The organism is uncultured Faecalicoccus sp. (assembly GCF_944327125.1).
In the GTDB taxonomy this organism is placed as follows: Bacteria; Bacillota_I; Bacilli_A; order Erysipelotrichales; family Erysipelotrichaceae; genus Faecalicoccus.
Window position 1 is genome coordinate 1 of sequence record NZ_CALVGO010000002.1, and the last position, 55416, is coordinate 55416.

At 39.5% G+C, this 55416-nt stretch carries 58 protein-coding genes and 1 other annotated feature; of the genes, 46 read left to right on the plus strand and 12 right to left on the minus strand.

What is annotated here, in order from left to right; translation table 11 throughout:
* Window positions 1–206 (minus strand): ROK family protein (locus Q0K03_RS00460; protein WP_297236585.1); only part of this gene is annotated, 206 nt, incomplete at its 3' end.
* Window positions 207–391: 185 nt separating this feature from the next.
* On the opposite strand from Q0K03_RS00460, the gene Q0K03_RS00465 reads away from it, so the two are divergent.
* Complete coding sequence (locus Q0K03_RS00465) at window positions 392–1180, plus strand: sulfite exporter TauE/SafE family protein (RefSeq protein WP_297236587.1); 789 nt, start codon at window positions 392–394, stop codon at window positions 1178–1180.
* A gap of 109 nt (window positions 1181–1289) precedes the next feature.
* Here the strand turns inward: Q0K03_RS00465 and Q0K03_RS00470 are convergent, their stop codons facing one another.
* Window positions 1290–2474, minus strand: coding sequence for an acetyl-CoA C-acetyltransferase (locus tag Q0K03_RS00470; RefSeq protein WP_297236589.1), 1185 nt, complete (start codon window positions 2472–2474; stop codon window positions 1290–1292).
* Window positions 2475–2627: 153 nt separating this feature from the next.
* Window positions 2628–4079: an arylsulfatase gene (locus Q0K03_RS00475; RefSeq protein WP_297236591.1), complete on the minus strand. Its 1452-nt coding sequence runs from the start codon at window positions 4077–4079 to the stop codon at window positions 2628–2630.
* Between the two features lie 183 nt (window positions 4080–4262).
* Between Q0K03_RS00475 and Q0K03_RS00480 the strand changes: the two genes are divergently transcribed.
* From Q0K03_RS00480 to Q0K03_RS00515, 8 genes are all read left to right on the plus strand, one after another.
* Window positions 4263–5615 carry a carbohydrate ABC transporter substrate-binding protein gene (locus tag Q0K03_RS00480; RefSeq protein WP_297236593.1) on the plus strand — a complete coding sequence of 451 codons (1353 nt, stop codon included), beginning with the start codon at window positions 4263–4265 and terminating at the stop codon, window positions 5613–5615.
* Between the two features lie 76 nt (window positions 5616–5691).
* A complete protein-coding gene (locus Q0K03_RS00485; protein ID WP_297236595.1) occupies window positions 5692–6573 on the plus strand; it encodes a sugar ABC transporter permease in 882 nt (293 codons plus the stop codon).
* Between the two features lie 11 nt (window positions 6574–6584).
* The gene (locus tag Q0K03_RS00490) at window positions 6585–7460 is read left to right on the plus strand and encodes a carbohydrate ABC transporter permease (protein WP_297236598.1); all 876 of its coding nucleotides are present in this window, start codon (window positions 6585–6587) and stop codon (window positions 7458–7460) included.
* Window positions 7461–7473: 13 nt separating this feature from the next.
* Window positions 7474–7647 carry a hypothetical protein gene (locus Q0K03_RS00495; RefSeq protein WP_297236600.1) on the plus strand — a complete coding sequence of 58 codons (174 nt, stop codon included), beginning with the start codon at window positions 7474–7476 and terminating at the stop codon, window positions 7645–7647.
* 12 nt (window positions 7648–7659) lie between these two features.
* Window positions 7660–8751: a sn-glycerol-3-phosphate ABC transporter ATP-binding protein UgpC gene (gene ugpC, locus Q0K03_RS00500; RefSeq protein ID WP_297236602.1), complete on the plus strand. Its 1092-nt coding sequence runs from the start codon at window positions 7660–7662 to the stop codon at window positions 8749–8751.
* Window positions 8752–8761: 10 nt separating this feature from the next.
* The gene (locus Q0K03_RS00505) at window positions 8762–10243 is read left to right on the plus strand and encodes a UDP-glucose--hexose-1-phosphate uridylyltransferase (RefSeq protein WP_297236604.1); all 1482 of its coding nucleotides are present in this window, start codon (window positions 8762–8764) and stop codon (window positions 10241–10243) included.
* On the plus strand, window positions 10240–12387 hold the full coding sequence (gene gnpA / locus Q0K03_RS00510; protein WP_297236606.1) for a 1,3-beta-galactosyl-N-acetylhexosamine phosphorylase: 2148 nt from the start codon (window positions 10240–10242) through the stop codon (window positions 12385–12387). The genes Q0K03_RS00505 and gnpA overlap by 4 nt, the downstream gene beginning before the upstream one ends.
* A gap of 72 nt (window positions 12388–12459) precedes the next feature.
* Complete coding sequence (locus Q0K03_RS00515; protein WP_297236608.1) at window positions 12460–13539, plus strand: radical SAM protein; 1080 nt, start codon at window positions 12460–12462, stop codon at window positions 13537–13539.
* 38 nt (window positions 13540–13577) lie between these two features.
* On the opposite strand, the gene Q0K03_RS00520 is transcribed toward Q0K03_RS00515, so the two are convergent.
* Window positions 13578–14783, minus strand: coding sequence for an acetyl-CoA C-acetyltransferase (locus Q0K03_RS00520; RefSeq protein ID WP_297236610.1), 1206 nt, complete (start codon window positions 14781–14783; stop codon window positions 13578–13580).
* 272 nt (window positions 14784–15055) lie between these two features.
* Here Q0K03_RS00520 and Q0K03_RS00525 point away from each other — a divergent pair, with 272 nt between their 5' ends.
* The 7 genes from Q0K03_RS00525 (at window position 15056) to Q0K03_RS00555 (ending at window position 22387) form a co-directional block, all read left to right on the plus strand.
* A complete protein-coding gene (locus Q0K03_RS00525; protein WP_297236612.1) occupies window positions 15056–16195 on the plus strand; it encodes an acyl-CoA dehydrogenase in 1140 nt (379 codons plus the stop codon).
* A 16-nt stretch (window positions 16196–16211) separates the two neighbouring features.
* Complete coding sequence (locus Q0K03_RS00530) at window positions 16212–17003, plus strand: electron transfer flavoprotein subunit beta/FixA family protein (protein ID WP_297236614.1); 792 nt, start codon at window positions 16212–16214, stop codon at window positions 17001–17003.
* A gap of 13 nt (window positions 17004–17016) precedes the next feature.
* Window positions 17017–18045, plus strand: a complete 1029-nt coding sequence (locus Q0K03_RS00535; RefSeq protein WP_297236616.1) for an electron transfer flavoprotein subunit alpha/FixB family protein — start codon at window positions 17017–17019, stop codon at window positions 18043–18045.
* Window positions 18046–18057: 12 nt separating this feature from the next.
* Window positions 18058–18894 (plus strand): 3-hydroxyacyl-CoA dehydrogenase NAD-binding domain-containing protein, encoded by an 837-nt coding sequence (locus tag Q0K03_RS00540; protein WP_297236618.1) that lies wholly within the window; start codon window positions 18058–18060, stop codon window positions 18892–18894.
* Window positions 18895–18959: 65 nt separating this feature from the next.
* The gene (locus Q0K03_RS00545) at window positions 18960–19739 is read left to right on the plus strand and encodes an enoyl-CoA hydratase-related protein (RefSeq protein ID WP_297236620.1); all 780 of its coding nucleotides are present in this window, start codon (window positions 18960–18962) and stop codon (window positions 19737–19739) included.
* 10 nt (window positions 19740–19749) lie between these two features.
* Window positions 19750–21303, plus strand: a complete 1554-nt coding sequence (locus Q0K03_RS00550; RefSeq protein ID WP_297236622.1) for an acyl CoA:acetate/3-ketoacid CoA transferase — start codon at window positions 19750–19752, stop codon at window positions 21301–21303.
* A 46-nt stretch (window positions 21304–21349) separates the two neighbouring features.
* On the plus strand, window positions 21350–22387 hold the full coding sequence (locus Q0K03_RS00555) for a beta-eliminating lyase-related protein (protein WP_297236624.1): 1038 nt from the start codon (window positions 21350–21352) through the stop codon (window positions 22385–22387).
* 17 nt (window positions 22388–22404) lie between these two features.
* Here the strand turns inward: Q0K03_RS00555 and Q0K03_RS00560 are convergent, their stop codons facing one another.
* The 6 genes from Q0K03_RS00560 to Q0K03_RS00585 form a co-directional block, all read right to left on the minus strand.
* Window positions 22405–23253, minus strand: coding sequence for a YitT family protein (locus Q0K03_RS00560; RefSeq protein WP_297236626.1), 849 nt, complete (start codon window positions 23251–23253; stop codon window positions 22405–22407).
* A gap of 105 nt (window positions 23254–23358) precedes the next feature.
* Window positions 23359–24453, minus strand: coding sequence for a metallophosphoesterase (locus tag Q0K03_RS00565; RefSeq protein WP_297236628.1), 1095 nt, complete (start codon window positions 24451–24453; stop codon window positions 23359–23361).
* Entirely contained in the window at window positions 24446–25162 is a 717-nt protein-coding gene (locus tag Q0K03_RS00570; RefSeq protein WP_297236630.1) for an alpha/beta hydrolase-fold protein, read from the minus strand. The genes Q0K03_RS00565 and Q0K03_RS00570 overlap by 8 nt, the downstream gene beginning before the upstream one ends.
* A 44-nt stretch (window positions 25163–25206) precedes the next feature.
* A complete protein-coding gene (locus Q0K03_RS00575; protein WP_297236631.1) occupies window positions 25207–26415 on the minus strand; it encodes an ATP-grasp domain-containing protein in 1209 nt (402 codons plus the stop codon).
* A 2-nt stretch (window positions 26416–26417) separates the two neighbouring features.
* Window positions 26418–26957 carry an NUDIX hydrolase gene (locus Q0K03_RS00580; protein WP_297236632.1) on the minus strand — a complete coding sequence of 180 codons (540 nt, stop codon included), beginning with the start codon at window positions 26955–26957 and terminating at the stop codon, window positions 26418–26420.
* Window positions 26958–26991: 34 nt separating this feature from the next.
* Window positions 26992–27687: an N-acetylmuramoyl-L-alanine amidase gene (locus tag Q0K03_RS00585; RefSeq protein ID WP_297236633.1), complete on the minus strand. Its 696-nt coding sequence runs from the start codon at window positions 27685–27687 to the stop codon at window positions 26992–26994.
* A gap of 117 nt (window positions 27688–27804) precedes the next feature.
* Between Q0K03_RS00585 and Q0K03_RS00590 the strand changes: the two genes are divergently transcribed.
* The 11 genes from Q0K03_RS00590 (at window position 27805) to aspS (ending at window position 38590) form a co-directional block, all read left to right on the plus strand.
* Window positions 27805–28533, plus strand: a complete 729-nt coding sequence (locus Q0K03_RS00590; protein WP_297236635.1) for a segregation/condensation protein A — start codon at window positions 27805–27807, stop codon at window positions 28531–28533.
* Between the two features lie 9 nt (window positions 28534–28542).
* Window positions 28543–29085 (plus strand): SMC-Scp complex subunit ScpB, encoded by a 543-nt coding sequence (gene scpB / locus Q0K03_RS00595; RefSeq protein ID WP_297236637.1) that lies wholly within the window; start codon window positions 28543–28545, stop codon window positions 29083–29085.
* The gene (locus Q0K03_RS00600) at window positions 29085–29813 is read left to right on the plus strand and encodes a pseudouridine synthase (RefSeq protein ID WP_297236639.1); all 729 of its coding nucleotides are present in this window, start codon (window positions 29085–29087) and stop codon (window positions 29811–29813) included. The genes scpB and Q0K03_RS00600 overlap by 1 nt, the downstream gene beginning before the upstream one ends.
* Entirely contained in the window at window positions 29810–30538 is a 729-nt protein-coding gene (locus Q0K03_RS00605) for a 16S rRNA (uracil(1498)-N(3))-methyltransferase (RefSeq protein ID WP_297236641.1), read from the plus strand. Before Q0K03_RS00600 ends, Q0K03_RS00605 begins: the two co-directional genes overlap by 4 nt.
* The gene (gene mtaB / locus Q0K03_RS00610) at window positions 30538–31836 is read left to right on the plus strand and encodes a tRNA (N(6)-L-threonylcarbamoyladenosine(37)-C(2))-methylthiotransferase MtaB (protein WP_297236643.1); all 1299 of its coding nucleotides are present in this window, start codon (window positions 30538–30540) and stop codon (window positions 31834–31836) included. Before Q0K03_RS00605 ends, mtaB begins: the two co-directional genes overlap by 1 nt.
* On the plus strand, window positions 31827–33278 hold the full coding sequence (locus Q0K03_RS00615; protein ID WP_297236645.1) for a UDP-N-acetylmuramoyl-L-alanyl-D-glutamate--2,6-diaminopimelate ligase: 1452 nt from the start codon (window positions 31827–31829) through the stop codon (window positions 33276–33278). Before mtaB ends, Q0K03_RS00615 begins: the two co-directional genes overlap by 10 nt.
* Before the next feature lie 103 nt (window positions 33279–33381).
* Window positions 33382–33561 carry a 30S ribosomal protein S21 gene (gene rpsU, locus Q0K03_RS00620; RefSeq protein ID WP_016318853.1) on the plus strand — a complete coding sequence of 60 codons (180 nt, stop codon included), beginning with the start codon at window positions 33382–33384 and terminating at the stop codon, window positions 33559–33561.
* Window positions 33562–33600: 39 nt separating this feature from the next.
* The gene (locus Q0K03_RS00625) at window positions 33601–34554 is read left to right on the plus strand and encodes a PhoH family protein (protein ID WP_297236647.1); all 954 of its coding nucleotides are present in this window, start codon (window positions 33601–33603) and stop codon (window positions 34552–34554) included.
* Between the two features lie 38 nt (window positions 34555–34592).
* Window positions 34593–35318: a YebC/PmpR family DNA-binding transcriptional regulator gene (locus tag Q0K03_RS00630; RefSeq protein WP_297236649.1), complete on the plus strand. Its 726-nt coding sequence runs from the start codon at window positions 34593–34595 to the stop codon at window positions 35316–35318.
* Window positions 35314–35504, plus strand: a binding site (T-box leader). Its footprint overlaps the gene before it by 5 nt.
* A gap of 35 nt (window positions 35505–35539) precedes the next feature.
* Window positions 35540–36829 carry a histidine--tRNA ligase gene (hisS, locus tag Q0K03_RS00635; protein WP_297236652.1) on the plus strand — a complete coding sequence of 430 codons (1290 nt, stop codon included), beginning with the start codon at window positions 35540–35542 and terminating at the stop codon, window positions 36827–36829.
* Between the two features lie 9 nt (window positions 36830–36838).
* Window positions 36839–38590, plus strand: coding sequence for an aspartate--tRNA ligase (gene aspS / locus Q0K03_RS00640; RefSeq protein WP_297236654.1), 1752 nt, complete (start codon window positions 36839–36841; stop codon window positions 38588–38590).
* Between the two features lie 96 nt (window positions 38591–38686).
* Here the strand turns inward: aspS and Q0K03_RS00645 are convergent, their stop codons facing one another.
* Window positions 38687–38815 carry a hypothetical protein gene (locus tag Q0K03_RS00645; RefSeq protein WP_297236656.1) on the minus strand — a complete coding sequence of 43 codons (129 nt, stop codon included), beginning with the start codon at window positions 38813–38815 and terminating at the stop codon, window positions 38687–38689.
* Window positions 38816–39035: 220 nt separating this feature from the next.
* Between Q0K03_RS00645 and Q0K03_RS00650 the strand changes: the two genes are divergently transcribed.
* The gene (locus tag Q0K03_RS00650; RefSeq protein WP_297236658.1) at window positions 39036–39197 is read left to right on the plus strand and encodes a hypothetical protein; all 162 of its coding nucleotides are present in this window, start codon (window positions 39036–39038) and stop codon (window positions 39195–39197) included.
* Window positions 39172–39753, plus strand: coding sequence for a hydrolase (locus Q0K03_RS00655; protein WP_297236660.1), 582 nt, complete (start codon window positions 39172–39174; stop codon window positions 39751–39753). The genes Q0K03_RS00650 and Q0K03_RS00655 overlap by 26 nt, the downstream gene beginning before the upstream one ends.
* A 9-nt stretch (window positions 39754–39762) precedes the next feature.
* On the opposite strand, the gene Q0K03_RS00660 is transcribed toward Q0K03_RS00655, so the two are convergent.
* Entirely contained in the window at window positions 39763–40503 is a 741-nt protein-coding gene (locus Q0K03_RS00660; RefSeq protein ID WP_297236662.1) for an ATP-binding protein, read from the minus strand.
* 77 nt (window positions 40504–40580) lie between these two features.
* On the opposite strand from Q0K03_RS00660, the gene truB reads away from it, so the two are divergent.
* From truB to Q0K03_RS00745, 17 genes are all read left to right on the plus strand, one after another.
* Window positions 40581–41411 (plus strand): tRNA pseudouridine(55) synthase TruB, encoded by an 831-nt coding sequence (gene truB, locus Q0K03_RS00665; RefSeq protein WP_297236664.1) that lies wholly within the window; start codon window positions 40581–40583, stop codon window positions 41409–41411.
* Complete coding sequence (ribF, locus tag Q0K03_RS00670; protein ID WP_297236667.1) at window positions 41411–42361, plus strand: riboflavin biosynthesis protein RibF; 951 nt, start codon at window positions 41411–41413, stop codon at window positions 42359–42361. Before truB ends, ribF begins: the two co-directional genes overlap by 1 nt.
* A complete protein-coding gene (locus Q0K03_RS00675) occupies window positions 42358–42840 on the plus strand; it encodes a GNAT family N-acetyltransferase (protein WP_297236669.1) in 483 nt (160 codons plus the stop codon). Before ribF ends, Q0K03_RS00675 begins: the two co-directional genes overlap by 4 nt.
* Window positions 42841–42955: 115 nt before the next feature.
* On the plus strand, window positions 42956–43288 hold the full coding sequence (locus tag Q0K03_RS00680; protein WP_297236671.1) for an Asp23/Gls24 family envelope stress response protein: 333 nt from the start codon (window positions 42956–42958) through the stop codon (window positions 43286–43288).
* Window positions 43289–43330: 42 nt separating this feature from the next.
* Window positions 43331–44233: a 5'-nucleotidase gene (locus tag Q0K03_RS00685; protein WP_297236674.1), complete on the plus strand. Its 903-nt coding sequence runs from the start codon at window positions 43331–43333 to the stop codon at window positions 44231–44233.
* A complete protein-coding gene (nusB, locus tag Q0K03_RS00690; RefSeq protein WP_297236675.1) occupies window positions 44230–44607 on the plus strand; it encodes a transcription antitermination factor NusB in 378 nt (125 codons plus the stop codon). Before Q0K03_RS00685 ends, nusB begins: the two co-directional genes overlap by 4 nt.
* Window positions 44604–45956: an exodeoxyribonuclease VII large subunit gene (xseA, locus tag Q0K03_RS00695; RefSeq protein ID WP_297236678.1), complete on the plus strand. Its 1353-nt coding sequence runs from the start codon at window positions 44604–44606 to the stop codon at window positions 45954–45956. The genes nusB and xseA overlap by 4 nt, the downstream gene beginning before the upstream one ends.
* Window positions 45938–46165 carry an exodeoxyribonuclease VII small subunit gene (gene xseB, locus Q0K03_RS00700; RefSeq protein ID WP_297236680.1) on the plus strand — a complete coding sequence of 76 codons (228 nt, stop codon included), beginning with the start codon at window positions 45938–45940 and terminating at the stop codon, window positions 46163–46165. The genes xseA and xseB overlap by 19 nt, the downstream gene beginning before the upstream one ends.
* Window positions 46143–46991, plus strand: coding sequence for a polyprenyl synthetase family protein (locus tag Q0K03_RS00705; RefSeq protein ID WP_297236682.1), 849 nt, complete (start codon window positions 46143–46145; stop codon window positions 46989–46991). The genes xseB and Q0K03_RS00705 overlap by 23 nt, the downstream gene beginning before the upstream one ends.
* Window positions 46992–47013: 22 nt before the next feature.
* Window positions 47014–48867 carry a 1-deoxy-D-xylulose-5-phosphate synthase gene (gene dxs / locus Q0K03_RS00710; protein WP_297236684.1) on the plus strand — a complete coding sequence of 618 codons (1854 nt, stop codon included), beginning with the start codon at window positions 47014–47016 and terminating at the stop codon, window positions 48865–48867.
* Between the two features lies 1 nt (window position 48868).
* Window positions 48869–49582: a TlyA family RNA methyltransferase gene (locus Q0K03_RS00715; protein WP_297236686.1), complete on the plus strand. Its 714-nt coding sequence runs from the start codon at window positions 48869–48871 to the stop codon at window positions 49580–49582.
* Window positions 49583–49586: 4 nt separating this feature from the next.
* Complete coding sequence (locus tag Q0K03_RS00720; protein ID WP_297236688.1) at window positions 49587–51230, plus strand: DNA repair protein RecN; 1644 nt, start codon at window positions 49587–49589, stop codon at window positions 51228–51230.
* Window positions 51231–52403, plus strand: coding sequence for a DNA polymerase IV (gene dinB / locus Q0K03_RS00725; protein ID WP_297236691.1), 1173 nt, complete (start codon window positions 51231–51233; stop codon window positions 52401–52403). It abuts the gene before it with no gap.
* Entirely contained in the window at window positions 52396–53046 is a 651-nt protein-coding gene (locus Q0K03_RS00730; RefSeq protein WP_297236693.1) for a methyltransferase, read from the plus strand. The genes dinB and Q0K03_RS00730 overlap by 8 nt, the downstream gene beginning before the upstream one ends.
* 12 nt (window positions 53047–53058) lie before the next feature.
* Window positions 53059–53967: a tyrosine-type recombinase/integrase gene (locus Q0K03_RS00735; RefSeq protein WP_297236695.1), complete on the plus strand. Its 909-nt coding sequence runs from the start codon at window positions 53059–53061 to the stop codon at window positions 53965–53967.
* 2 nt (window positions 53968–53969) lie between these two features.
* Window positions 53970–54803 carry an Mrp/NBP35 family ATP-binding protein gene (locus Q0K03_RS00740; RefSeq protein WP_297236697.1) on the plus strand — a complete coding sequence of 278 codons (834 nt, stop codon included), beginning with the start codon at window positions 53970–53972 and terminating at the stop codon, window positions 54801–54803.
* The coding region (locus Q0K03_RS00745) for a YgjP-like metallopeptidase domain-containing protein (protein WP_297236699.1) at window positions 54800–55416 on the plus strand (617 nt) is incomplete at its 3' end. The genes Q0K03_RS00740 and Q0K03_RS00745, both read left to right, overlap by 4 nt.

The following is a 55416-nucleotide window of genomic DNA, read 5'->3' on the forward strand; positions in this document are numbered from 1 at the left end:
GGTCCGGGGATACCCAATCCGATTCCTTCTGCGTTTTCATAATCTTTTAGGGATGAAATTAGATTTTCCATCTTTTCCATAACGTGTTCTTTCCCTAAATTGGCTTCTGTCCGGTCTTTTTTTACTTCCAGGATCTTACCATCTTCCTGTACCAATGCAGCACGGATATTGGTTCCTCCTAAATCGACCGCAATAAATGTTTTCATATTGTACTACACCTTTCTATTATTACTTTTATTATAGTCGATTTTTATTTTTATGGGTACAAAGAAAGTTTGTTTGTATTTATGAAATGACAATTCCTCTAAAGAATTAAACAAGATATTTTTAGTTAGTCCTATTTTCTTGGTTTATAATGTTAGTAAACAATTGTGATTTCAGGAGGTTTTCAATGTATATACTTTTTTTCTTGATTAGTTTTCTTGCCTCGATCATCGGTGCCATCTGCGGCATCGGCGGGGGAATTATCATTAAACCGGTAATGGATGCCTTTGGAGTTCTGGACGTATCAGTAATCAATCTATTATCGGGGTGTACGGTTTTATCCATGACGACCTATTCTGTATGTAAAAGTTTCATTGCCAAAGATTCTACCGTCAATATGAAACTGGGAACTCCTTTGGCTATTGGAGCAGCGATTGGCGGCCTGATTGGTAAAGAACTGTTCAGTTATGTTGCTTCATTGTTTGCAACGCCAAACACAGCCGGGGCTGTTCAGGCAGCGGTATTGTTCATTATTACATTAGGAACCTTGATCTATACGATTCGCAAAGATCAAATACAAACCTTGAAAGTCACAAGTATTTTGATTTGTGTTCTGATCGGTTTGATTTTAGGATGTTTTTCTTCATTCCTTGGTATTGGCGGGGGACCGATCAACTTAGTGGTTCTTTATTACTTCTTTACCATGAAAACCAAGGAAGCGGCTCAGAATTCCCTCTATATCATCTTGTTTTCACAGGGGGCCAGCCTGATCAGTTCGCTTTTGAGCGGAAATGTTCATGATGTCGATCTTCTGCTTTTGGCAGGGATGATCTTCTGCGGAATCATGGGAGGTGTCTTTGGTCGAAAGATCAATAAAAAGATTGATGAAAAAATGGTCGACAAACTCTTTATTGGTTTGATGATCTTGATCTTAGTAATCAATGTCTATAACGTGATCCACTATCTTTCCATCTAATTTTTGTAACTGTATAAAAACGGAAGTTCCTCTATCTTGGGGACTTCCGTTTTTTTTGTAAAAAAAAGCTGCCTGTTTTTACAAGCAGCTGTTAAATGTTTGGATGGAATTAGTCGCGTTCTACGATCGTAGCGCAGCCCATACCGCCACCGATACACAATGTGGCAAGACCTTTTTTCGCATCGCGTTTCTGCATTTCATGCAACAAGGTTACTAAGATACGGCATCCACTGGCTCCAACAGGGTGACCCAATGCGATGGCTCCACCATTTACATTGACTTTGTCCATGTCAAAGTGCAGATCTTTAGCAACCGCAACGGATTGAGCAGCGAAGGCTTCATTGGCTTCGATCAGATCCATATCATCAACGGTCAGTCCGGCACGTGCCATAACTTTTTTCGTAGCGGCAACAGGTCCGATACCCATGATTTTTGGATCCACACCGGCTAAAGCGCCTTCAACCCATGTAGCCATTGGTGTTACACCTAATTCTTTTGCTTTTTCTTCGCTCATAACAACGATAGCTGCGGCACCATCGTTGATTCCTGAAGCATTCCCGGCAGTAACCAATCCACCTTCTTTTCCAGAACAGCAACGTAATTTTGCCAGAGTTTCTGCAGTCGTTCCAGCACGAGGTCCTTCATCTTTCTTGAATTCAACGATTTCTTTTTTAACTTTTACAGGAACCGGAACGATTTCATCATCGAATTTTCCTTCAGCCTGTGCTTTTTCACATTTTTGCTGAGAGTTAGCAGAGAAGGCATCCAGCTCTTCACGAGTCAGACCCCACTGATCACAAATGTTTTCCGCTGTGATCATCATATGGTAATGATTGAATGCATCGGTCAAGGCATCGTTGATCATGGTATCCACCAAAACACCATTGTTCATGCGATAACCAAAACGAGCTTTGTTCAATGCAAATGGTGCCATTGACATGTTTTCCATACCACCGGCAACAACGATATCCGCTTGACCGGCTTTGATCATAGCGGCCGCCTGGTTTACACAATTCAAACCAGAACCGCAGACAACGTTCAATGTTACGGCAGGAACTTCAATAGGAAGTCCGGCTTTGATAGACGCCTGACGAGCAACGTTTTGTCCCTGAGCAGCCTGGATTACACATCCCATCAAAACTTCATCAACCTGTTCTGGTTTAACACCAGCACGGTTCAATGCTTCTTTGATTACGATAGCACCCAAATCAGCAGCAGGAGTATTGCTTAAAGCGCCTCCCATTTTACCGATGGCTGTACGGCAGGCACCGGCTAATACTACTTTCTTTGTCATTTTGTTTTTCCTCCATTTTCAGATAACAGTATATCTATCCAAAACAAACTTTATCATAGCTTCCAGCTAAAATCAATGAACAAATTAATTTTTTCACAAGTGATTATTTTTAGTTTTCTAACAAATAAAAAAGCGGATTTATGAGAATCCGCTTCATTGAGGATGTTTGATCATATTCACGGCTTTTTGTCCGGGAATCAGATGTTTGCCATCTGTATAGTTTTCTGGACGACCGGTTAATTCTTTGATGAGACAGTTTCTCAATTCATTGATCTTGTCCAGATATTCCAAATCATTGATGGCATTATGGATTTCGTTTGGATCTTTGATCAAATCAAAGAACTGTTCGTTTCCGGTTTCGCTATACCATATATATTTTGCATTTTGAGTAACGATATAGTGGTTGGATAAGCCATCGTGGAAACTGTGTTCACCGTGAAGGTAATCTCGGATGTGGGCGCTTGTATCTGTCAGAGTTTCCTTTAAAGATAGTCCGTCCACGGTTTCGGGGATGTCTATGCCGCACAGATCAAGAAGAGTCGGCATGATGTCTCTTAGTTCCACCACTTCTGTAATTCGTTTTGAGGTGGTTTTTAAAATGTTTTTTCCTACCCGCATCAAAAAAGGAATGTGTACGCTGCCCTGATAAGGGAATACTTTTCTCCATAAATGATGGTCAAACAGCATTTCACCATGATCGCTGACGAAAAGAATAATGGTATCTTCCAAAACACCTTGTTCCTGTAGGGCCAACAGGATACGGCCAATCTGATGATCGACATGGGTGATGGAAGCATAATAGCCTGCCAGACAATCCTTTTTGAGCGATTCAATATCCGTTCCGTAGATGGAATCGTAATTAAATTGATTTTCAATCGTTTTTTCTATGTTGTCCCATTCACCTGTTACAGGAGGTCTTAAATCCTTACCCTTATATATATCTAAGTAGGATTTTGGAGGATCCAAAGGCATATGCGGCCGGACAAAGGAAGACATCAGGAAAAATGGTCGTGTTCTGTCCCTTGTCTGCAGGTAGCGTATACTTTGATCAGCAACCCAGTTGGTAGGATGAAGGTCTTCGTCGTAGATCCATGGATGTACGACAAACGAATTACATTCTGGTCCTGAAGAAGTCACATCGCCAAATTGACCAACCTTGTTTTTCAGATCCAATAGATAATCATCGTGAACTTCCTGATGCATCCAATGCGGAATATCTTGTCTGCGGTAGCATCCCAAATATCCATCGTGTAATTTCAATCCTTGAAAACCGCAGGTCAGACGTGGGGGATGCACATGCATTTTACCGATGCACTGGGTCTGGTAATTGGCATTGGAAAATTCTTCTGCCATATAATGTTGATAATCCCAATCGATGTTATCTTCATAGCCAACTCGACCGTGCCCTGTTTGAGAGCGTCCTGTTAAAAGTGCCGCTCTTGCGGGGATGCAGCTGGGGGTAGCGCTGTATGCATTTTCAAATACAACGCCTTGGGATCCAATGGAATCCAAATAAGGGGTCTGTACATCAGGGTGTCCCATGATAGAAAGGCAGTCACCGCGAAACTGATCGCACATCAACAATAGAATATTAGGTTTTGACATACCATATCTCCTTTATAAAATTTGTTAAAGTATACCATATTTATATTGTTTATTCACTTATTTTGGTGGTAAAGAGAGAAAAAGCAATATTTCTAAAAGCAAAAGCAACAAAAAGATAGGAAAACGCTTACATATTCTTGTATAATGGAAACAGAAATAATCTATGTTTCAAAGGAGGATTATATGAAGAAACTAATGAGAGCTGGAGCTGTTGCTCTGGCAATGGCTACATTCGTAACAGGATGTAGTTCTGGTGGAAGCGGGGACACTGCTGAAAGCGAAGTTCCTACTAACGAAGATGGACAGAGAATCTTAGCATTCGACGCATTCGTAGGTGGAAACGGAGAAGAGTTCCTGGAAGAAGCTGCAGCAAAATTTGAAGAAGCTAACGAAGATGTAGACGTTCAGATTCGCTGGAGCAAAGATATCGATCAGGAAATGCAGAAAGACAACGCTTCTGGTAAGTATGCTGACTTGGTTTACTATAACTTAGGTCAGGCTTCAAACTACACTGAATCTATGCTGAACAGTGGAAAAGTTATGGATATCAGTGATGTAATGGACGAAGTTGCTGATGAAATCGATACTTCAATCACTCAGCCAACTGCTGAATATTTCGGCGATGGAAAGAGCTACCTGGCTCCAATCATGTATACACCAGCTGGTTTATACTACAACAAAGCAGAATTAAGTGAAGAAGAACTTCCTACAACTTGGGATGAAATGTTTGCTTTAGGTGATAAAGTTCATTCTGAAGATGCAAACAAATACTTGTTCACTTATCCAATCCGTGGTTACTTCGATAACACTGTCTTAGGTATGCTGTATCAGGCTGGTGGAGAAGAATATTTCCAGAACGCTTTGAAATACGGTGAAGGAACTTGGGATTCTGATGAAGGAAAACTGATTCTTGAAACAATCGCTAAATTAGTTGGTCCTGAATACCTTGAAAAAGATACAGTAGCCAATGCAAACGTTGATGGTGGATTTACTGTTAACCAGCAGTCAATGATCGATGGAAAAGCTTTATTTATGCCAAATGGTTCTTGGATCGTTGGTGAAATGGCTGAAACAACTCCTGAAGGATTCTCTTGGGGTGTAATGCCTTTACCAGCATTCGAAGAAGGTGGAGAACGAGTTGTTACTACAATGACCGAAACAGTATGGATCCCTGCAGAAGCTGCTAACGCAGACGATGCAAAAGAATTCATCAAATTCTTGTATTCTGAAGAAGCAGCTGAAATTTTCGCTTCTCACAACATTGTATCTCCAAGAACTGGTTCAGCTGATCTGTTAGCTGACGAACAGTTAAAAGGTCTGTTTGACGTTTACAACATGGATGGTGTAAAAGCTGTATCCGGTACATACGCTGCTTACGATGCAACAGCTGTTCCTGATGTTGACTTCAAGGGAACTATCTATGGTCCAATCGAAGAAATCGCAAGTGGTAAAGAAGGCGTTACTGTTGAAACTTGGCAAGAATCACTGACAGAACTTTGGACAACATTACGTGAAAATCCTCTTTCTGCAGAATAAGAAAACAGTGATATGAATTTTATAAAGCGGTGATTCTTCACCGCTTTATTTGCACTAGAGAGATAAGGAGGACAAAATGACAAAAAAGAAAGCACAAGCGCGCTTTGTTGCTGCATGTCTGGCGCCTGCCTTGATTCTGGTTACTTTGTTTATCGTTATTCCTACCGTTCAGGTATTCCGATATTCTCTGTATCAAAAATCAAGCTTTGTAGGTGATGAGACTTTCATTGGATTTAAGAACTTTCAGACTTTGTTCAATGATTCCATCTTCCTTGAATCGATCCAAAACCAGATTTTGATCATTGTTGTTATTACAATGTTCACCATCGTATTGGCTATCTTCTTCGCAACTTTGTTGACAAGAGAAGAATTCAAGGGAAAAAACTTATTCCGTGTTATTTTCTATATTCCAAACATTTTGAATATCGTTATTATTGCAGGTATCTTCTCTGCAATCTATGCACCAAGTAATGGTCTGTTGAATACTTTATTATCTTCTATCGGATTGGATAGCTTGACTCGTCAATGGATGGGAGATCCAGAAATCATTATCTTCTCGATCATTGGGGCACTGGTATGGCAGGCAATTGGTTATTATATGGTAATGTATATGGCCAGTATGACTTCTATTCCAGAAAACTTGTACGAAGCAGCTTCTTTGGAAGGTGCCGGTAAATTTAAACAGTTCTTTATGATCACACTGCCTTGTATTTGGGATAATATTCGTCAAACTTTAACATTCTTCGTAATTTCCACGATCAATTTGAGTTTCCTGTTTGTACAGGTCAACACAAACGGTCAGTTTGGTACACAGGTAATGTTGAACTACATGTATTCTAAGGCATTCTCTGGAAACCTTGGTTATGGTATGGCAATCGGTGTAATCACGTTTATTTTGGCATTCTCTATGGCCGGTGCTTTAAATAGAGTAACGAAACGTGATCCATTGCAGTTCTAGGAGGTGTATTTATGAAAAAAATGAAAAGTTTATCACCTCATTCCTGGTATAAGATCTTTATATATTTTGTAATGATCGTTTTCGCAATTACAATTGTGGTACCAATTGCCTGGGTATTCCTGGCAAGTTTAAAGACACAGTTGGAATTAAATGCCGCCAATCCTTGGGCATGGCCTGAAGTGCTGCAATGGGGCAACTACGTAAAAGCTTTTGAGAAGGCAAGAATGGGTGATTATCTGATCAACACGGTAATCGTTGTTGCCATGGCTCTGGTTATCTTACTAGTTGTTGCCTTACCATGTTCTTATGTTCTGGCTCGATTCAAATTCAAAGGAAAGAAATTCATGAATTTGTTATTCATGGCTGGTTTGTTCATCAATATGAACTATATCGTATTACCGATTTATATGAATCTCTTTAATATCGATAATATGTTAGGGATGACCAATTTCCTTGTCGATAATAAATTGATTCTGGCAATCGTTTATGCTTCGACCAGTTTACCGTTTACTGTATATCTGTTATCCGGTTATTTCCAATCTTTGCCAAAAGCCTATGAAGAAGCCGCTTTGATCGATGGTTGCGGATTCTTTAAGACCATGACCAAGATCATGATTCCTATGGCTCGTCCTAGTATCATTACCGTTATTTTGTTCCAGTTCTTAGCGTATTGGAATGAATACATGGTAGCATTTACTTTGTTAGAGACAGATCATGCAACGCTTTCTGTTGGTCTTCGCAACCTGATGCAGGCACAACGTTCGGCGGCGGATTATGGTACGATGTATGCCGGGCTGGTTATTGCCATGGTTCCAACCTTGATTCTGTATATCATTGTTCAGAAGAAACTGACACAAGGTATGAGCCTTGGTGGTTTGAAAGACTAAGGAGGAAACAGTTATGTATGAAAGTAATATTTTTAAGACAATCTTAAAATTTGTTGCGTTTTTTATCTGTGTCGGCTTAGTCATCTATGGTCAGAAAACAGTAGGAATTCCTTACTTGATGATCCAAATTGTTGGTGTTATTGGAATCATGATTCTGATCTATCTGTACAATAGAAAGTATAAATAGGAGGAACAGAATATGGCAGAATTGTCTTTGAGACATATTGATAAAGTTTATGACAATAATGTTCAGGCTGTTTTTGATTTCAATTTGGAAATCAAAGATAAAGAATTTATTGTATTTGTTGGACCTTCTGGATGCGGTAAATCTACGACCCTTCGTATGATTGCCGGTTTGGAAGATATCACGGCAGGTGAGTTTTATATCGATGGAAAATTAATGAATGATATTGAACCAAAAGATCGTGATATTGCGATGGTTTTCCAATCATATGCGCTATATCCTCATATGAGTGTATATGACAATATGGCATTTGGTCTTCAGCTTCGTAAAACACCGAAAGATGAAATCGACAAACGTGTAAAAGAAGCCGCTCGTATTTTGGAAATCGAACCTTATCTGGATCGTAAACCAAAAGCGTTATCTGGGGGTCAGCGTCAGCGTGTTGCCTTAGGCCGTGCCATTGTTCGTAATGCTAAGGTATTCCTGATGGATGAACCATTGTCAAACCTGGATGCTAAGCTTCGTGTTCAGATGCGTAGTGAGATCATCAAACTGCACGAAAGAATTGGAGCCACTTCCATTTATGTAACCCATGACCAGACCGAAGCCATGACGATGGCGGACCGAATCGTTGTCATGAAAGCAGGATACATTCAGCAGATTGGAACGCCAAAGGAAATCTATAACAATCCTGCAAATATGTTTGTTGCCGGATTCTTGGGAGCTCCTGCGACGAACTTTATCCATGGTGTATACCAGGATCATAAATTCACTTCGGGTGAACATGTAATCGATGTACCTAAGATGTTCCATGAAAAAATGGAAGCTTACAATGGAAAGAAAGTTGTGATGGGTATTCGTCCTGAAGATATGCATTCGGAAGGTATCGTGGCGGAAACATATCCATCCGGGCGTTTTACATACCATATCGATGTTGCGGAATTATTAGGTCATGAATATATTCTTCACGGAACATATAATGGAGATCCATTAAATGCTAAGATTGCTTCGCGTACAGAAGTAAAAGGACATGAAGATATTGAACTGACTATGGATCTAAGTAAGATCCACTTCTTTGATCCGGATACAGAAAACCGTATCATCTAAGGATAGTTTCATGAATGAGGTAATTGAAACACTGCTGGATTATGCATCTCAACAGAATCTAATAGAAGATTCTGATCGAATCTATTGTCGCAATCGTATTCTTTCTTTATTAAAAGAAGAGAATTATGAAATGACAAACGAACGTGTTTCTTATAAATACGTCAATGATTTACTTGCACCGCTCTGTGATATGGCGGTGCAAAAAGGAATCATTGAAGACACCTTAAGAAATCGCGATGCCTTTGATAGTGAAATCATGAATTGTTTTATTCAGCGGCCTTCCGATTTGATTTCTAAGTTTGAGCTGCTTCGAAATCAGGATCCTAAGGCATCCACGGATTTTTTCTATCATTTGAGTGTATCCAGCAATTACATCCGAAAGGATCGAATTGATAAAAATGTTAGCTATAAAGCCAATACTAAATATGGAATGATGGAAATCACCATCAATCTTTCAAAACCAGAAAAGGACCCAAGAGATATCGCGAAAGCAGGACAATCTGTTTCGACTAGTTATCCATCTTGTGTTCTATGTAAAGAGTGTGAAGGTTACCATGGAAATTCAAAATGTGATGGAAGGAGCAATCATCGTGTCCTTCCATTATCATTGAATGGCGAAAAATGGTTCTTTCAATATTCTCCGTATGTCTACTATAACGAACATTGTATCGTACTTCGAAACGATCATGTTCCGATGAAAACTTCAAAAGAGACCTTTGCTCGTTTAACCGAATTTGTTTCTTTATTTCCTCATTATTTTCTGGGATCGAATGCGGACCTGCCCATTGTTGGCGGCTCGATTTTATCCCACGATCATTTTCAGGGAGGAAATTACGATTTTGCCATGGCCAATGCCGAGGTTTATTCAGAATTTGACCTAAACGGTATCAAAGCTCAGCGTCTATACTGGCCTTTAAGTGTTTTGCGTTTGAAGGGTAAAGATCGCAGTTCGCTGGTTGAATGTGCGGGACATATTTTAGATGTATGGCGCAATTATTCTGATGAAAGTGTTGATTTGTATGCGCATACGGGTGAAACTATGCACAATACGATCACAAGCATTGCGCGTATGCGAAACAACGAGTATGAACTGGATCTCGTATTTAGAAACAATCGAACTTCGGATGAACATCCTATGGGAATCTTTCATCCTCATCAGGAAGTGCATCATATCAAAAAAGAGAATATTGGTTTGATCGAAGTTATGGGACTTGCGGTACTGCCGGCTCGTTTAAAGGATGAAATGAACGGCATGAAAGATTATTTGTTGAATGGTTCCTGTGATCAAAGTATCGAAAGCCACAAAGTCTGGCTGAATGAATTAAAGGATAAATACGATTGGACAAATGAGAACGTCGATGATATCCTCAAAAAAGAAATTGCAGATGTATTTGTCCAAGGCCTTGAGCACTGTGGTATTTATACATTTGATTCGGCAGGGGATATTGCGTTTAAAAATTTAATTAACACAATAGAGGGGACGATAAAATGATAAACAAAGGAAGAGTAACAGTACCTACAGATGTAGATGTAATCGATGATACCATCAATATTATCAATCGCTGGAAAGCGGATGCGATCCGTGACTGTGATGGAACAGATATGCCTGAAGAACTTCGTTCGATGGATATCAAACAATACGCTACATATTACACGACAAGAAAAGATAATGAGTGGGCAAAGGCGAATCCGGAAGAGATTCAGCAAATGTACCTGATGTCGCATTTTGTTACGGCTAAGGATAAGGAATTACGTATTCCTATCATGAAGCATTTTTATAAAGACCAGTTAAAGCCGAATACGATTGATGATATTCATCGCTGGTGGGAAGTGATCGATCGTACGACTGACACGGTGATCAACAGTTGGGAATACGATGAAGAAAATCTGGAAGTGATCATCTATGATGCGATTCCTTACCATGCTTATACGGTAAGTTTCCTGGCTTTCGTGATCTGGGATCCTGTTCACATGTACAATTCCCTGACTAATGACTGGAAAGATGAAGAACATCAGATGACATTTGATGTGCGTCAGCCAAAAACACAGAAACATGTTTTAGAAAAATTCAGACGCTTCTGTGAAGAAAGAGACGATGTGAATGTTGTACGTTTTACTACGTTCTTCCATCAGTTCACTTTACAGTTTGATGAATATGCACGTGAAAAATATGTTGACTGGTTTGGATACAGCGCTTCGGTTTCACCTTACATTTTAAAACAGTTTGAATCGGAAGTTGGCTATCGTTTCCGTCCGGAATACATCATCAATAAAGGATTCAATAACTCAACATTCTGTGTTCCTTCCAAGGAATTTAGAGATTTTATGGATTTCCAGCAGCGTGAAGTATGCAAGCTTGCGAAAAAGTTTGTCGATATCTGTCACGAGTATGGAAAAGAAGCCATGATGTTCCTTGGAGATCATTGGATCGGTACAGAACCTTATGGAAAGTATTTTGAATCCATTGGATTGGATGCCGTAGTTGGTTCTGTTGGTTCGGGAACTACTCTTCGTTTGATTTCCGATATCAAAGGAGTCAAATATACCGAAGGAAGATTCCTGCCTTATTTCTTCCCAGATGTATTCCATGAAAATGGGGATCCACTAAAAGAGGCGAAAGTTAACTGGGTAACCGCAAGACGTGCAATTTTAAGAAGTCCGGTCGATCGAATTGGATATGGCGGATATTTGAAACTTGCTTTGAAATTCCCAGAATTTATCGATTATATCGAACAAGTCTGCAATGAATTCAGAGAATTGTATTCTCATGTCAATCAGCAGGAACCATATACTTTATTAAAAGTTGGTGTTCTGAACAGCTGGGGTGAGATTCGTCGCTGGGGTACACACCTGGTTCATCATGCCATCTGGTACAAACAAATCTATTCTTATACCGGTGTCATGGAAGCTTTAAGCGGATATCCGTTTGATGTACATTTCATCAGTTTTGATGAAGTTCGTAACGATCCGGATGTCTTAAAAGATATCGATGTTCTTTTGAATGTTGGCTCGGCTTATACAAGCTTCAGCGGCGGGGAAGAATTTGACGAGAAAATCATTGCCTCATTGAGAAAATATGTTGATCAGGGAGGCGGATTTATCGGTGTCGGTGAGCCTACAGCTTGTGCAAAAAACGGTAAATTCTTTACATTGTATGATGTATTGGGTGTTGATAAAGAATTAGGTTTCACCATGCATACGGATAAGTACAATTGGGATACTTATGATCACTTCATCACGGAACAGCTTACTCATGAAGACTGGGGTGAATGTGTCAACAATGTTTATGCCTTGCCAGGTACGACCGTTATCAAAGAAAAAGATCTTCATGTAAACCTCGCGGTCAATGAATACGGACAAGGACGTTCTGTTTACATCAACGGTTTACCATTCAGTTTTGAAAATGCCCGTTTATTATATCGCGCCATCTTCTATGCAGCTCATAAAGAGAACGATATGAAAAAATGGTACAGTGATAACTACAATGTGGATGTCAACGTTTATCCATCCACAAACAGTTTCTGTGCTGTCAACAATACATACGAACCACAAAAATCAGTGATCTATAAAGGCGATGGATCTTCTTTTGAAGTAGAACTTCCAGCTTGCGGAATTCAATGGTTTGATATGGATTAGGAGAGAGAATTCTCTCCTTTTTTCATTTGGAGTTATCGTGCAATCTATCTTTATTTTTTGTATACTATTTTTATGAAATCGATATCCTATTTGATAAAACCTGTTTCGTCTGCCTGCAATATGCAATGCCGTTACTGTTTTTATAAAGATGTAAGTTCTCATAGACAGACTGCTTGTTTTGAAGTTATGAATGAGGGAACCGTTCGTCATATCCTTGAACAAAGCAAAAATTATGATGATGTCACTTTTGCGTTTCAGGGAGGAGAACCGATGCTGGCCGGCCTTGATTTTTACAAGCGATTTGTCCGGGAAGCTGAACTTGTCTTAACAAAACAAAATATTCATTATGTTCTTCAAACCAATGGGATTTTGATCGATGAGGCATGGTGTGCTTTTTTTAAAGAAAAGGACTTTTTGATCGGAATATCCCTGGACGGTTATAAAGACAATCATGATTATTTCAGGAAAACAAATGAAGGCAAAAACACCTTTCATACAGTGTTTCAGGCGCTAACAAAATTACGTAATCATAATGTTTCCTTTAATATTCTTATGGTTCTGACTTCCAGTTTGGCCAAACATCCGCAGAAGCTGTTTCAATTTTTAATTCGAAATAGGATTCAATACGTACAGCTTATTCCGTGTTTGCCTGAAATTGGGGTAAACAAGGATATGTATTCATTGACACCTGAATTGTTCTACTCCTTTTATAAGATTTTCTTTGATCTTTGGTACAAAGAAGTTTTGAAAGGCAATTATATAAGTGTCGGATTGTTCGATAACCTGATTCTTTTATTTCAGAACAAAACGACGCAACAATGCGGCATGAGAGGATACTGCTCTTTCCAAAACATCATTGAATCTAACGGAAACGTATATCCTTGTGATTTCTATGCCGTAGACGATTATGTTTGTGGAAATATCAACGAGACAAATATCAATGAAATCCAGACCTGTTCAAAGGCCAATCAATTTATCAATACGTCAAAGAATAAATCGGACCTTTGTATACGTTGTCCATTTTATTCGATTTGTAAAGGGAATTGTAAAAGAATGAGTGTTTGTTATCGAAATGATACATTTTGCGGTTATAAAAAATTTTTAGAATACTCCGGTCCGTATTTTAACCGGCTGGCTCAAATGTTTTCATAAAAAAAACTCTGGCGTCATGACCAGAGTTTTTCATTTAATTAGTCACACATTTTTACGATGACTGCGGCGCCTTGACCTCCACCGATACACAGGGAAGCCAATCCTGTTTTTAAACCTCGTTTCTTCATTTCATACAATAAAGTAACCAGGATTCGGTTTCCGCTGGCTCCTACTGGATGTCCCAGGGCAATGGCTCCACCATTGACATTGGTCTTTTTCAGGAATTCTTCGCGATCCATACCGGTTGCTTCTTCCAGTTCATGTATCACACCTAAAGATTGAGCGGCGAAGGCTTCATTCAGTTCGACCAGTTCCATATTTTCTATCTTTAAGTCTGCATATTTTAAAGCATTCAGGATGGCTGGCGTTGGACCTAATCCCATAACGCGAGGATCGACACCGCCTTGTCCAAATCCGATGACTTCGGCGATTGGTTTTAAATTATATTTTTTAACGGCATCTTCACTGGCAACGATCGTAAAGCTGGCACCGTCATTGATTCCAGAAGCGTTTCCGGCTGTAACTGTACCATCCTTGGAAAAAGCAGGGCGTAATTTTGCCAATTTTTCCAAACTTGTCTGACGTGGATGTTCGTCGGTATCAAAGACAACTTCACCTTTTCGAGTTTGATGAACGATTGGTACGATTTCATCTTTGAAACGTCCAGACTGAATGGCTGCCAGGGCTTTTTCCTGAGAAGCAAATGCGAATTCATCTTGTGCTTCACGGGAAATATTATATTTTTTCGCAATGTTATCGGCAGTGACACCCATATGGATTCCATACATGGCATCGGTCAATCCATCATACAGCATGGAATCAACCATTGTCATATTACCGCTTTTCATTCCTTTACGTACTGTGTACGGAGTCAGGAATGGAGCACGGGTCATGGATTCAACACCTCCGGCAACGTACAAGTCTCCGAAATTTGCTTGAATACGAAGGCACGCTTCCATAACCGCTTTAAGTCCTGAACCGCACAGCATGTTGATGGACTGTGCACAAACTTCTACAGGAATACCGGCGTTGAAGGCAACATGACGGGCAATGTTTTGTCCTAACCCGGCCGCAATGACATTTCCAATTAAAACTTCATCCAGATTTTTAGGATCGATATTGGCTTCCTTGATGGTTTCTTTTAACACCTGGGCACCAAAATCGGCTACTTCGACATCGGTTAGGGAACCCATGAATGTTCCAATAGCGCTACGTTTAGCAGCAATAATATAAGCTTTTCTCATTTTGTTCTACCTTTCTGCTCCTTAAGGAGACTTCTAAGGTTAGAATAGTGCAAATATAAAGGGTTGTCAACAAACTTGTGAAAAAAATAATTAGTTTAAACAACTCGTGAAAAAGCAGTGAAAAATAACTTGTTAATTTTTGCACAAACTTATTGACGGCATGAACTAATCTTTGTAAAATATGAATGTATGAGAAGTTTATCAACAACTTTTATCATGCTTACGATATCCAATAATCGAAAGGTTCAAAGGAAGAAAGGAGAACTTCATCTATGGATTTCAATTTGACAGAACAACAAAAAATGATGCAGAAGTTGTTCAGAGAAGTTGCGGAAAACGAAGTAAAAGAAAACGCAGCGGATGTTGACGAAAACGAACGTTTCCCTAAAGAAAGCGTTGAAGTTATGCGTCAGGCTAAAATGTTGGGAATTCCTTATCCACGTGAATACGGTGGAGCAGGAGCTGACTATTTAAGCTATATCCTGGCTGTAGAAGAATTATCAAAAAAATGTGCAACTTCCGGCGTTGTTTTAAGTGCTCACACATCATTGGGTACTTGGCCAATTGCTCAGTTTGGTACAGAAGAACAGAAACAGAAATATCTGCCTGATCTTTGTACAGGTAAAAAGCTGGCTGCTTTTGGTTTGACAGAACCAAACGCAGGAACGGATGCAGCCGGTCAGCAGACTACAGCAGTATTAAAAGGAGATCATTACGTATTGAATGGTACGAAGATCTTCATCACAAATGCGGGAGAAGCAGATGTTTATATCATCTTTGCGATGACAGATAAATCAAAAGGAACTCATGGTATCTCTGCTTTTATCGTAGAAAAAGGTATGCCGGGATTCACTTTCGGTCTTCACGAAAAGAAATTAGGTATTCGCGGTTCAGCTACAAGCGAATTGATCTTTAATAATGTAGAAGTTCCTGTTGAAAACCTTTTAGGAAAAGAAGGACAAGGCTTCAAGATTGCCATGCAGACACTGGATGGTGGACGTATCGGTATCGCAGCTCAGGCTTTAGGTATTGCTCAGGGTGCTATTGATGAAGTCGTTCCTTATGTAAAAGCTCGTAAACAGTTTGGACGTCCTATTTCTAAATTCCAGAATACTCAGTTCCAGCTGGCTGATATGCAGTGTAAAACCGATGCGGCTCGTTTATTAGTTTACCGTGCTGCCATGGCAAAAGAACAAGGTCAGCCTTATACTGTATTGGCTGCTGAAGCGAAATTGTTTGCTGCTGAAGTTGCAATGGAAGTAACTACCAAAGCGATCCAGCTGATGGGTGGATATGGTTATACTCGTGATCTGCCTGTTGAAAGAATGTTCCGTGATGCAAAAATTACCGAAATCTACGAAGGTACATCTGAAGTACAGCGTATGGTAATTTCTGGAGCAGTATTACGTTAGAAAGGAATCGTTGAATATGAAAATTATCGTTCTAGTAAAACAAGTTCCAGATTCTACTGAAATCACAGTAGACAAGAAAACTGGTACATTGGTTCGTGACGGTGTTCCAAGTATCATCAACCCTGATGATTTAGCTGGTTTGGAAGCAGCTTTAGAATTAAAAGATGCCAATCCAGATATTAAAATCGCCGTTGTATCTATGGGACCTCCTCAGGCAAAGGGAATGTTACAGGAAACCATCGCCCGTGGAGCCGATGAAGCATATTTGATCACTGACCGTCGTTTAGGTGGTGCCGATACTTGTGCTACCAGCCGTACACTGGCTGCCGCATTGAAGAAGATCGGATACGATCTGATCATTGCCGGACGTCAGGCTATTGATGGGGATACAGCTCAGGTAGGACCTCAGACAGCAGAACGTTTAGGTCTTCCTCAGATTACTTATGTAGATGAAATCATTGAATTAAATGCAGACAAGATCACTGTTAAGAAAGCTCTGGAAGAAGAAGAACAGATCTTAACTTCTAAACTTCCTTGTGTATTGACAACATTGTCTGGTATGAACAAACCTCGTTATATGAACTGTAACGATATCGTTGATTCTTTTGATAAACCAGTAGGAATCATGACTTTTGATGATCTCGATTTGGATCTTTCTGTTGTAGGTTTAGCTGGTTCTCCGACAAAAGTTCACGCAACATTTACAAAAGATGTAAGTGCAGAAACAAAAACTTATGATCTGTCTGCACAGGAAACGGCCGAATTGATTGCTAGTACATTAAAAGAAAAGCAATTGATCACGAAGTAGGAAGGAGAACAATATGGCAAAATTTGAAGGATACAAAGACATTTATGTATTTGTAGAACAAAAAAATGGAACCATTGCCGAAGTAGGTTACGAATTGATCTCTGAAGCAAGAAAACTTGTTGCCAGCATTCCAGAAATGGGATATCAGGTTGTCGGTGTTCTGTTAGGTTCTAATATCACAGATAAAGCACAGGAAGTTATTACTCATGGTGCAGATAAGGTAATCGTTGTTGATGATGAATTATTGAAAGACTATTCTACACAGTTCTATGCAGATGCATTGACACAGATCATCAAAGAATTCAAGCCGGATTCTTTCTTGACAGGTGCGACTGTTTTAGGACGTGATTTGGCTCCACGTGTTGCAGCCCGTATTAATGCAGGTTTAACAGCGGATGCCACTAAGATCGAAATCGATACGGAAAAGGCAAAAGACGGAGAAGCTTTATTGTTGGTTACTCGTCCTACATTTGGCGGTAACTTGTTTGGTACGATCGTTTGCCCGGACACTCGTCCTCAGATGGCTACGATTCGTCCAAAAGTATTTGATATGGCTCCTGCCGATGCAAGCCGTACAGGTGAAGTTGTGACTTTTGCTCCAGCATGGGAAAGTACAGAACCTCAGGTTACGATCGAAAAGGTTGTTGAAAAAGTTATCGAAGGCGTAGATATCACAAAAGCCAACATCCTGATTGGTGCTGGTCGTGGTGCTGAAGGATGCCTGGATGTTCTGGAAGCTTGCGCTAAGGAATTAGACGGGGTTGTTTGTGCTACTCGTGCCGTTGTTGAAGATGGCTACATGGATAAGAGTCTGCAGGTTGGACAGACGGGTAAGACCGTTCGTCCTGCATTGTACATTGCCTGCGGTATTTCCGGAGCTGTACAGCATGTTGCCGGTATGGAAAAATCAGATATGATCATCGCCATCAACCGTGATCCTCAGGCTGAAATCTTTACGATTGCCAATATGGGATTTGTTGGTGATGTGAACGAAGTACTGCCTTTGTTAGTAGAAGAAATCAAAAAGGCGAAAGCTGCCTAAGGAGGAAAAACCATGACATTAAAAGTAGGTGTAGTTGGTGCTGGTACAATGGGTCAGGGAATTGCGAATGCGTTCGCAACGGCCGGAAACCAGGTAACTGTTGTTGATGTGAAATTGGAATGGGCACAGAATGGTGTAAACAAGATTTTTGCATCAAAAGACAAATTGGTTGCCAAAGGAAAAATTTCTCAGGAAGCTGCAGATCAGGCCAAAGCAAATTTAAAAGCTGGCGATTATGCTGATTTAGCGGATTCCGATCTGATCGTTGAAGCTGTACTGGAAGTAATGGATGTTAAAAAAGAATTGTTCACAAAATTAGATGAAATCGTTAAAGACGATTGCATCTTCGGATCCAATACTTCAAGTTTAAGTATTACGGAAATCGCTAACGGAATCAAACATCCAGTAATCGGTATGCATTTCTTCAACCCAGCCGATCGTATGAAACTGGTTGAAGTAATCTCTGGTGCCAATACTCCAGTTGAAGTAAAGGATAAAGTGATTGCCATTTCTAAAGAAATTGGTAAAACTCCTGTTGAAGTCAATGAAGGACCTGGATTCGTTGTAAACCGTATTTTGGTTCCAATGATCAATGAAGCTACTTTCATTCTCCAGGAAGGAATCGCTTCTGCCAGCGATATTGACACAGCTATGCAGTTGGGTGCTAATCATCCAATGGGACCATTGGCTTTGGGAGACCTGATTGGATTGGATATCGTAGAAGCCATTATGGATGTTCTTTACCATGAAACAGGAGATTCTAAATACCGTGCTAGTACGTTATTAAGAAAAATGGTACGTGCCGGTAAATTAGGACGTAAAACCGGAGAAGGTTTCTACAAGTATTAAAATTTACTTGATGAATTAGGCGAAACGTTCTTGTTTCGCCTTTTTAAAAATGAAAGGAAAATATCATGGAAAACGTATTATTAGAAAAACAAGGTCATATTTCGATTATTACGATCAATCGAGAAAAAGCATTGAATGCACTGAGCACTGCCGTTTTGACTGATCTGGAAGAAGCAGTTAAAACTGTGGAAGCGGATGCCGATACTTATTGTGCCATCATCACAGGTGCTGGTTCAAAAAGTTTTGTAGCGGGAGCTGATATTGCGGAAATGAAAGACAAAACGGTAGAAGAAGCAGCTGAATATGGAGCTTACGGAAACAAGATCTTCCGTATGATCGAGACCATGCATTGTCCAGTCATCGCTGCTGTAAATGGATTCGCTTTAGGCGGTGGATGTGAACTGGCCATGAGCTGTGATATTCGTATCGCCAGTGAAAATGCTGTATTTGGACAGCCAGAAGTTGGATTGGGAATCACTCCAGGATTTGGCGGGACTCAGCGTTTAGCTCGTCTTGTACCTGCAGGAATCGCTAAAGAAATGATTTTTACTGCACGTAATATCAAAGCGGACAAAGCTTTGTCGATTGGTTTGGTCAACGCCGTAGTTCCAAGCGAAGAATTGATGCCAACGGTTTTAAAAATGGCAAATGGTATTGCGAAAAATGCTCCAATTGCGGTCGCATTGGCCAAAAAAGCCATTAATGAAGGGCTTCAGACAGATATCGACGGTGGAATCGAAGTCGAAGTAAAACGTTTCTCTGACTGCTTCGCAACAGAAGATCAGACGTATGGAATGGAATGTTTTGTAAACAAAGTCAAAGAAAAAGAATTTAAGAATAAGTAGGAGGGTTCATATGGCAAAGATTTTATCAGCTGAAGAAGCTGTTTCCATGATCAAAGATGGGGATACAGTCGGAATCAGTGGTTTTATCGGAATGGGACATCCACAGGAACTTAGTATCGCCGTTGAAAACAGCTTTTTAAATACAGGACATCCTCGGGATCTAACGGTTATGTTTTCAGCTGGAATGGGTGATGGTACAGACAAACTGGGTGCCAATCATCTAGGTCATGAAGGTCTTTTAAAACGAATTGTCGTTGGACATTGGGGACTGATTCCTACATTCCAAAAATTAGTATTTGAAAATAAAGTGGAAGGATACAATCTTCCTTTAGGTACGATTTCTTTATTGTTCAGAGAAATCGCCGGACATCGTCCTGGAGTTATTACTAAAATTGGTCTGAAAACTTTTGTCGATCCTCGCCTGGAAGGGGCTAAGATGAATGAAAAGACTCGCCAGGCCGAAGACCTTGTAGAATTGATCAACATGGATGGAGAAGAATGGCTTCGATATAAATCTTTCCCAGTCAATGTGGCTTTACTACGAGGAACTTATGCAGATGAAGATGGTAACGTTGTCATGACACAGGAAGCCGGCACACTGGATTCCTTATCCATTGCGCAGGCGGCCAAAAATTCTGGTGGGAAAGTTATTGTGCAGGTCAAAGAAATCGTACAGAACGGAACTCTTTCAGCCCGTGATGTGAAAATTCCTGGTATCTATGTCGATGCCCTTGTTATTGGTAAGCCAGAAAATCACTGGCAGACTTATTCACAGGAATACAACCCTTCCTATTCTGGTGAAGTACGTGTTCCTGTAGATTCTATCGAGCCAATGCCTTTGAACGCTCGTAAAGTTGTCTGTCGAAGAGCTGCGATGGAACTGGATCCACAGGCCATTATCAATTTAGGAATCGGTATGCCCGAAGGTATTGCCAATGTGGCCAACGAAGAAGGTCTTCCGGGCTTGAAGCTGACTGTAGAAACCGGCGGTATCGGCGGTGTTCCTATGAGCGGCACAGCCTTTGGAGCTTGTACCAATCCAGATGCGATGATTGACCAGCCATATCAGTTTGATTTCTACGATGGCGGTGGTTTGGATCAGGCTTTCTTAGGTTTGGCTGAATGCGATCGTCATGGAAATATCAATGTTTCCCGCTTTGGACCAAAAATTGCCGGCTGCGGAGGTTTTATCAACATTACACAGACAGCTCCGGTTGTCGTTTATTGTGGAACGTTTACCGCAAAGGGATTAAAGGAAAAAATTGGAGATGGCAAACTTGAGATCGTTCAGGAAGGTCAGATAAAAAAATTTAAGAATGAGGTAGAACAGATCACATTTGCGGCTGAATATGCTGCTCAAACAGGACAGAAGGTTCTTTATATTACCGAACGTGCCGTATTTGAATTGCTGGATGGCAAACTGACGTTGACCGAGATTGCTCCAGGAATCGATTTGGAAAAAGATGTATTGGCGCAAATGGAATTTAAACCTGCCATTTCAGAAAACCTTAAGCTGATGGATGAACGTCTGTTTAAAGATGAAAAAATGGGCTTAATCAAATAATTCGATAGAGTACTTTCGGGTACTCTATTTTTGAAAGGAGGCTTGTATGCTCTTTTTTAGAAACGATTATGGACAAAGCTGTATTCAAGATATCGTTGATGAATTTACGGCCATTCAAGATCAGAGCTTTGTAGGGTATGGAGAAGATACCATTTCGTTGAAGGCCAAGGAATTGATTCAGTCAAAAATTCCAGATCATCAAGTAGATATTCAATTTATCTCTGGTGGGACACTGACCAATCAGACCGTGATCAAATCGATTCTTCGACCTTTTGAAGCCGTGATTTCCTGTGATACAGGACATATTGCCACACATGAAACCGGTGCCATCGAAGCAACAGGTCATAAAGTCATCACTGTCAATAATGTCAATGGAAAGCTAACGCCGGATTTGATTCAGAAAACATTTGACGAACACATGCTGACCTATGAACATCTGGTCTATCCTAAATTGGTTTATATTTCCAATGCGACAGAGTTTGGAACGGTCTATACGCGGGATGAGCTTTTTTCGATTCATGAAAAATGTCAAGAATTGGGCTTATATCTTTATATTGATGGTGCTCGTTTGGGAGCGGCCTTGACTTCTGGAATTGATTATGGTCTTAACGATATCGCTTCCTGGGCGGATGTCTTTTATATTGGAGGCACAAAGAATGGAGCGATGATGGGAGAGGCTGTCGTAATCGTAAACGATGCTTTAAAACCATTTTTCCGCTTCTGCATGAAACAAAATGGAGCTATGATGGCCAAAGGCTGGATGTTGGGGGTACAGTTTTTAGGATTATTCAAAAATGATGCATTTTTTACTTGTGCCAAACATGCGAACCGCTATGCTTCACAAATTCAAGATTCTTTATTCGCCTTGAAATATCCTGTCTTAATGAAAAGTGATACCAATCAGATTTTTCCTGTTGTCACAAAATCAGAATATGATTATTTGAAAGATAAGGTAGATTTTGAAATTTGGGAAGAATCCGGCGATTCTTTAGTAATTCGTTTTGTGACAAGCTGGCATACTTCCAAAGAGGAAGTCGATCAACTTATCGAATTTCTAAAACAGGCAAAACAGCTCTCTGTATAATCGAGAGCTGTTTTTTTTTACTGATATTTCTTTTTCATTGAAAAGCCACGTCCCCAAACTTCTGAAACACGGCTTACGATCATAAAGGCATCGGGGTCAACACTTCTTACAATTTTTTCAATCCTTGGAAGTTCACGGTTTGATATCACACTTAAGATGACACTTTGTTCCTGCTTAGAATATCCGCCTTTTGCCTGTAATAAAGTTACGCCGCGATCAATTTCCGACAAAATATCTTTTGCGATTTGATCATGATATTCACTGATAATCTTGATTTCTGTTCGCGTGGTGCCCATGAGCATGACCTTATCCAATACAATCGAGGTCGTTAGAATCAATAAGATCCCGTATAATAAGTTTTCTAAAGGGTTATACAAGGTTTGTATGCTAAGAATGATAAAGTCAAATACATATAAACTGATAGAAACAGGAATTCTGAAAAAGCGGTACAAAAGAAGGGGAGGGATATCCATACCCCCTGTACTGGCTCCACTGCGTAATACGATTCCCAAGGATAATCCAAGACCTAGACCGGCAAAGATCGTATTCAACAATAAGTTTTCGGTAATTATAGGATCTCCTAATGTTTGATTCAAAAACTCCAGCGCGATCGGATAGATAAAGCTGCTGATGATGGTTGTCATCGCAAACTTTTTCCCCAAGATCAAAAAACCGATGATCAACATAAAAACATTGAAAATAAAGATAAACATCGTAATGGGAATGTTAAAGAAATGATTCATAAATAAACTGATTCCAGTGGTTCCTGAACTCATTAACTGAGAGGGAAGAACGAATAGTTTTACGGTAAGCGCATAAAGAATGTTCCCGATGATTACAGGGACAATGGATTTAAATACTGACATAACTCCTCCAAAAAAAAACACGCTGGAAAGAAATGTTTTCCCTGTCAGCGTGGATCAAGGCGATCGCCTAATACACCTTTATTTTATAGAATCTTTGTCCTAAAATCAAATACATTCTTTTACGTTTTCTTTGTACGTCCAACCTAAAACTCCATCTTTTTTTATTTGGGCTTTATTGCCGTAGGTCTTTACAATTTTGACACGATCTCCTTGTTTTAAGGGGATCTTATAATTTGTATAATCGCTAGCGTAATATTTCCCATTGCGTTTTTCAATAAAGAAACGATCCACCCAGAATGATCTTTTTAAATAGGGACTATAAACATAAGATTGATCGTTTCTTGTCTGCAGAATTTCGATTTCTCCATGATTCCAAGTAACAAACATCGGAATGGCGTTGTCTTTATCAACGTCATGTTGTACGATTGCTTCTGGCAAATTATCCGTACGTTTTGTATAGATCTTATTTCCTTCAAAAATTAAAGCGTTTAACTGTCCGCCTTCTTTTACAACGTTTCCGCCATCTATACAGTAGATATTCTTTGATACGTCATAGATGGGATCAAAATGAGCGATGTGTTTTTGATATTCAGTGACAGGCATATGTCCGCATATGACTTTTTTTGTAAATTTCTGTTCTGTGTGAAAGAAAAAAGGTGTTGTCATTGGAATCCTGAAATCATCTCCATAAAAAGTCTCGGATTGAATTCCAGCATGCGTGCATATAAAATCCTCTGTTTCTATGATATGGGGTAAATCATTACAAAAGGACATCTCTTCGTAAAAATGATAACGGAGCTGTTGACAAAATGATTCCATCTCTGTGTTTTCATGAAAAGTCAGATTGATTTGTTTTGCCATTTCATGAAGAAGGGAGTGTTTTCTTACAGTAAGAATCTTTTTAAGAAAATCCAGACGATAGGAAAGAAATGCATTTTTTACCGTGAAATCACAATTTCCCATAAGACAATGAACATCGCCTTCTTTGACCTGGTTCATGATCTGGTGCAGGAGCTCTAAGTTCTGCGGGCCTTTTTCTAAAAGATCTCCCAGCAGTATCAAACGATCTTTATGGATATCAAATCGGCAAATCTCCAAGAGTTTATTATAACTTTTGGCATTCCCGTGAATATCGCTGATGAAAATCGTTTTACCTTTTGACTTTTTATCTAATTTTTTAACTTTTATCTTTCTATTCATGATCAAACAAATAATTCAAAAATTCAGGTGTTTCTTCTTCCCATGAGCTTTCCGTGTGTTCACCTTCTGGTTTAACGTTAAAATAGATTTGTGCTCCATTTTTGGAAAGTCGATTTGCTAGTTCGGTACAGATTTTGGTTTCCTGAACGAATGCGTGTTTTCCGTGCCCTTCCAAAGCCCCCCAGGAAAAATAAAACGATGAAGGCTGTTGAAAATGAGTGCGACTGGCTTCCATTAAAAAATAATCGGCAGTGGGAATCAAATAAGGCGAGATGACCAGCGACTTTGAGTAGACATCGTTATAGCGCATGCCGGCATACAACGCCATTTCACCGCCGCAGCTGGAACCTCCGATCCAAGTCGTTTCTCTTTGCGGCAGGGTAGGAAAGTGTTCGTCGATGTAAGGCTTTAATTCATGAACGAAAAAATGCATCGTTCCATCTCCATACCCCTCTGAGAGAACTTGTAACTCTTCATCGGCAAAGGGATAGGGGCTGTATTCGCATAAACGATCATTTCCTTCATGAGAGCATTCCTGACCAACCACGATCAGATCTCGATGAGCATGGATGATACTTGCGGCAAGATTCCAGGACTTTCCAAAGGTTGCATCTTCATCGTTAAACAGGTTATGGCCATCGAACATATAAAGAACGGGATACCGTTTTTGTGAATAGAGATAGTCGTCCGGCAAAAACATATGGATCATACGTTTTTCCTTGAAAAGGCTCATAAAAAGTTCAAACTTTAAAATCACGCTTGATGTTCCTTTCTTTTTTCTTCAAATGCCTGTTTATAGAATTGTTTTCGCTGCTGTTCCGTTTTAAACCGGCAGGAGATCGTCACATCCCCCATTGTGGCAGCATAGGCTTCTGGAAGATAGATGACAGATATCAATTCATTTTTATATTTTTGTTCTAACTCTTCAACCGAGTATTTATAAGAAATCGAATTTCTTCGACCGGCAAAACCAGCGGATTCCCTGGTAATATTCATATAGTCCCCTTGCTGCGTCAATAAAACCTGAGCCCATATATCGTATACATCCAAAGATCCGGCATAGTTCATTAAATCAGGGGCAAAGCCTCCTGGAGGACGGAAATTGACTTCCAGACCAATGACGGTACCTTTTTTTCCAAGACCTTTCTTTTCTTTGGAAAGGCGAAAGAATTCACAATGAAAAAAGCGATTTTTTAATTCAAAGGCATGGATCGTTCGCTGGGCAATATCCCGGTATTCATCACTGATGGTAAAGGCAGTATAAGCACCGATCGATTGTTGATATTGTACCGAATCCATACAGTTTCCTACATATTCCAGTGAATTCAAATAACGGATCGTTCCATTTTCATCACATACGCCATCTAAGGTAAATACATCGCCTTCGATATATTCTTCCAAGATCATTTGATACTGCTTGGTCAAAGATAGATAGTGTTTGAGCTCTTCATCCGTTTTTACCGTATAGGTGAAAGAAGCCCCTACACCATGATCGGGTTTTAAAACGAGCGGATATCCGATTTTTTTGGCAAACTCCAGTGCTTTTTGTTCGTTTTCAACAAGGTAGTACCGAGCGGTAGGGATCCCTGCTTTTTCATAGTATTTTTTCATGCAGGCCTTGCTCTGGTATTCCTGTATCGTCTGATGACTGAATCCGGACTTTACATTAAAGTCATCCCGAAGTCGGGCATCAAGATCCAGCCAGGCTTCATTATTGGATTCGATCCAGTCAATTTTTCCATATTTAAATGTAAAATAAGCAACTGCTCTGAGCATTTCATCATAATTATTAAAATTATTAACGACATAGCACTCATCAATGTTTTCTTTTAATTCAGGCAGCAGATTATCGTATGCGGTATCGACGATTGCCAATACTGTCGCTCCGTATTTCTTTAAACCCCGGCAAAACATCCAGTAATTATCCGGGTAGTTAGGGGATATCATTATAAAATTCATCATCTTCATCTCCTTTGCAGTATCGCATACTGAATCGCGATTATAGTTTTTCCATCAACGATTTTTCCTTCCTGTATCATTTTATAGGCTTCGTTGATATCAATCCAAACTTTAATGATTTCTTCATCTTCATCCATGCTCAATCGATGGCTTGTTTCCACAGGATGAACGGCTTCATAGATCCATATCTTTTCATCACAAAAACCAGGGGTTGAAAGAAAAGCACATACAGGTTTTAGCTGATCACATTCATATCCGGCCTCTTCGTTGAGTTCGCGACGTCCGGCAAAATCTGGATCTTCTCCATATTCAAGTTTTCCTGCCGGGATCTCCAAGGTTTCTTCGTTGATTGAGTGTCTCACTTGTTTTACAAGCAATATTTTTTCATCAATGATGACAAGAACACCAACCCCACCGGGATGGACGATAATATCACGAATGTATTCTTTGTCACGAATTGTGACGACACGCTGTTCTAAAGTAAAGATTTTACCTTTAAATATCAGCTTTCTTTTCATTGTTTCATCTTCTTTCAATGTTTTCATTATATCAAAAAAATAGCCTTTCTAAAAGAAAAGGCTATTGAATTTGTTGAAGAATTGCTTCTGCGATTGCCTTGGATATCCGGTCCTGATAGGAAGCACTGGTAAGATTTTGGTAATCATTATCGTTGGAAAGGTAACCCAGCTCAATCAATATGGTAGGAATGGATGGGTCCTGCAGAATCAAAAAGTTTTCATAGTGATCGCTGTCCAACCCGCAAAATTGAGAATAGTTAATAGACATCAGCTTTTCATTGATCGCATTGCATAGGTCGATCAGTTCTTCGTTTGGATGGGTGAAGAAGGAATATCCCTGCATGGAAGCATCAATATCGTAAGCCATCTGAATGCTGATCAGATAATCGGCTTTTTCTTTTTTGGCAAAGGATATACTTTCCTGGTCATTAAGCAATTCATCCTGGTCGGAATAAATGACGTTGTAATCGGCTTCTTCCAGGTATTTTCCTAAAGTATCTACGATCTGTGTACTGATTTCCGTTTCGGACATTTTTTCTTCATCGGTATAATTTGTACTTTCATCGACAAAAGAGGTATCCAGACAAATCACCGCTTTGGATTCTGAAAAACCGATATCGATATTATCGTTTGTTTTGGGTTCGGTTTTGGTGTTTTCCGGAACACGGGTTTGAGAAGTGTCAAGGGTATGAAGATTGGGCTGTACGATCAGGGCCATGATCAAAGCGGCAATCAAAAAGAATATAGCGCGTTTCATTCATACACCTCCGAATCCTCACTATCATATCATAATATTAAAGGAAAGACATCTGTTTTCAAAAAGTGAATACTTTCTTGTTAGTGGCAAATTTGATATACTTGTTTGGGTGATATAGTGGAATTTAAAATAACGATCGATCAATTCGAAGGCCCTTTGGATCTGATGCTTCATTTGATCAAGGAAAATAAACTGGATCTTTTTGATTTAGATATGTTATCGCTGGCCAATCAATATATTTCTTTTATCCATCAGATGAAGGAAATGCACCTGGAAATTGCCAGCGAATATTTGATTGAACTAGCTTCTTTACTTGAATATAAAAGCCGCAAATTGCTTCCAAGGGAAGAGGTGATCGTGGAAGAAGATTATGAAGAACAGGAACGCGAAAACCTGGTGAGCCGTCTGTTGGAATATCAGCGCTATAAAGAAGCTTCCATGGCATTAAGAGAAGCGTTTGAAAAACGCCAGCTTCATTTTGAAAGACCGCAGTCATCGTTAGTGGATGAATGGTCAAAACCGATTGAATCCGATACCATGGATCCGCAGTCTCCCTATGAACTTATGAAAGCGATGAAACGTGTCATGCAACGTATGATTTTATTGCAGCCTTATGAGACGAAAGTTACGATTCGTGAGCTTTCTGTTGAAGAACGACTTGAACAAATCAAAGAAAAGCTAAAGTTCCAGGATACACCACTATCTTTTGAAGAACTCTGTCAGGATTGTATCGATCTTCATATGATCGTTGTTACTTTTTTAGCCATCCTGGATTTGATCCATCAAAAATTATTAACATTTTCCATAGATCAAGATGACACGATCTATGTTATGAAAGGGGCTTAGATTCAAGCTATGAATAAAGCAATTATTGAAGGGTTGTTGTTTTTGAGCGGGGAAGAAGGCCTCACTTTAGAACAAATAAAAACATCCTTGCAGATTGAGGATGAACAAGCCATATTGAATGTTTTACAGAATTTAAAAGAAGAATACCAGAGCCCGGAAAAGGGCATCGAACTGGTGGAATATGCCAGCCGTTATAAATTTGTCACAAAAGAATTTGTATATCCGTATGGGCAAAAACTTTTTGAACAGATCCATGCCCCAACGCTTTCTACGGCGGCAATTGAAACGTTAGCCATCATCGCCTATAAACAGCCGATCACGCGTGTCGAGATCGAAGAGATCCGCGGTGTTAATTGTGAGATGATGTTAAAGAAACTGCAGGCACGAGGTTTGATCGAGGCCAAAGACCGTTTGGATGCGGTAGGAAAACCTCTGTTGTATTCTATTACGGATGCATTTTTGGATGCGTTTAGTTTAGAGACGATCAAAGAATTGCCGCAGCTTCCTCAAACGAAACAAGAAGATGAACTTTTCAGTGAGGAGGATCAGTAATGGAGCGTTTACAGAAAGTGATTGCACAATCTGGTTACTGTTCCCGCCGCAAGGCAGAAGAATATATCATACAGGGGAAAGTAAAAGTCAACGGCAAAGTAACTGACATATTGGGAACCAAGGTCCATTCGAACGATACGATCGAGATCAATGGCACGGTTCTTGAAAAAGAAGAGCATGTTTACTATGTGATGAACAAACCCAAGGGATGCGTATGTACGAGCCGCGATGAACTGGGACGCAAGACCGTGCTGGATTATATGCCGAGTGAAAAAAGAATTTATCCTGTAGGGCGTTTGGACTTTGATACCAGCGGTGTTCTTTTTTTGACCAACGATGGTGATTTTGCCAATAAAATGATCCACCCCCGCTATCATCTTCCAAAGACTTATATTGTCAATCTTCAGGGAATCTTGAAAGACGAAGATATAAAACAGCTTCGAAGAGGACTAAAAGGAGCGCATGAAAAATATCTTCCAGCCAAGGTTTATCTTTTTGATACCGATGAAGGTCGAGACCGATGTCGATTTGAGCTAACGATCACTGAAGGAAAGAATCATCAGGTAAAAAATATGATGGAGTTGTTAGGGTATAAAGTTCGCCGCCTTCATCGAAAAAAAGTTGGATTTGTCGAAGTGGAGGATCTCAAACCGGGGCAGTATCGTCGGCTTAAACCATATGAAATCAAAAAGCTCATGGCGATGTCCATGCAGGGGGAAACAAAATGAAGCAAGTGTTTGTAGATTCTCTTTGTTCAGTAGATCAACGAATCATGCTGGATGAAAAACAGGCGCATCATTTATTTGATGTTCTTCGTACGGAAAAGAAAGAAACAATCAAGGTCGTAAGCAAAAAAGGAGGAGCTTTCCTGGCGCATCCTTTGCAGAAACCATATATTTATATCTTTGATGAAATCGAAGTCCCAAACAAACTTTTTCATGTGACCTTATGCTGTGCTTTGATCAAACAGGATAAATTTGAGTGGATGCTTCAAAAAGCCTGTGAACTGGGTGTCAGTCGCATCGTGCCTTTTGACAGCCGTTTCTGTGTTGTGAAACTGGACGAACAAAAAAAGATGAAAAAGTATGAACGATGGAATCAGATCTTGCTGGATGCATGCAAACAATGCAATCGCAACGATTTGGTTATGCTGGAACCTGTACAAACTGTTGAATCTTTACGGAATTACCAGGCCTCCTGCAATATGGTATGTTATGAAAAACAGTTTGATCCTTCTATGCACATCGCTTCCTGTCTAAAAAAAGATCCCAAAAGTGTTACGATTGTGATCGGCCCGGAAGGTGGTTTTGATGTCAATGAAATCGATATGCTTGAAGACGATCACTTTATACCCGTTTCTTTGGGAAAACGTATCCTGCGGGCAGAGACGGCGGCAATCTATGCCTTGTCCTGTATCGATTATCAGCATGCAATGTCCAGGGAGGATAAATAATGCGGTTTAGTATCATTACACTGGGATGTAAAGTGAACAGTTATGAATCCAATTTCTATAAAGAACAGCTTGAAAAAGCAGGACACATCTATGTCAACCCAGAAGAAAGCTGTGATGTTTGTATCGTTAATACATGTACTGTTACTAATACGGCTGCTTCAAAGTCCAGACAGCGAATCCATTCATTAAAAAAACATCATCCGAACGCCTTGATCGTAGCGGTGGGATGTTACGTACAGCATGCCTCGAAAGTGCAGCGTGAAGATCTTGAGGTCGATCTTCTGATCGGGGCCAAACATAAAAATGAGATCGTTGAACGCATTGAAGATTTGATTCAAACCCGTGTCCATACGGATTTGGTCGAAGATTTATCAAATTTTACTACATTTGAAGAAATGCCGATCCATGTTTATGAAGCCAAACATCGGGCATTTTTAAAGATCGAGGATGGCTGCAACCAATTTTGCAGCTATTGTGCTATTCCCTATGCCAGGGGACCGCAGCGATCTTTGCCAAAAGAAAAGGTCCTGTCCATCGCTAAGGATTTATCGAATAAAGGACATAATGAGATCGTTTTAACAGGAATCCATACAGGGCGATACCAGGATGGAGACATTGGCCTGTCCACTTTGTTGAAAGAACTTTTATCGCATACGCCAGATCATGTGCATTATCGGATCTCCAGTATTGAAATTACTGAGGTGGACCAGGAACTTTTAGATTTGATGAGGGAAACAAACCGTGTCTGTCACCATCTCCATATTCCTGTTCAATCGTGCTGCAATGAAACATTAAAACGTATGCGGCGTCCTTATACGATCGAAGAATTTATCGATAAACTTGGATCCATTCGTCAGGCCATCCCGGACATTTCAATTTCAACAGACATCATTTGCGGATTTGTCCAGGAAAGTGATGAGGAATTTGAGAACACCTTGGAAAATTTGAGGAAATGTCATTTTTCTTTTCTGCACGTTTTTCCTTATTCAAAACGAGATGGTACATTGGCCAGTACGATGAAAGGCGAGATCCATGGATCGATCGTCAAACAAAGAACCGATCGTTTACTGGAAATATCGAAACAGTTACGAAATGAAGATATGAAGCGTTTTGATGAATTGGAAGTTTTGATTGAACGACAAGATGATCAAGGAAACTATCATGGTTATACAAGTCAGTATCATCCCGTAATTATTCAATCAGATCAAAAACTGGAAGGACGAATGAAAGTAAAGAAGAGTAAGATCATCGATGGTGTTTATTACGCCGATCAGAAAGAAGGGGTAGTATGCGATTAAGTAAATTGTTCAAAAATGCACCGACCATCAACATTACCGGTCTATGCTTTGACTCTCGAAAAGTGAAAAAGGGCGACCTGTATTTTTGTTTGCCAGGCATTACCTATGACGGACATGACTTTATTGATCAGGCCATTGAAAACGGAGCCGTGGGAATTGTTCATTCTCGGGATCTAATGGATAAGATGCCGGGAGCTGTTTATATCAAAGTACAGGATGTCAATGAATGCATGAATCAATGTGCACGCCTTTTCTATGCGAAGCCTACGGATAAGATGACCATGTATGGAATTACGGGAACAAACGGGAAAAGTACTTGTGCCAATATTATTAAATACATCCGTGGATTCAAAGAACCATGCGGCTACATTGGTACGATTGCCATTGAATATGGCAAGGTTCGATTGGCTCCCGATCTTACGACACCGGATGCTCTGTTTCTTCAAAAGACTTTCAGCGATATGGTGCGTGCAGGGATGAAAGCGTGCGCCTTGGAAGTCAGTTCTCATGGTCTGGCTCAGCATCGTGTGGATGCGATTCGTTTTGATGTCGCCATCTTTACAAACTTTACGTACGATCATTTGGATTTTCATGGAACGATGGAAAGCTATTTCGAAGCAAAATCTTTATTGTTTAAAAATCTTGTCAAAGATGACGGTGTTTCCGTTTTAAATGTTGACGATCCTAAATTTAATGATTTAAAAGATATCTCTAAAGCCAGAGTGATCACTTACGGAATCACTCGGGAGTGTGACTACCGGGCTATCAACGTAAAGATCAATTCACAATACAGCACTTTTGATTTGATCTATCAGGGCAAAAAATATGCGATTCGTTCCAGTCTGGTCGCTGTTTATAATGTGTATAATTTACTGGCCTGTATAGCTGCCTTGCACGAAACCGGTATGCCGATCGAAGAAATTGTTAAGGCGTGTCCTAAAATTCCGCAAATTGATGGACGTATGGAACAAATCAATTGCGGACAGCCATTCCATGTGATCGTGGATTTTGCCCATACGCCGGATGGTATGGAACAGATGTTCCAATATGGACGTCACATTGCCGGAAAAGATCATCGCGTCATTACGGTGTTTGGTTCGGCCGGAAAAAGAGATATTGCCAAACGCAAAGTATTTGGGGAACTGGCTGATCAATATGCCGACATGATCATTTTGACCGAAGATGATCCTCGCGATGAAAATCCTAAAGATATTGCCTTACAAATTCGTGAAGGAATTCAAAATACACCCAATCTGTTTTTGGAAGACCGTTATGAGGCCATTCGGCAGGCCATCGATAATGCCTCTAAAGGAGATGTGGTCTTGATTTTGGGTAAGGGAGACGAGCCTTTTATGTACCATGCCACCGGCCGTGTCCCTTGGATAGGCGATAACAATTGTGTTCGGGAATGTCTTAAAGAAGCAGGGTATTCCAATTTGTAAAAATTGTGTGAAATTATGGCATAAATTAGATATTCTTGCTTGAAATGATGAAATGTCTTTGCTATAATCAACGTGTTGAAAGCTCAGGAAGGGAGGTAAACAAATGCCAAAGGTAGTTCTTAAAGAGAACGAACAGCTTGATGATGCATTGAGAAGATTCAAGCGTCAGGTATCTCGTAACGGCACCCTTGCTGAGGCCCGAAAAAGAGAATTTTACGTTAAACCAGGTGTACGCAGAAAGTTAAAATCTGAAGCTGCACGTAAAGCACGTAGAGGAAAATAAGAATCTGCATTTGCAGATTCTTTTCTTATAGGAGAATCCATGTCATACAAAAATATTGATTTAAGTTCTAAAAATTATGAAGATGTTCAATTGTTTGCCGGGATCAATGATATCAATTTAGAAACCATAAAAAAGGAATTCGGCTGTGATTTGATTCTTAGAGATCAGATTCTAAAATGTGACAGTGAATATTCTGAGGAAATTGAAGCGGCCGTGAAGGCAAGTTTTGATCTTATAACTCTTCAAAAAAAGATTTCGGTTCAAGACATCCTATATTTATGCCAGCTGTCAAAGAATCACCGATTACAGGATTTTGATCTTAAACATCTTAAACCTTTGGGGAAAACAAGATCGGGCAAGATCATTTATCCTAAGACGCTTGGACAAGCTATATTATGTGATGCTTTTAAGAACAACGATATTATCTTTGCTTCTGGAGTGGCCGGAACAGGAAAAACATACCTGGCAGTTTGTTATGCCGTCTCCTGCTTGAAAGAAGATAAGGTGGAAAAGATCATATTGACACGTCCTGCTGTGGAGGCCGGTGAATCACTGGGCTTTTTGCCCGGCGACATGAAGGATAAGGTGGATCCTTATTTAAGACCTCTTTATGATGCTCTATACGATATGCTGGGTGTGGAAAATGTAGAACGACTGATTGAAAAACAGGTGATAGAGATTGCTCCTTTAGCGTTTATGCGTGGAAGAACTTTAAGCAATGCCATCGTGATTCTGGATGAAGCCCAGAATACGACAAAAGCACAGATGAAAATGTTTTTGACGCGCATGGGACAGAAGACAAAAATGATCATCAATGGTGATATTACGCAAATCGATTTGATTCGAAAAGAGGAATCGGGTTTGGTACAGGCCACCCGAATCTTAAAAGGAATCCATGGTATCGGCTTTGTTGAAATGAGTAAAGAAGATGTTGTACGACATCCGCTGGTGCAAAAGATCATTGAGCGTTATGACACAATTGAAAATTCATAGGCTATACGTTATACTAGAAAGGTATTTGAGGTGAAAACATGGGAAGACATTTTGAAGTACGTGCTGCAGCCATGCAGAAAACGGCCAATCAAAAAGCGAAAATCTATTCAAGATATTCAAAGGAAATTTTAGTAGCGGCAAAAAACGGTGATCCAAATCCGGATATGAACCAGACGCTGAAAAAGGCAATTGAACGTGCCAAAGCCAACAATGTGCCGGCAGATGTTATCAAAAGGGCCATCGAGAAAGCCAAATCCAGTGCCGATGAAAATTATTCCAGTGCTCGTTATGAAGGCTTTGGATCGGGGGGAGGAAGCACGATCATCATCGACTGCTTAACGGACAATCCCAATCGTACCATTGCCAATTTAAGAGCTTGTTTCAACAAGAGTCATGCAAAACTGGGCGTTGGCGGTTCGGTTAGCTTTGGTTATGAACATCTGGGTGTGATCGTTATCCAGTATGACGATGAAGAATCCATGATGGATGCCTTGATCAATAAGGATATCGATTTAAAAGAAATTGAAATCGAAGAAGGATATATGACGATCACTGTAGATCCAACACAGCTGGATGATGCCAAAGAGGCCATTGAAGCCTTGATTCCAGATGTGAAGTTTGAAGTTTTAGAAAATAAAATGGTTCCAAATGAAACCGTGTCTTTACAGGGAGAAGATCTTGACCTGTTTAAACGATTGGTTACCCTGTTAGATGATGTAGACGATGTACAGAATGTATATCACAATGTTGACAATTTAGATTAATTCTATGATAAAGAGAAATCTGTAAGACGAATCTAGAGAGAATCTGGCTGGTGAAAAGATTTGAAGAAATACAGATTGGACACTTTGGAGAAGTCGATTGAAAAGATCGACCGTAAGTCGCGTTAAGACATAGAGAGCATACTGAATGTATGAAGTAAGGTGGTACCGCGTGCAAACGTCCTTATCCAGGGGCGTTTTTTTATTATTTGAAAGGAGTATTTATGGCATATCAAATTCCAAGAGGGACACAGGACCTGCTTCCCGAAAAAAGTTATCAATGGCAGGCATTGGAAAGAACATTACGAGAATTCTGTTACTTATACAACTACGATGAGATTCGGACACCTGTTTTTGAACATACCAATGTCTTTAAACGAGAAAACGATTCCAGCGATATGGTCAACAAGGAAATGTATACATTTCAGCTGGAAAATTCTAAAACCTCGCTGACGATTCGACCGGAAGGAACGGCCGGTGTTGTTCGGTCCTTTGTCGAAAATAAGATGTATGCGAATCCGGATCTTCCTGTCAAGCTTTATTACATGGGACCGATGGCACGTCATGAAAGACCGCAAAAAGGACGTCTTCGCATTTTTAATCAGTTTGGGATCGAATGTCTAGGGAATAAAAGTCCATTTACGGACGTTGAAACAATCGTCCTTGCGTTTTCTATTTTAAAGGCGTTAGGTTTAAATGATTTAAAAGTTTGTTTGAATACTTTAGGTGATGATGCATCACGGGCTGCCTATCGTCAGGCGCTTCAGACGTATTTTGAACCTTATGTGGATACTTTATGTTCCGACTGCAAAAGACGTTATGCGCAAAATCCTTTACGGATTCTGGATTGTAAGGTGGATCATGACAAGGAATGCATGAAAAACGTTCCTAAGATGAAAGATTATCTAAACGATGAAAGCCGGGAATACTTTGAAACGGTTTGTCATCTCCTGGATGAATTAGAGATCCCTTATGCAGTCGATGATCAGCTTGTTCGAGGACTGGATTACTATACACACACCGTTTTTGAAATTGTATCTATGAATCAGGAAATGGGTGCCCAATCCACGGTTCTTGCGGGCGGCCGTTATGACCACTTGATTCCGTATTTTGGCGGTCCGGAACAAATGAGCGGTATTGGATGGGCGCTTGGAATGGAACGCTTATTGATCGCCCTGGAAGCTGAGGGAATCACATTGGAAGAAAAGCCAGGTTTGGATGCTTATCTTATGTGTTTGGATGAAAGCGCCAGAATGTACGCGTTCAAGATTTTGACGCAGCTTAGAGCTTATGGCTATCGCTGTGATATGGACATGCTTCAAAGAAGTTTTAAAGCACAATTCAAAGCCGTTGATCGTAGTCATGCTAAATTTGCCTTGATCATCGGCGAAGATGAACGCAAGAATCATTTGATTACGATCAAAAACATCGAAAAGAAAACACAGGAATCTATTTCTCAGGATCAATTGATCGAATATCTGGATCATTATTTTGTGGATGAGGATCATCATTAGGAGGATTTTATGAAAAGAACACATAAAAACGGAGAATTACGCCTTAAAGATGTTGGAACCCATGTTGATTTGGTTGGATGGGTCAGTAAAAAGAGAAATTTTGGTCAGTTGAATTTTATTGATCTAAGAGATCGAAGCGGTATCTGTCAGCTCTTGTTTGATGAAAAATTCAGCGAAGACCTTAAAAATGTACGGAATGAGTATGTTTTGCATGTTTCAGGAACCGTTGTTGAAAGAAAAGACAAGAATCCGGATCTTCCAACGGGAGATATCGAGATCCAGGTGGATGGGTTTGAAATTGTCAATGAGGCCAAAACCACACCATTGATCATTGCCGATGAAACCGATGCCCTGGAGGATACGCGTCTTGAATATCGATATTTGGATCTAAGAAGACCCGTTATGCAGAAAAAATTGATCATGCGTCACCAGATTACTCGCAGTATGCGTGAATATTTGGATCAACATGACTTTATCGAGATCGAAACGCCCATGTTAGGGAAAAGTACACCCGAAGGAGCGCGTGACTACTTAGTTCCATCCCGTGTGCATCCGGGAAGTTTCTATGCGCTGCCGCAGTCTCCTCAGCTTTATAAACAGCTGTTGATGATTTCCGGCTTTGAAAGATATTATCAGTTTGCCCGCTGTTTCCGTGACGAGGATCTAAGAGCCGATCGCCAGACCGATTTTACACAGGTAGATATTGAAACCAGCTTTTTATCTGAAAATGAGATCCTTACGATGATGGAAGAAATGATGAAGAAACTGATGAAGGAAGTCAAAAATATTGATATCGAAACTCCTTTCTTGCGCCTGACATATAAAGAAGCCATGAATCGTTACGGAAGCGATAAACCAGACAACCGTTTTGGAATGGAGCTTCAGGAGATCACGGATCTTTTTACGAATACTGAATTTGGTGTCTTCAAATCTATTGTTGAGGCAAAAGGAAGCATCAAGGCAATCGTCGTTCATGACTTTAGTCATATTACACGTAAACAGATCGATAACTTCACGCATCTGGCCAAAAAGAATGGGGCCAAAGGGCTTGTTGTGCTCAAAGCTTTAGACAACGATTTATCCGGATCGGCCCGTAAGTTCTTATCCGATGAAGAAGTACAAAACTTATACCAGCGTTTGAGTCTAAAGGAAAATGACTGTGTATTTATCGTGAGTGATACATGGAGTCGAACTTGTACCGTTTTAGGCGCATTAAGAAACGAGATTGGAAATCAACTGGGATTCAAGAAAAAAGATGAATTCTCTTTCTTATGGGTCACAGAATTTCCAATGTTTGAATATTCGGAAGAGCTGGGTCGTTATCAGGCAAGCCATCATCCGTTTACACAGCCAATGGAAGAAGATATCCCATTGTTGGACAGCGATGTTGAAGCGGTACGTGCCAATGCCTATGACATTATTTTAAATGGTTATGAATTAGGCGGAGGAAGTTTGCGTATCTATGATAACAAACTGCAGGAGAAGATTTTTGAACTTTTGGGATTTACAGATCAGCAAATCAAAGATAAGTTTGGATTCTTTATTGATGCCTTCCAGTATGGTACTCCTCCGCATGGAGGCCTCGCATTTGGTTTAGATCGTATTGCGATGATCTTGTCCGAAAGTGATTCCATTCGTGATGTGATTGCTTTCCCTAAAAATGCGAATGCGAAATGCCCAATGTCTAAGGCACCTACTCCAGTCGATCCAGCGCAGTTAGAAGAACTTCATATCCAGATCACAGAAAAAGAAGAGGCATAAAATAAAAGGTGAATCTCTAATTTTAACAAATTATGAGATTTACCTTTTTGCGTATTCCGTTAACTGAAGTCTACTCGGAGTGAATATGCGTATTACTTAATCATAATGAATATGCAGTTCGTCCACCTCAAAAATAGGATATATATCAAACCAGCTTTTCCATTTATCATCGATAGACTTGCTTTCTAAGATAAAGTCGGCTATGATGAAATTACCCAAGGACATAACATTTTTCCTACGCTTAGAGATAAGGGAAACCGGATGTTGTTATTTTGTGTTGAAGACCCGCTGCGAGTGGGGATCCTAAGACTTAACACAGGTTACCCACCTGTACATACAGGGAAAGATCTCCGTTCCTTGGGACTTTTTTATAACTGATTTTAGTATCGACATAAATAATGTCACTTTCATATTTATATTGTATGTAGATTAAGGAAGTGATACGATGTCAGATATCTTAAATTGTATGCAAAATGATCCATATTTTTGTTTAATGGCGACCCTGCAGATTTTATCCTGGATTGGATTTGTATCCGTTACGCTGGGCGCTTTCTATCATTGTTTATTTGAGGGTGTTCATCATGTCAAAAAAAGAAGAGTTTATTGAAATTTATAAAAAGTATATTCATCGCGATGGTGCAAAAGAATTTCTGGATTACTTAACCGGTAAAAATTCTGATTTTTTTACCGCTCCGGCCAGCACGCGGTTTCACGGCAATTATTCTGGAGGCCTGGTCGATCACAGCATCCATGTTTTTTACTGTCTAAAGGATTATCTGCAAAGAACACGCGTGAAAGATATTTATGGGATGGATTATTCCGATGAATCGATTGCGATCGTAGCATTGCTTCACGATGTATGTAAAATCAATGTCTATAAAGAGAGTTTCCGGAATAAAAAAGTGAATGGTGAATGGGTACAAGTTCCATTTTATGAATTTGAAGATAAGATGCCATATGGCCATGGGGAAAAGAGTGTCTATATGATCACACCTTTTATGAAACTTAGCCGGGAAGAAGCTTTTGCGATTCGTTACCATATGGGATTTTCTAATGAGGATTCGCCTAAAAACGTAGGATACACTTTCGAGCATTTTCCACTGGCATTCGCATTAAGTACAGCCGATATGGAAGCTACTTATTTCTGTGATGAACAAAAGTAGGCCCTGAATTTATTCAGAGCCTTTTTCTTTTGTCCATAAGGCGATTTGTTCCTGATTGGACAAAGATTTTAAAAAGTTTTCCTGTGCCTGCGGGTAATGAGAGTAGAACTTATGGAGCAATTCCTTGATGTCTTGCCGCTGTGTGTGACCGTCATTGGGACAAACTCTTTTTACTGAAGGAATCGCATTGTTGATGCATACCTGCTCAATGGTTTCCTCCTTTAAATAGACCATCGGCCGAATCATGTACATATCCATTCGGGACATATATTGTTTGGGCATAAAGGTAGCAATCTTAGAACCATGGACCATATTCAAGACAAGTGTTTCGATCGCATCATCTCCATGATGTCCTAAAGCGATTTTATTGCATCCTAAAACTTTGGCCTTTTCAAATAAAACTCCTTTTTTTAAGGTGGAGCATAAAGAGCACTGAATCTCACCTTTTGTGTTCCGATTCTTTTTCAATATTTCGAAAATCTGTGTTTTTTCAATATAAAGGTTTAGATTGTGTTCTTTGGCAAAATCAATCATTTTCTCATGTTCAAATTCATCGAAGCCAACATCGACATGGATGCCGCATAGCTCAAAGGAATGAGGCGCAAATTTCTGATAGATCGATAATGCCAGAAACAGCAGCATACTGTCTTTTCCACCGCTTAAGGCAACACAGATCTTATCGTTGTCATCAATTAGCTGAAAGTCATGATCGGCTTTTCGTATCTCTCTTAATATAGACTGAATTTTCATTGATTTTCTCCTGACCTAGCTATTATATATCAGTTGCACGCATTTTTAAAACAAAGTACAATAAGACCGGTGATAAAATGGATGGAATCTTGTTGGTAAACAAGCCGGCTCAAATGACAAGTCATGATGTTGTCAATCGTTTAAGAAGAATTCTACACATCAAGAAAATCGGTCACACAGGAACATTGGATCCCCAGGCAACCGGTTTAATGATCGTACTGGTGGGAAAAGCTTGTAAAGTGCTTCAGTTTTTAAAAGACACCGATAAGACTTATATTGCTACGATCCAATTGGGAACGGATACAGATACCATGGATGTTTTTGGGAATACCTTAAACGAAAAGGAGATTCGAACTGACTTTGATTTTCAAAGTGTACTTGATACATTTATGGGCAAGCAAACACAGCTTGTTCCTATGACCAGTGCAAAAAAGATCCATGGCAAAAAATTGATAGACTATCAGCGCCAAAATCTCAAGATTGAACCGATATATCAGGACGTTGAGATCTATTCAATCAAAGCTGTTGACTTACAGCAGCTTTCTTTTGAAGTTCATTGTTCCAGTGGAACCTATGTTCGCAGCATTTGTCAGGAATTTGCTCATAAAACGGGAAATCTAGGCTGTATGAAATCGTTGGTTCGAACAAAAATCGGTCGCTTTTCTCTGGATCAGGCACAAACTCTTGAAGATATTGAAAAAGAACCAAAATTTTACCCGGTTCAGCTGCTTCTGGATCATCTTCCTATCGTGGAAATTGAAGATCCAACTCCCGTGTATCAGGGAAAAAAGTTATATTTTACGAATCATAATGAGAAACAAATCGTGGTTAGTTTAAAAGGGGAACCTATCGCGGTCTATGAAAATATTGAAAAGGATCTTTATGCATCCAAAAGGGGGCTATGGTAATGGAATGTTATTTTATTGATTTAGAACATATTCCTAATTTACCTTCGACGGTATCCTGCATTGGTTTTTTTGATGGATTCCATAAAGGTCATCAGGCCCTGTTAAAAGAAACTTTAAGGATCGCAAATCAAAAAGGACTTCCTTCTGCACTGATCACTTTTGATCCAGATCCATGGACCTTGTTTCATCCTGAAAGAAAAATTGAACATATCACTCCAATGGAAGATAAAAAACAAATGGCTGCTTGTTTTGGGATCGAATATTTTTATATTCTTCATTTTTCCAGAGAACTGGCTTCTTTAAATTGTTCTGATTTTCATCAGTTATTAAAATCAATAAACATTAAGGCTTTGATTTGTGGCTTTGACTTTCATTACGCTTCCAAAAACTCTGGAAATATTTATACTTTAAAAGATCAGAATGATTTTGATGTTCATGTTGTCCAGGCGGTTGAAGATAAGAACGGAAAAATTTCGAGCACACGGATCGAATCCTATATTCAAAACGGACTTGTCTACAATGCGAATCAGCTGTTAGGTTATGCCTATTCTTTACAGGGAATCGTTGAACATGGTTTCCATAGAGGGACCAGTCTTCTTCAGGTTCCTACAGCCAATCTTAGATTATCCAGAGAGTATATCGTCCCTCAAAGCGGAGTATATGTTGGAGCGGTACGTGTCAACGGCCGAATCTATAAGGCTATGATCAACGTTGGGAAAAACCCGACGTTTAATAATCAAAAAGAAACGATCGAAGCGCATTTACTTGATTTTAAAGCTGATCTCTATGGAAAAGAACTCAGAATCTATTTTTATGACAAGATTCGTGAAGAAATGAAATTTAATGGAATCGATGAATTGAAAACACAGCTTCAAAAAGACCTGGCAAAGACAAGATCTTATCCATTAGATCTAAGGTATTTATATCCGCAAGGGAATGATCCAAAATGAAATGGATGATCCGACCTATTGCCTGTGAACACGATCCCATTCTTTTTAAAATCATACGTTCCAATCTTGAAGCTTTGCATTTGGATGTTCCGGGAACCGCGTATTTTGATCCTGAGCTAAGGCATCTCAGTAACTATTATCAAAACGAAAAAGCTTATTTTGTTCTTATCATAGACAATCAAGTGGCAGGAGGAATCGGTATGGCTCCCTTGACAAACATAGAGGACTGTGCAGAAGTTCAAAAGTTATATGTAGATCCTTTCTATCAGGGGCTAGGTTTTGGAAAGATCCTGATCGAGACTTTGGAAGATTTTGCCCAAAGAAAAGGATATAAAAAGCTGTATCTGGAAACGCACTCCAACTTAAAAGCGGCCATTCATCTATATGAAAAGCTGGGATACACTTTCATTGAAAAACCGCCGTTTGTGATCCATTCGACAATGAATCGTTTTTATATCAAGAATATCGGTTCAAAATAAAGGGTACGGCCAAGAAAAATGATAAGGAACATTGGAAAGATTGTGCTAATCGCGTTATAATATATCTATAATTTAAATTATTTGATATAATGAAAAAAGAAATGAGGGTTATATAATGGCACAGGAATATATTACTTTAGAAAATAATGGTAATTTAGGAACAGTACGTTTAAATAAAAGTGTGTTTACGTCGATTGCGTTGAACGTGATCGAAGAAGATGAAAATGTCAAGCTCGCCGAATCTTCCAGGTTAAGAAACACAAATACCTTGAGTTCGAACATTAACGAAAATCAACTTTCCATGAATGTTCCAATCCAAATCAATTATAAGGCAAATGTTTCTGACGTTTGTGCAAATCTGCAACACAAGATCTTTGAAAGTATTTCATATATGACGGGCTTAAAACCTGCTTCTATCGAGATTCAGGTTGTCGGATTTATTTTTTAAGGGATCTTCGGATTCCTTTTTTTTGAAGAAAAGAGGGTATAGATGAGCGTATCGTTTGATGATTATTTGGTGGTAGGAATTTCAAGCCGCGCTTTGTTTAATTTGGAAAAAGAAAATTCTGTCTTTGAAAAGGATGGTTTGGAATCGTACCGAGACTATCAGCTTTCTCATGAAGATGAAATATTGGAACCAGGCACAGGATTTAACTTGGTCAAAAATCTGCTTTCGATCAACCAAAGGACGCATAAAAAACTAGTAGAAGTGATCGTAATGTCACGTAACTCTGCGGAAACATCTCTCCGCATCATCAATTCATTAGATCATTATGATCTCGATATCAATCGTATGGCTATGAGCGGCGGAGAAAATATATCACGCTATCTGGAGGCCTTTGGTATTGATTTATTTTTGTCTTGTAATGAATCGGATGTCAATGATGCAATCAACAACGGATTTGCCGCAGGACTTGTCTACAATACCGATCAAATCTATTCAATGAATTCAGATCAAATTCGTATTGCCTTTGATGCCGATGCCGTCTTATTTTCCAGTGACAGTGAAAAGATCTTTCAAAGGAAAGGCTTGGATGCCTTTGTGGAAAATGAAGTTTCTAATGAAGATCGTGCACTGAAGAAGGGACCTTTGGCAAAGTTTCTCTTTTGTCTGGCCAATCTTCAAAAAAATACAAGAGAATATCAGCTGATTCGGACCGCAATCGTGACTTCACGCGATAAAAATACAGGAAGACGTGTCTTAAAAACTCTTCGAAAATGGAATATCGATGTAGATGAAGTCTTTTTTCTTCAAGGGGCGGATAAAACAATGGTTTTAAAAAGTTTTGGTGCAAATATATTTTTTGACGATCAGGATGTACATGGTGTACCAGCCAGTCAGGTTGTACCCAGTGCTAAAGTACCATATAAGAAAGGACAGGAACCGAAATGAATCGACATGAACAACGCGTAATCGCAATGGAAGCTTTATATCAAAATCTTTTATTGAACAAAGACATCCGACGGTCTTTGTTTGAATCCACACACGGACAAAATGAAATCGATCCTTTTCTTTATTCTTTAACGATCGATCTTATTGAGCACAAAGATGCCTATATTCAAGACATTGAAAAAAAATTACGGGAAGACTGGACTTTTGATCGGCTAAGTTTACTGGAACAATGCATCTTATTGCTGGCATACCAGGAAATGCATGTCATTGGGACTGCCAAGCCGGTTGTCATCGATGAAGCCGTGAATCTTGCCAAGGCGTATTGCGATGATACAAGCTATAAACTGATCAATGGAATTTTGGACCGCCTATGAACGATAAACGTGTGGTTTCCGTTTCCACGGTCCTGGCTCGAATCAAAACGATCTTAACCACGACCTTTGATTTTTCAACGGTATGGATCCAGGGGGAAGTCAGCAATCTCACAAAACACCGTTCGGGACATTATTACTTTTCATTGAAGGATGAAAAAGGGGAAATGAGCTGTGTTATGTTTTCTTCATATGTACGGCATATGAATTTTGATTTGGAAGAAGGCATGAGGGTGCTGGTGCAGGGAAGCGTAAATGTCTATGAGGCAAGAGGATCGCTTCAGTTGTATATAAAAAAAATTCAACCCGATGGTCTGGGAGATCTTTACCTGGAACTTAAACAAAGATACAAACGTCTTAAAGAATTAGGATATTTCGATTTAGAACACAAAAAATCAAAGCCAGACTGGATTGAAAACGTAGCGGTGATCACCGCAAAAGAAGGGGCCGCGCTGCAGGATGTTTTAAAAACAGTTGAGAAGCGATGGCCGATGTTGAAGATTACGCTTTATCCGGCCTATGTCCAGGGAAATCAAGCTCCTGCTTCTTTGATCAAACAGATCGTTAAGGCGGATTCAAAAGATTATGATGCTTTATTGATCGTCCGTGGGGGCGGAAGTTTTGAGGATCTCTTCTGTTTCAATGATGAACATCTGGTCAAGACAATTTATGAATGTAAGACCTACACAGTAAGTGGAGTCGGTCATGAAGTAGATACCACCTTGTGTGATCTGGTTTGCGACCATAGGGCGCTTACGCCGACGGCCGCAGCGCAATGGGTGACGCCGGATCAGGAAGAAGTAAAAAGAATTCTATCCTCTTATGAAGAGCAGATGATCGTATCGTTGAATCATTTACTCGACATGAATCGGCAAAAACTCATTTCTCTTGAGCAGAATCCATACATTGAAGATCCGTATTCCTGGATCTATGAAAAACAGCTTAAGTTAGATTCTTTGCAGACCAGTCTGGAACACGGTATTCAATCGTATTCTAATAAAAAAGACAAAGTTTTATATCTGCAGGATAACATGATCAAAAGTATATCTAAAAAAATGACGATGGTTCAGCTACACTCAAAAATGAATCAACAAAAACTTCAATCTCTTGTGACAGCTTTTACAAACCATCAGAAAAATCAACTGGTCAAGAATATTTCTTTACTGGATGCTTATAGTCCTTTAAAGGTCATGGCAAGAGGCTATGCCGCTGTCTTTAAGGAGAAATCTTTGATTGCCAGCATCGATCAGGTTGATACAGAAGATAGACTCCAGGTGTATCTAAACGATGGATGTTTAAATACAGTTGTCATCGATAAGGAGGAGAAAACTCTATGGCACAAAAAAAATTAAAATTTCAGGAAGCGATGAAACGCTTGGACGAAATCGTCAATTTATTGAATTCGAATGATTTGGACCTTGAAGAAGCAATGGATCTTTTTGAAGAAGGTCTCAAGCTTTCCAAACAATGTTCGAAACAATTAAAAGATTTTGAAAATCGAATGGATCAGTTGATCAATCTTCAGGAGGAAGAACAACATGACAATGATGGAGACATTTGAACAATACCTGAAAGAAAAAGTGAATGAAGGAATGCCTTCTTTGACCAAAGAAGCAATGTCTTATTCGTTGATGAATGGTGGAAAGAGGGTGCGCCCACAGATTTTATTTTCGATTTTAAAAGATTATGGGTTGGATCCCCAATATGGGTTTCCCTGCGGTTGCGCCATTGAAATGATCCATACCTATTCTTTGATCCACGATGATCTTCCTTGTATGGATGATGACGATCTTCGCCGCGGCAAACCTAGTTGTCACAAAGCGTATAATGAGGCTGTTGCGGTATTGGCGGGAGATGCTCTTTTAACAAAGGCATTTCAGGTCGCGCTTGAAACTGCGTGCAGTGATGCCCAGAAGATCGAAGTCATTCAAAGGTTGAGCCAAGATGCCGGTATCGAGGGTATGATCCTTGGACAGGATCTGGATATGAAATTTGAAAACAGCTGTTCTCGTACCTTTGAAGATCTTATCAATGTTGAGGTCTATAAAACAGCTAAATTATTAACTCTTCCTATGGTTTGCGCTGCCATTTTGTCCAATCATAAGGAAGATCTTCCAATCTGGGAAGAAATTGGCACCAAACTGGGGATACAATTTCAGGTACAGGATGACATTTTAGATGTTACAAGTTCAAGTGAAGTCTTAGGAAAATCTACTAGTGATTTGGAAAATAACAAACTGACGGCCATCTCTTTGCTTGGATTGGACTCAGCTAAAGACTTTGTATTGAAACTGAATCAGGAAATTGAAGAGTTATTGAATAAATTGCATTCACCTTGTGAGAATTTTAAAGAATTAAAAAGCTATTTGATCAACCGAACATATTGATGTGAGAAAAGAGGGAAACGGTATGCGTTTATACGACATCAAATCACCAGAACAAATCAAGAATCTATCCATTGGTCAGTTAAATGATCTGGCTAAGGACATTCGCAGTTTTTTGATTGAAAATATCTCGAAAACTGGTGGTCATTTATCCAGTAATCTGGGAATCGTGGAAACAACGATTGCGATGCATTATGTATTTAACGCTCCCAAAGATAAACTGATTTTTGACGTTGGTCATCAATCTTATGTGCATAAGATCCTAACAGGACGCTCTACCTTATTTCCAACATTGCGACAAATGGGAGGGCTGTCCGGTTTTCAAAAACGCAACGAAAGTGAATATGATTGTTGGGAGGCGGGTCATTCTTCCACTTCACTAAGTGCTGCCTTGGGATTTGCCGTTGCCCGTGATTTACAGAAGGAAGATTACAACGTTGTCAGTTTGATTGGGGATGGAGCCATTGCCAGCGGGATGAGCATGGAAGCTTTGAATGATATCGGTGCCCAACAAAGAAAAATGATTATCATTTTTAATGACAACAACATGTCTATATCTAAAAATCACGGAGGCATGGAAAAACGTATTACATCCATTCGTTCCAGCCGTATCTATCGAAATGTCAAACACGATGTGAAAGGACATATTCGCAAAAATAAAGTGGGAACAGAAACATTGAAATTCATGACCTTTGTAAAAGACAAACTCAAACAAGGCTTGATTGATGCTCCTTTGTTCAATGAATTTAATTTAGACTATATGGGACCGGTAAATGGCCATGATATTGGCGAACTTATCAAAGTCTTTGAAGCAGCCAAGGAGCATGATGGTCCAATCGTTGTCCATGTTTTAACAAAAAAAGGGAAGGGTTACAGCTTTGCCGAACAAGATACTGTTGGAAAATGGCATGGAGTTTCTCCTTTCAATATTTCAACGGGAAAATCATTGATGAAACTGCCGCCAAACGAAAAGAGTTGGTCACAGATCATTTCAGATGCTTTGATCGATCTGGCAAAACAATATGAAGGAATCGTTGCGATCACACCCGCTATGGCACAGGGAAGCAAACTATTAAAATTCGCCAAACTTTTTCCGGATCGTTTCTTTGATTGTGGAATTGCCGAACAACACGCCGTGACTATGGCCTGTGGAATGGCTGCAGGAGGGCTGCATCCTTTTGTCAGTATTTATTCGTCATTCCTTCAAAGGGCGTATGATCAAATCAATCATGATCTGGCAAGGATGAATTTGCCGGTGGTCATCGGAATCGACCGGGCAGGTCTTGTCGGAGACGATGGCGAAACGCACCAGGGTGTCTTTGATATCTCTATGCTGAGGAGCATACCCAATTTGATTTTGTCTCAGCCTAAGAATGCCAAAGAAGCGTATGATCTTATGTATACAGCTTTTCTATCCAAACGTCCGTTTTGCATCCGATATCCAAGAGGGCAGGCTTACGTACCTGATTCAATATCCATGCAGCAAATTGAAATTGGAACCTGGACCCAGAGTGTGACAGGAAATCATCCAAAAGCGATTGTGATATCCTATGGCCCGGATGTGGAAAGAATCGAACATACAGCCAGAGAAAATGATCTTTCTGTTATCGTTGTGAATGCTCGCTTTTTCAAGCCACTGGATGAAGTTATGCTTCAAGATCTTTTTTCACGTAAGCTGCCAATTTTTGTTTTTGAAACCGATGTTATGATCGGCGGCCTTTCCAGTGCAATCCTGGAATTTAAAAATCAAATCGATCCTTCCATAGAAATCATTGGCATCCATGATCATTTTGTCGAACATGGTTCAATTCGTTCATTAAGAAAAAAAGAACACATTGACTTAGAAACTTTATTCCATGAAATAGAAGGGCAGGAATAGAATGCGTCTTGATGTTATGTGTGCCTCTCGATTAGGTTCCAGAACAAAAGCACAGGATCTGATCAAAGAAGGTAAAGTTAAAGTCAATGGGACCATACAGAAAAAGCCCAGTCTCTCGGTGGAAGAAACCGATGTCATTGAAATCGATGATTCAAACACCTACGTTTCTCGAGGGGCTTATAAATTAAAAGGGTGTCTTGATACTTTTGATGTGTCTCTGGATAATGAAGTGGTCCTGGATATTGGAGCCAGCACAGGAGGATTTACCCAAATTGCTTTAGAATATGGAGCCTACAAAGTCTATGCTCTCGATGTGGGGCATCTTCAATTGGATCCTATTTTGGAAAAAGATTGTCGAGTCATAAAAATGGAAGGGATGAATGCCCGTGAAATCGATTGTTCCTGGTTCGAGGATTCGATTCATTTTTTCTGCATGGATGTGAGTTTCATTTCTGCGAAAACAATACTTATTCCGGTTCTAGAAACTTTAAAGGTCCAGCATTGTGCCTTTTTGATCAAACCGCAATTTGAGTGCGGACCGAAATACTTAAATCACAAAGGTATTTTGAAAAATAAAAAAATCGAAAAAAATATTGTGGATGATTATAGACGATTTATGCTTCAATATTTTAAAAACGTTCAAATCATGCCTTCCGTTATCAAAGGAAGGAATGGCAATCAGGAATTCATGTTGTATGCCAATGAAAGAAGGTGAGAAGATGATCGAACAGTTATATGTAAAAGACTATATATTATTTGATAAAGCCTTCATTGATTTTGACAAAGGAATGACTTCCATTACCGGAGAAACAGGAGCTGGTAAATCGCTTTTAATTGATGCGATTGGTTATTTGATGGGAAAGCGCATTCCCAATAACATTGTAAAAAAAGGAAAAGAAAAATGTATCCTGCAGATGGTTTTATCCCGACCTCAACAAAGTGTATGTGACTTGTTGGAAGAAAATGGTTTTGATATTGAAGATCATCTGATTATCCAGAGAACGATCACCAATACACAAAAAAGTACAATACGTATCAATCAGCAAGTATCAACCTTACATTTTGTAAAAGAGATCCTTTCCATGCTGATCGATGTTCATTCCCAACAAGATACTTTTTATTTGATGGATTCTGGTGTGCAGATGGATCTGTTGGACCAGTATGCCAACACGGTCACATTACGTAAACAAGTCAAGCAGGCATTTTTAGAATATGAACAATTGCTTAATGAATACCTGGATTTAAAAGAAAATCAATTGAGTGAAGAAACGTTAGATGTTTTGACAGATCAATACAATGAAATTGAGGAAATCTGGATTCCTCAGGAAGAATACGATGATCTTCTGGCGCGAATCGAAAATCAATCCAGGTCTCAGAAAACGTTAGAAGATCTTTCTCAGGCAGCCTATTATTTGGATCAGGACAATGGAATCCTTGATCAAATCTACAATGTGTATAAATCCATTGATTCTTGTGATGAAATGAAAGAAGAATCCCAGTACTTGCAGGATACCTATTATCAGTTGCAGGATGTCTCGGAAAAAATTAAAACTCAAAGAGAAATCCTCTATCAGGACTCACTGAATCTGGATTCGATGCAGGAAAAAGTATTTGCGATCAAAAAAGCACTTCGTAAATATGGCGGTTCCTTTGAAGCAATGAACGATAAGAAAAAGGAGCTCATGACACAAATCGAATCTATTATTCATCGTGATGATCTTTTAGATAAGTTACAAAAAAAGTTAAATGAAAAAAAGCGCCATTATGATGAGATAGCCAATAAACTTTCAATGAATAGAAAAGCGGTATTGTCGAAATTATCTCAATCTTTGGAATCGCATTTCCATGATTTAATGTTGGAACATGCGCGTTTTCAAGTCCGATTTGAAACCAAAGATCCTTCTATCAATGGAGTGGATCTGATTTTTTATGAAGTTTCTATGAATCCTGGACAGCCATTTTTACCCTTGAAGCAGGCCGCCTCCGGAGGCGAGCTTTCCCGTTTGATGCTGGCATTAAAGGTTGTCTTTCATTCGCAGAAGGCGACCGAAACATTGATCTTTGATGAGATCGATACCGGCGTCAGTGGAAAAGTCGCTTTTAAAATGGGAGAAAAGATGAAAATGCTCTCTGGACAATATCAAGTTTTATGTATTACACATCTGGCCAGTGTGGCCGCCTGGGCCGATTCCCATTTTAAAGTTTCAAAACAAGTCGTAGAAAATTCCACTCAAACGATGGTTTCTCTTCTAAACCGTGAGGAGACGATAGAAGAGCTGGCAATGATGTCTAGCGGAAAACTATCCGAGGCTTCTAAATTAGCCGCTCTGGAACTAAAACAAAGGGTTAAGGAGTCTTCCTAAATGGCAAGAGTTTTATTCCATATTGATCTAAATGCTTTTTTTGCATCCTGTGAAGAATTAAAAAACCCTGACTTAAAAGGAAAACCGATGGCTGTAGGCTCGCTGTCAAAGCGGGGAGTTTTATCTACAGCCAATTATGAGGCAAGATCTTTTGGGGTCCATTCGGCGATGCCGGTCTATGAAGCCTTAAAAAAATGTCCCGAGCTTATTATTGTCCAGGGCGATTACAACTACTATCGTTCCATAAGCGCTCAGTTCTTTGAGTATTTGCGTAAGTATTCTAATTTACTGGAACCTTGCAGCATCGATGAATGTTTTTTAGATGTTACCGAGATCATTTCACATTACCAAAGACCTTTGGATCTGGCGTTTGAAATCCAGGATGGAGTGCTGGAAACGTTGGGGCTCAGTGTTTCCATCGGAGTAGCTCCAACACGCTTTCTTGCCAAAATGGCAAGCGATATGCGTAAGCCAAAGGGAATCACCGTTTTACGTAAAAAAGAGATTCCAAACAAATTGTTTCCACTTTCGATTGATCGAATCGTAGGACTGGGAAAAAAGACAATTCCTCTGTTGAAAGAAAAACACATTGAAACTATTGAAGATTTTGCCAATCCGGAAAATGAACAGACTGTCTTGCAGATCTTAGGAAGAAACGGATATGCCTTGATCCAAAAAGTAAAAGGCAACAGCAGTGATAAGCTGGAAGTTTCTTCCACAAGAAAATCGCTTTCTTTATCGCGAACTTTTGAATATGATCTGTATACAATTGATGAAGTTCTTGAAAAAGCACGATTGTTAACGCAGCAACTGTCAGAAAAAATGATTCGGGATAATCAGATGGGCCAGTTGGTCTCATTGTCTTTGCGCGACACAGAATTTCACAATATTGTTCGTTCTAAGAACTTATCTCATTATACCAATCAGTTTCCACTTATGTTTCAGGCGATACAAAACTTAATTGAGGAAAACTTTGAACCGATCGGATATCGCCACATAGGTGTCCATATGGGCTCTATAAAAAATCAGGAGCAGGTATTGATGCAGCCAACGATCTTTGAATCGCCTTTGCATGATACAGATTGGATCATTGATAAACTCAATAAAAAGACCGAAGGCAATGTTTTTAAAAAGGCAAGCGATTTACTGAAAGAGAGAAACGAAGATGAATGAGTTAAAACTGGATTACTTTATATCGAAAGATAAGAAAATTTACCAACATCCGGATCATTTTCATTTTAATACCGATACCAAACTTTTGGCACAGTTTTTAAAGGTAAAAAAGAATGAAAGAGTACTGGATATTGGAACGAACAACGCTGCACTTTTATACGCTTGTGACGATGTGGATGTAAAGGAACTGGTGGGCGTGGAAATACTGGAAGAAGCTTGCCAAATTGCACAAATGAATACCCAGTTCTTTAAACATGATATTCGGATCGTTCATTCACGCATTCAGGATTTTGAGGATGAAGAATTTGATGTGATCGTATCAAATCCTCCTTATTTCAAGATGGATGCCACGCATCCGGATATTCAATATACGCTCCGGCAGTATGGACGGGTAGAAATCAATCTTTCGCTGGAAGAATTGATCAAAAATGCGGCACGTTTATTAAAAAGTAATGGGCGTTTTTATTTTGTTCATCGTCCCAATCGATTGAATGAAATAGCTCATTTCTTGTTTCAGTACAACTTTCATATAAAATCATTGCAAATCGCTTATGACAGGAATATTGCCAAATCCATCTTGATAGAAGCAATTAAAGAATCAAACTGTGACTGCAATATTCTTCAACCTTTGTTCATAAAGTGATAAAATATAGAAATGAATATCAGAGAAGCCGTTTCGGATTATTTAATGAACATTGAAATTGTCCAAAACAAGTCGTCAAACACCGTTCTTGCTTATCAAAGTGATTTACAGATCTATTGTTCCTATCTGGAACAGCATGGATACAAAAATATGGAACAAATCGATCTTTTAACCGTGGAACATTTTTTGATGGAGTTTATGGACACACATGTGCCATCCAGCGGCAATCGAATGCTTGCCGCTATTCGTTCTTTTCACGAATATACGAGTATGAATCATCCGGCCATAAAAGATCCTATCTCAGTTATTCATGGTTTCCAAAAGAGCAAAAAACTTCCGATTTACTGCACGCAAAAAGAAATTGAAAAACTCTTTTCATCTTTTGATATTAAGGATGAAAAGCAGTTTTATCAAAAAGTGATCTTAGAAATTCTGTATTCTTGCGGACTTCGAGTGAGTGAATTGTGTTCTTTGGAATTACACCAAATTCACTTTAGCGAAAAAATATTACGAATCTTAGGAAAAGGGGATAAGGAAAGAATCGTTCCCATTGCTCAGCCTTGTATTGAAGATATGCTGAGATATCGCGATACGATTCGTGAAAAATGGTTAAAAAAAAGAACGAATCTCTTTTTGATCAACCAGCAAGGCAGACCTTGTACACGTCAGTACGTTCATAATCTGATCAAACAAAAAGCAGATGAGTGCGGATTGAATCACAAGGTCTCTGCGCATAGTTTAAGACATAGTTTTGCGACACATTTGTTAGAAGGCAACGCGGATTTACGAATCGTACAGGAATTGCTGGGGCATAGCGACATCCAGACAACACAGATTTACACGCACATTCAAAATCAGCGTTTGACAAAAGCTTACGATGAGTATTTTAATTTTTTGGAAGAGAAAGAGGAGGAAAAATAATTATGTCATGTGAAGGATGCCCAAATCAGGGAAATTGCGGGAAAGACCAGTCTACTTGTGGAGTAGAAAACAATCCGAATAACCATATCAAGAACATCGTATCGATCATGTCAGGAAAGGGCGGTGTTGGGAAATCTACGATCACAGTCATGATGGCCAAAGCCCTGGCAAGAAAAGGTTTGAAAGTTGGAATCATGGATGCCGACATTACCGGTCCAAGTATTCCTCGATTGTTTTCAGCGGAAAAAGAACAGGCTTATGCGACAAAGGAAAACTACATCATTCCTGTTGAGGTAGATCAGGGAATTAAAATCATGTCTTTAAATTTCATGATGAAAAATGAAAGCGACCCGGTCATTTGGCGTGGCCCTATCATTGCAGGCGTTGTAAAACAATTTTATACGGATGTTTTATGGGGAGATCTGGATGTATTGCTCATTGATATGCCGCCAGGAACTGGTGATGTAGCCTTGACAATTATGCAGTCTTTACCGGTTTCCGGCGTTTTGATGGTATCTACACCACAGCCAATGGTCTCTATGATCGTTTCTAAAGCCATTCATATGTGTGAACAGATGAAAGTTCCAGTATATGGAGTGATTGAAAACATGGCGTATCTGGAATGTCCAAATTGTCAGGAACGAATTGATTTCTACAATAAGGAAGAACTTAATTCATTCGTTCAGGAAACCAATTGTAACCTTTACGCAACCCTTCCAATGTTGGATTTGATTCGAGATATCAACACGTATCAGGATTATACCGACAATCAAAAAGAAATCGTTTTAGACTTGATCGATCAGGCAGCGGACTCTCTATTGAAAGATTTGCAATGATAGAATATATCTTAAAACGGAAAAAAATTAAGAACATCATTATTCGAATCAAAAATGGAGAAGTGATCGTAAGTGCTCCATTAAAGGTTTCTCAAAAGAAGATCGATTCTTTTATACTTTGTCATAGACAATGGATCGAAGCCCAGTTATCAAAAGAATGTTTGCCTTTATCCAGTGGAGATAGTATTCGCATACTGGAAAAAGATTATGTGATTTATTTTATTGATGGAAGCCGGAGGATCACCGAAGATAAAATATACTGTAAGGAAACATCTTCCGTTTTCCATAATGCCGTATTAAAGATCTGCTCCGCTTATTTTCAGGATCGATTCAATTTTTTGTGTCATAAAATGAATATTTCAGATATCGAGCTTCATCTGGGGTTTTATTCCAGTAAATGGGGAAGTTGTACACCTTCAAAAAGAAGAATCACAATCAATGCCAATTTAGCGTTTACAGACAAAGAATGCATTGATGCGATTCTAGTACACGAACTATGTCATTTGAGCCATATGGATCATTCTAGAGCCTTTTATGACTGTGTTACGAGATGGATGCCCAATTACAAGCTTGTTCACAAACGATTAAAGACTTATTCGATTCCATATATAAA

Coding starts and splice junctions, on each gene's coding strand:
- Q0K03_RS00470 (WP_297236589.1), bottom strand. CDS start 2,474: ATGACAAAGAAAGTAGTATTAGCCGGTGCCTGCCGTACAGCCATCGGT.
- Q0K03_RS00535 (WP_297236616.1), top strand. CDS start 17,017: ATGGCAAAATTTGAAGGATACAAAGACATTTATGTATTTGTAGAACAA.
- dinB (WP_297236691.1), top strand. CDS start 51,231: ATGGCAAGAGTTTTATTCCATATTGATCTAAATGCTTTTTTTGCATCC.
- dxs (WP_297236684.1), top strand. CDS start 47,014: ATGCGTTTATACGACATCAAATCACCAGAACAAATCAAGAATCTATCC.
- xseA (WP_297236678.1), top strand. CDS start 44,604: ATGAACGATAAACGTGTGGTTTCCGTTTCCACGGTCCTGGCTCGAATC.
- Q0K03_RS00475 (WP_297236591.1), bottom strand. CDS start 4,079: ATGTCAAAACCTAATATTCTATTGTTGATGTGCGATCAGTTTCGCGGT.
- mtaB (WP_297236643.1), top strand. CDS start 30,538: ATGCGGTTTAGTATCATTACACTGGGATGTAAAGTGAACAGTTATGAA.
- Q0K03_RS00540 (WP_297236618.1), top strand. CDS start 18,058: ATGACATTAAAAGTAGGTGTAGTTGGTGCTGGTACAATGGGTCAGGGA.
- Q0K03_RS00615 (WP_297236645.1), top strand. CDS start 31,827: ATGCGATTAAGTAAATTGTTCAAAAATGCACCGACCATCAACATTACC.
- Q0K03_RS00585 (WP_297236633.1), bottom strand. CDS start 27,687: ATGAAACGCGCTATATTCTTTTTGATTGCCGCTTTGATCATGGCCCTG.
- Q0K03_RS00550 (WP_297236622.1), top strand. CDS start 19,750: ATGGCAAAGATTTTATCAGCTGAAGAAGCTGTTTCCATGATCAAAGAT.
- Q0K03_RS00600 (WP_297236639.1), top strand. CDS start 29,085: ATGGAGCGTTTACAGAAAGTGATTGCACAATCTGGTTACTGTTCCCGC.
- Q0K03_RS00650 (WP_297236658.1), top strand. CDS start 39,036: ATGTCAGATATCTTAAATTGTATGCAAAATGATCCATATTTTTGTTTA.
- Q0K03_RS00735 (WP_297236695.1), top strand. CDS start 53,059: ATGAATATCAGAGAAGCCGTTTCGGATTATTTAATGAACATTGAAATT.
- Q0K03_RS00555 (WP_297236624.1), top strand. CDS start 21,350: ATGCTCTTTTTTAGAAACGATTATGGACAAAGCTGTATTCAAGATATC.
- Q0K03_RS00730 (WP_297236693.1), top strand. CDS start 52,396: ATGAATGAGTTAAAACTGGATTACTTTATATCGAAAGATAAGAAAATT.
- Q0K03_RS00495 (WP_297236600.1), top strand. CDS start 7,474: ATGTATGAAAGTAATATTTTTAAGACAATCTTAAAATTTGTTGCGTTT.
- Q0K03_RS00625 (WP_297236647.1), top strand. CDS start 33,601: ATGTCATACAAAAATATTGATTTAAGTTCTAAAAATTATGAAGATGTT.
- Q0K03_RS00655 (WP_297236660.1), top strand. CDS start 39,172: ATGTCAAAAAAAGAAGAGTTTATTGAAATTTATAAAAAGTATATTCAT.
- hisS (WP_297236652.1), top strand. CDS start 35,540: ATGGCATATCAAATTCCAAGAGGGACACAGGACCTGCTTCCCGAAAAA.
- Q0K03_RS00545 (WP_297236620.1), top strand. CDS start 18,960: ATGGAAAACGTATTATTAGAAAAACAAGGTCATATTTCGATTATTACG.
- ribF (WP_297236667.1), top strand. CDS start 41,411: ATGGAATGTTATTTTATTGATTTAGAACATATTCCTAATTTACCTTCG.
- Q0K03_RS00570 (WP_297236630.1), bottom strand. CDS start 25,162: ATGATCCATATGTTTTTGCCGGACGACTATCTCTATTCACAAAAACGG.
- Q0K03_RS00520 (WP_297236610.1), bottom strand. CDS start 14,783: ATGAGAAAAGCTTATATTATTGCTGCTAAACGTAGCGCTATTGGAACA.
- Q0K03_RS00465 (WP_297236587.1), top strand. CDS start 392: ATGTATATACTTTTTTTCTTGATTAGTTTTCTTGCCTCGATCATCGGT.
- Q0K03_RS00720 (WP_297236688.1), top strand. CDS start 49,587: ATGATCGAACAGTTATATGTAAAAGACTATATATTATTTGATAAAGCC.
- scpB (WP_297236637.1), top strand. CDS start 28,543: ATGAATAAAGCAATTATTGAAGGGTTGTTGTTTTTGAGCGGGGAAGAA.
- xseB (WP_297236680.1), top strand. CDS start 45,938: ATGGCACAAAAAAAATTAAAATTTCAGGAAGCGATGAAACGCTTGGAC.
- Q0K03_RS00675 (WP_297236669.1), top strand. CDS start 42,358: ATGAAATGGATGATCCGACCTATTGCCTGTGAACACGATCCCATTCTT.
- Q0K03_RS00480 (WP_297236593.1), top strand. CDS start 4,263: ATGAAGAAACTAATGAGAGCTGGAGCTGTTGCTCTGGCAATGGCTACA.
- Q0K03_RS00705 (WP_297236682.1), top strand. CDS start 46,143: ATGACAATGATGGAGACATTTGAACAATACCTGAAAGAAAAAGTGAAT.
- ugpC (WP_297236602.1), top strand. CDS start 7,660: ATGGCAGAATTGTCTTTGAGACATATTGATAAAGTTTATGACAATAAT.
- Q0K03_RS00515 (WP_297236608.1), top strand. CDS start 12,460: ATGAAATCGATATCCTATTTGATAAAACCTGTTTCGTCTGCCTGCAAT.
- Q0K03_RS00490 (WP_297236598.1), top strand. CDS start 6,585: ATGAAAAAAATGAAAAGTTTATCACCTCATTCCTGGTATAAGATCTTT.
- Q0K03_RS00565 (WP_297236628.1), bottom strand. CDS start 24,453: ATGAATAGAAAGATAAAAGTTAAAAAATTAGATAAAAAGTCAAAAGGT.
- Q0K03_RS00505 (WP_297236604.1), top strand. CDS start 8,762: ATGAATGAGGTAATTGAAACACTGCTGGATTATGCATCTCAACAGAAT.
- Q0K03_RS00685 (WP_297236674.1), top strand. CDS start 43,331: ATGAGCGTATCGTTTGATGATTATTTGGTGGTAGGAATTTCAAGCCGC.
- Q0K03_RS00740 (WP_297236697.1), top strand. CDS start 53,970: ATGTCATGTGAAGGATGCCCAAATCAGGGAAATTGCGGGAAAGACCAG.
- gnpA (WP_297236606.1), top strand. CDS start 10,240: ATGATAAACAAAGGAAGAGTAACAGTACCTACAGATGTAGATGTAATC.
- Q0K03_RS00525 (WP_297236612.1), top strand. CDS start 15,056: ATGGATTTCAATTTGACAGAACAACAAAAAATGATGCAGAAGTTGTTC.
- Q0K03_RS00575 (WP_297236631.1), bottom strand. CDS start 26,415: ATGATGAATTTTATAATGATATCCCCTAACTACCCGGATAATTACTGG.
- Q0K03_RS00580 (WP_297236632.1), bottom strand. CDS start 26,957: ATGAAAACATTGAAAGAAGATGAAACAATGAAAAGAAAGCTGATATTT.
- rpsU (WP_016318853.1), top strand. CDS start 33,382: ATGCCAAAGGTAGTTCTTAAAGAGAACGAACAGCTTGATGATGCATTG.
- Q0K03_RS00630 (WP_297236649.1), top strand. CDS start 34,593: ATGGGAAGACATTTTGAAGTACGTGCTGCAGCCATGCAGAAAACGGCC.
- nusB (WP_297236675.1), top strand. CDS start 44,230: ATGAATCGACATGAACAACGCGTAATCGCAATGGAAGCTTTATATCAA.
- truB (WP_297236664.1), top strand. CDS start 40,581: ATGGATGGAATCTTGTTGGTAAACAAGCCGGCTCAAATGACAAGTCAT.
- aspS (WP_297236654.1), top strand. CDS start 36,839: ATGAAAAGAACACATAAAAACGGAGAATTACGCCTTAAAGATGTTGGA.
- Q0K03_RS00485 (WP_297236595.1), top strand. CDS start 5,692: ATGACAAAAAAGAAAGCACAAGCGCGCTTTGTTGCTGCATGTCTGGCG.
- Q0K03_RS00680 (WP_297236671.1), top strand. CDS start 42,956: ATGGCACAGGAATATATTACTTTAGAAAATAATGGTAATTTAGGAACA.
- Q0K03_RS00605 (WP_297236641.1), top strand. CDS start 29,810: ATGAAGCAAGTGTTTGTAGATTCTCTTTGTTCAGTAGATCAACGAATC.
- Q0K03_RS00715 (WP_297236686.1), top strand. CDS start 48,869: ATGCGTCTTGATGTTATGTGTGCCTCTCGATTAGGTTCCAGAACAAAA.
- Q0K03_RS00645 (WP_297236656.1), bottom strand. CDS start 38,815: ATGTCCTTGGGTAATTTCATCATAGCCGACTTTATCTTAGAAAGCAAG.
- Q0K03_RS00660 (WP_297236662.1), bottom strand. CDS start 40,503: ATGAAAATTCAGTCTATATTAAGAGAGATACGAAAAGCCGATCATGAC.
- Q0K03_RS00530 (WP_297236614.1), top strand. CDS start 16,212: ATGAAAATTATCGTTCTAGTAAAACAAGTTCCAGATTCTACTGAAATC.
- Q0K03_RS00560 (WP_297236626.1), bottom strand. CDS start 23,253: ATGTCAGTATTTAAATCCATTGTCCCTGTAATCATCGGGAACATTCTT.